At 43.3% G+C, this 44572-nt stretch carries 27 protein-coding genes; 11 read left to right on the top strand and 16 right to left on the bottom strand.

Features of this window, described 5'->3' with window-relative positions:
- From CDG77_RS17385 to CDG77_RS17400, 4 genes are all read left to right on the top strand, one after another.
- Positions 1 to 1492, top strand: a 1492-nt coding sequence (locus CDG77_RS17385) for an NHLP bacteriocin system secretion protein (RefSeq protein WP_317615922.1), incomplete at its 5' end; no start/stop codon positions are given.
- Between the two features lie 2 nt (positions 1493 to 1494).
- The gene (locus CDG77_RS17390) at positions 1495 to 3750 is read left to right on the top strand and encodes an NHLP family bacteriocin export ABC transporter peptidase/permease/ATPase subunit (RefSeq protein ID WP_094330599.1); all 2256 of its coding nucleotides are present in this window, start codon (positions 1495 to 1497) and stop codon (positions 3748 to 3750) included.
- Positions 3751 to 4018: 268 nt separating this feature from the next.
- Positions 4019 to 6946, top strand: a complete 2928-nt coding sequence (locus CDG77_RS17395) for an NHLP bacteriocin export ABC transporter permease/ATPase subunit (RefSeq protein WP_094330600.1) — start codon at positions 4019 to 4021, stop codon at positions 6944 to 6946.
- Between the two features lie 25 nt (positions 6947 to 6971).
- A complete protein-coding gene (locus tag CDG77_RS17400) occupies positions 6972 to 7568 on the top strand; it encodes a DUF3455 domain-containing protein (protein ID WP_094330601.1) in 597 nt (198 codons plus the stop codon).
- 70 nt (positions 7569 to 7638) lie between these two features.
- Here the strand turns inward: CDG77_RS17400 and CDG77_RS17405 are convergent, their stop codons facing one another.
- Both CDG77_RS17405 and CDG77_RS17410 read right to left on the bottom strand, forming a co-directional pair.
- Positions 7639 to 8331, bottom strand: coding sequence for a response regulator transcription factor (locus CDG77_RS17405; RefSeq protein WP_094330623.1), 693 nt, complete (start codon positions 8329 to 8331; stop codon positions 7639 to 7641).
- A 125-nt stretch (positions 8332 to 8456) separates the two neighbouring features.
- A complete protein-coding gene (locus tag CDG77_RS17410; RefSeq protein WP_094330602.1) occupies positions 8457 to 9557 on the bottom strand; it encodes an ATP-binding response regulator in 1101 nt (366 codons plus the stop codon).
- A 738-nt stretch (positions 9558 to 10295) separates the two neighbouring features.
- Between CDG77_RS17410 and CDG77_RS17415 the strand changes: the two genes are divergently transcribed.
- Together CDG77_RS17415 and CDG77_RS17420 are read left to right on the top strand one after the other, a co-directional pair.
- On the top strand, positions 10296 to 13586 hold the full coding sequence (locus CDG77_RS17415; RefSeq protein WP_094330603.1) for an ATP-binding protein: 3291 nt from the start codon (positions 10296 to 10298) through the stop codon (positions 13584 to 13586).
- A 116-nt stretch (positions 13587 to 13702) separates the two neighbouring features.
- A complete protein-coding gene (locus CDG77_RS17420; RefSeq protein WP_094330604.1) occupies positions 13703 to 14443 on the top strand; it encodes a dienelactone hydrolase family protein in 741 nt (246 codons plus the stop codon).
- A gap of 19 nt (positions 14444 to 14462) precedes the next feature.
- On the opposite strand, the gene CDG77_RS17425 is transcribed toward CDG77_RS17420, so the two are convergent.
- The 4 genes from CDG77_RS17425 to CDG77_RS35550 are packed head-to-tail and all read right to left on the bottom strand — an operon-like array spanning position 14463 to position 18392.
- The gene (locus CDG77_RS17425; RefSeq protein WP_094330605.1) at positions 14463 to 15419 is read right to left on the bottom strand and encodes an N-acetylglucosamine kinase; all 957 of its coding nucleotides are present in this window, start codon (positions 15417 to 15419) and stop codon (positions 14463 to 14465) included.
- A 14-nt stretch (positions 15420 to 15433) separates the two neighbouring features.
- On the bottom strand, positions 15434 to 16705 hold the full coding sequence (locus CDG77_RS17430) for an MFS transporter (protein WP_094330606.1): 1272 nt from the start codon (positions 16703 to 16705) through the stop codon (positions 15434 to 15436).
- 30 nt (positions 16706 to 16735) lie between these two features.
- Entirely contained in the window at positions 16736 to 17998 is a 1263-nt protein-coding gene (locus CDG77_RS17435) for a glutathionylspermidine synthase family protein (protein ID WP_094330624.1), read from the bottom strand.
- 7 nt (positions 17999 to 18005) lie between these two features.
- Positions 18006 to 18392 (bottom strand): hypothetical protein, encoded by a 387-nt coding sequence (locus CDG77_RS35550; protein ID WP_143857045.1) that lies wholly within the window; start codon positions 18390 to 18392, stop codon positions 18006 to 18008.
- 187 nt (positions 18393 to 18579) lie between these two features.
- Between CDG77_RS35550 and CDG77_RS17440 the strand changes: the two genes are divergently transcribed.
- From CDG77_RS17440 to CDG77_RS17450, 3 genes are all read left to right on the top strand, one after another.
- Positions 18580 to 21564: a valine--tRNA ligase gene (locus CDG77_RS17440; RefSeq protein ID WP_094330607.1), complete on the top strand. Its 2985-nt coding sequence runs from the start codon at positions 18580 to 18582 to the stop codon at positions 21562 to 21564.
- Positions 21565 to 21782: 218 nt separating this feature from the next.
- On the top strand, positions 21783 to 22217 hold the full coding sequence (locus tag CDG77_RS17445; RefSeq protein WP_094330608.1) for a hypothetical protein: 435 nt from the start codon (positions 21783 to 21785) through the stop codon (positions 22215 to 22217).
- A gap of 398 nt (positions 22218 to 22615) precedes the next feature.
- Positions 22616 to 23986 (top strand): DUF3370 domain-containing protein, encoded by a 1371-nt coding sequence (locus CDG77_RS17450; protein ID WP_094330609.1) that lies wholly within the window; start codon positions 22616 to 22618, stop codon positions 23984 to 23986.
- Between the two features lie 98 nt (positions 23987 to 24084).
- Here CDG77_RS17450 and CDG77_RS17455 read toward each other — a convergent pair whose 3' ends face one another.
- Both CDG77_RS17455 and CDG77_RS17460 read right to left on the bottom strand, forming a co-directional pair.
- A complete protein-coding gene (locus tag CDG77_RS17455) occupies positions 24085 to 28821 on the bottom strand; it encodes a beta strand repeat-containing protein (RefSeq protein ID WP_094330610.1) in 4737 nt (1578 codons plus the stop codon).
- Between the two features lie 65 nt (positions 28822 to 28886).
- The gene (locus tag CDG77_RS17460) at positions 28887 to 29996 is read right to left on the bottom strand and encodes a TIGR03032 family protein (protein ID WP_094330611.1); all 1110 of its coding nucleotides are present in this window, start codon (positions 29994 to 29996) and stop codon (positions 28887 to 28889) included.
- 792 nt (positions 29997 to 30788) lie between these two features.
- Between CDG77_RS17460 and cysC the strand changes: the two genes are divergently transcribed.
- Entirely contained in the window at positions 30789 to 31343 is a 555-nt protein-coding gene (gene cysC, locus CDG77_RS17465) for an adenylyl-sulfate kinase (RefSeq protein WP_094330612.1), read from the top strand.
- Between the two features lie 31 nt (positions 31344 to 31374).
- On the opposite strand, the gene CDG77_RS17470 is transcribed toward cysC, so the two are convergent.
- Positions 31375 to 33366 (bottom strand): ABC1 kinase family protein, encoded by a 1992-nt coding sequence (locus tag CDG77_RS17470; protein ID WP_094330613.1) that lies wholly within the window; start codon positions 33364 to 33366, stop codon positions 31375 to 31377.
- A gap of 280 nt (positions 33367 to 33646) precedes the next feature.
- Between CDG77_RS17470 and recN the strand changes: the two genes are divergently transcribed.
- On the top strand, positions 33647 to 35395 hold the full coding sequence (gene recN, locus CDG77_RS17475) for a DNA repair protein RecN (RefSeq protein WP_094330614.1): 1749 nt from the start codon (positions 33647 to 33649) through the stop codon (positions 35393 to 35395).
- Positions 35396 to 35403: 8 nt separating this feature from the next.
- On the opposite strand, the gene efeB is transcribed toward recN, so the two are convergent.
- From efeB to CDG77_RS17510, 7 genes are all read right to left on the bottom strand, one after another.
- Positions 35404 to 36675, bottom strand: a complete 1272-nt coding sequence (gene efeB / locus CDG77_RS17480; RefSeq protein ID WP_094330615.1) for an iron uptake transporter deferrochelatase/peroxidase subunit — start codon at positions 36673 to 36675, stop codon at positions 35404 to 35406.
- A 29-nt stretch (positions 36676 to 36704) separates the two neighbouring features.
- The gene (efeO, locus tag CDG77_RS17485; protein ID WP_094330616.1) at positions 36705 to 37895 is read right to left on the bottom strand and encodes an iron uptake system protein EfeO; all 1191 of its coding nucleotides are present in this window, start codon (positions 37893 to 37895) and stop codon (positions 36705 to 36707) included.
- A gap of 31 nt (positions 37896 to 37926) precedes the next feature.
- Complete coding sequence (gene efeU / locus CDG77_RS17490) at positions 37927 to 38760, bottom strand: iron uptake transporter permease EfeU (RefSeq protein WP_094330617.1); 834 nt, start codon at positions 38758 to 38760, stop codon at positions 37927 to 37929.
- A 584-nt stretch (positions 38761 to 39344) separates the two neighbouring features.
- Entirely contained in the window at positions 39345 to 40544 is a 1200-nt protein-coding gene (locus CDG77_RS17495; RefSeq protein WP_094330618.1) for a DUF4159 domain-containing protein, read from the bottom strand.
- A 141-nt stretch (positions 40545 to 40685) separates the two neighbouring features.
- The gene (locus CDG77_RS17500) at positions 40686 to 41714 is read right to left on the bottom strand and encodes a phage tail protein (protein WP_094330619.1); all 1029 of its coding nucleotides are present in this window, start codon (positions 41712 to 41714) and stop codon (positions 40686 to 40688) included.
- 86 nt (positions 41715 to 41800) lie between these two features.
- On the bottom strand, positions 41801 to 43996 hold the full coding sequence (locus CDG77_RS17505) for a putative baseplate assembly protein (protein WP_094330620.1): 2196 nt from the start codon (positions 43994 to 43996) through the stop codon (positions 41801 to 41803).
- Positions 43997 to 44095: 99 nt separating this feature from the next.
- A complete protein-coding gene (locus CDG77_RS17510) occupies positions 44096 to 44509 on the bottom strand; it encodes a GPW/gp25 family protein (RefSeq protein ID WP_094330621.1) in 414 nt (137 codons plus the stop codon).
- Between the last annotated feature and the right edge of the window lie 63 nt (positions 44510 to 44572).

Raw genomic sequence — 44572 nt, forward strand, 5'->3', positions numbered from 1 at the left:
CCCAGCCCCCAGTCCCCAGTCCCTAATATACAACTTGAATGGAGTCAGTATAATGACGACCAATAAAAGCAACCTATTTCGTAAAGAAGCACTCGATCGCTTATCCTCCCCGGAGCGGCTGGATCAACTCATGCAGGTGGTTCAACCAAAGAAGTGGATTCCGTTGGTTGCGATGGGATCTCTAATTGCTGTTGGACTTACTTGGAGTGTTTTTGGTCGCATTCCCATTACCGTAGCTGGACAAGGCGTAGTGGTTTTTCCTAGCAAAGTCGTTGGATTTCAGTCTCCTAGTTCCGGGCAGATTTTGATGCTCTTTGTTCGTACAGGCGATGAAGTCAAAAAAGGACAGGTACTAGCGACAATCGACCAAACCGAACTTCAAGATAAGTTGAAACTTGCACGAGTCAAGCTTGCTCAACTTCATGAACAAGACCAAAATGCCAATTCTCTGCAACTTCAGCGCACTGTTTTAGATAAAGGTGCGATCGCGCAACAACGTCAAGCGCTCCTGCAAACTCTCAAAACAACCCAATCCCTAACGCCAATTCTCAGAAATAAAGGTTTAGAGTCGATTCGGCAAGAGCGTCACAATTTAGAGGAACAGTTGCAGACAACGCGAGATTTAATCCCCACGTTCAAAGAACGATTTGCAATTCGCCAGCAGTTACGCCAAGAAGGAGCAGTTTCGAGTGATACCGTCCTTCAGGCGCAACAAGAATTTCTCAATAGCAAAACTAAAATTAATGAAATCCAATCGCAACTCAAACAACTTAATGTTAAAGAAGCTGATGCAGAACGAGAATTTTTGGCAAATGTCAATACAACTAAAGACCTGGAAGCTCAATTAGCAGTACTAGACAGTAAATTTGCTGGGCAAGCAGAACAAGATTTAGCTATTTCTACTAATCGAAAAAAAGAAATTCAAGACACGCAGCGAGCGATCGCAGAATTAACATTAGAAATTAAAGCAAATAGCCAAGTTATCAGCAATTTCAATGGACGGGTTTTAGAACTTTCTGCGGTTCCTGGACAAACCCTCGAAAAGGGCGCTCGGATTGGCGCAATCGAAGCTAGAGACTCCGGGAATAAGTTAGTCGGGGTGGCATTCTTCCCGGTCAGTGAAGGCAAAAAGATTCAAAAGGGTATGGAATTGCAACTCACCCCTTCTACGGTTAAACGAGAACGGTTTGGTGGCATTATCGGGAAGGTAACAAGCATCTCTGCGTTCCCGGTTAGTAAGGACAGCGCATCAAGCGTGGTTGGCGGTCTGGAAGTTTTGCAAGGATTAACCACAGAAGGGGCACAAATTCAAGTTTTCACGGAACTTCAGCCAGATCCTTTGACTAAAAGCCGTTTTCGGTGGTCGTCGTCTAAAGGGCCAGATAGCCAAATCACATCTGGAACCACCGCCTCAGTGCGCGTGAAGATAGATGAACAATCCCCGATTTCCTTTGTATTTCCGATTCTGCGATCGTGGAGTGGAATGTATTGATTATGCGGCATAATATTAGATCGCAAATATCACAAATTGGGCTTCGATTAAAAAAAATTCAACGCCTCATCAGCCGTCCCGATCGCCGCCGTCGGACTCCCACCCTATTACAAATGGAGGCTGTGGAATGCGGTGCAGCCGCACTGGGGATTATTTTAGGATACTACGATCGCATTGTCCCCCTGGCAGAACTCCGTCAAGCTTGCGGTGTTTCACGGGATGGCAGTAAAGCATCTAATATTCTCAATGCTGCCCGCAGCTATGGATTGCAGGCGAAAGGCTTTAAGGTCGATTTGGCTGGGTTACGCAAACTGCAATGTCCTTATATTGTCTTTTGGAACTTCAACCATTTCCTGATAGTTGAAGGATTTGCCAAAGATAAAGTTTATCTCAACGATCCTGCCACCGGGCCGCGCACAGTTTCGCTCCCAGAATTCGATCAGTCTTTTACTGGGGTAGTGTTAATTGGCGAACCGAGTGCAGAATTCCAGCCAGGAGGACGGAAACCCAGCCTGACATTATCCTTATGGGATCGATTGCAGAGTTCTCTGGGAGCATTGGTTTATTGTGTGATCGCCGGTTTGCTGTTAGTGATTCCTGGATTAGCCATCCCTGCATTTTCCCAAGCCTTTGTCGATAATGTCTTAATTGAAGGCAGAAGTGATTGGTTGCGGCCGTTAATTTTAGGGATGATTTTCACAGCCATATTGAATGGTTTTTTAACATTACTTCAGCTGCAATTTTTGCGACGGATGAAAATTAAGCTAGCTGTGGGCATGTCTAGCCGATTCTTATGGCATATTCTGCGGCTACCAGTGAGTTTTTACGATCAGCGATTTGCCGGAGAAATTAGCAGCCGTGTCCGTCTTAACGATAGCTTGGCAAATCTGCTTTCAGGAAGATTAGCGACGACAGTTATTTCAGCCTTCACCGTTGTCTTTTATGCTTTAGTGATGCTGCAATATGATGTAGTTCTGACTGCGATCGGCATTGCTTTTGTAATCGTGAATGTCAGCGTCTGGCAATGGGTTTCACGGCAGCGCGTCGATGCAAATCTGCGATTAATGCAAGAACAAGGCAAAGTGAACGGCGTAGCGATTTCTGGACTGCAAAGTATGGAAACCCTCAAAGCATCCGGGCTAGAGTCAGAATTCTTTTCGCGGTGGGCAGGTTATTACGCTAAAGCCATTAATGCTCGGCAAGAAATGGATACGACTAATCAAAATCTGGGTGTGTTGCCATCATTTCTCTCCTCGATTACATCCATGCTTTTGCTAACGGTGGGAGGGTTACGGGTAATGGATGGGGTACTCAGTATTGGGATGCTCATTGCCTTTCAAGCCTTGATGCAAAGATTTCTAGAACCTGTAAATAATCTGGTAAGTTTAGCGGGTGAACTCCAGGAAATGGAAGGCAATTTAGGTAGATTGGATGATGTGTTACGCAATAAAATCGACCCTGCCGTAGAATTAGAAATTAGTATATCGCCAACTCAACTACCCGCCGCAAACGTTCGACTCCAAGGTTATATTGAACTCCGTAACATCACCTTTGGTTATAATCGCTCTGCACCTCCCTTGATTGAAAATCTCAGTCTTTCACTTAAACCCGGTCAGCGAGTCGCTTTGGTGGGTGGCAGTGGTTCGGGTAAGTCAACCGTTGCCAAGCTGGTGTGTGGATTATACGAACAGTGGGCGGGTGAGATTTTGTTTGATGGTAAACCGAGAAAACACATTCCGCGATCGATTCTCACTAATTCAATTGCTCTTGTTGAGCAAGATATCTCGCTATTTGCCGGCAGTGTGCGCGACAATCTTACGCTTTGGGATTCGACTGTTCCTTTTAGTAACCTGGTTCGCGCTTGTAAAGATGCTGCCATTCAGGATGTAGTGCTTTCCATGCCTGGAGGTTATAACGCTGACCTTGCAGAAGGAGCGTCTAATTTAAGCGGTGGGCAGCGACAGCGATTAGAAATTGCCCGCACTTTAGTGAATAATCCGGCAATTTTGGTGATGGATGAAGCGACTAGTGCGCTCGATTCTGAGTCAGAAAAAACGATCGATCGGAAACTTCGGGAGCGTGGCTGCACTTGTGTAATTGTGGCGCATCGGTTAAGCACAATTCGAGATTGTGACGAAATTATTGTCTTCGATCGCGGCAAGGTAGTGCAACGCGGTAGCCATGAAGAATTACAGCAGGTTGAAGGTAAGTATTTGGAATTAATTCGCAGTGAAGGGGAAGCGGTTCAGGAGGAGTGATACTAATTATGTATGAAGATGCACCAAATTATATGAGGAACGAACCGCAAAGGACGCAAAGGACACAAAGGAAGAAATGCTTATGTATTGCGATATAACTCATACCAATTCTTTGTGAGACTGTGCCAAATTTTTCTTGAATTCTTCTTTCTTTGTGTCCTTTGCGGTTCGTTATTTCATACCATCAGAACTTACGCAAAAATCTTTAAATTAATTTATTTATTGAACCGCCAAGCCTTTGGATTAATTTTATGGAGCAGGAATATATATGTTAGATCAAATTCGTAGCGCTACTCTGCCGGGAGAGTATTATCAGTTCAAAGGCAATGAGCCAATTATTCTCAATGACCCGAAGACGATTTGGATCGTAAAATCGGGTTCCTTGGCGGTGTTTGCGATTCCGATGAAAGAGGGAATTGCTGAGGGAAGTCGCCGCTATTTATTTACTACCCGAAGTAGACAAGCAATGTTTGGCATCATTAGTGATTCTCAGCCGATACCGTATCAACTGCTGGCGGTGTCGATTGAAGAAACGGAACTTATGAAAGTTTCAAGGAAAGATTTTCGGGAATTTATTGGCGATCGCAATGGCGAAGCCGTAACTTTAATCGAGGGGTGGATTGAGCAACTAGGATTGGCGCTGTCTTCTATTACTCCACCTGCACTGCCGTTTCAAGAAGAAGGGGTGCGCTACTTTTCACTCAGCAGCGGTCAGATTTTCCAACCACAGCGAGAGCTTGTATCCTGGGTACAAATTCAGCGTGGTTATGCGGTTTGGATGGGGTTTGAGAAATTGTTAGTCATGCCTCAATCAGGATTGTTGCCCTTGAGCGCAGATATGTGGTTTCAAGCTGAAGATACAACTGAGCTAGAAATCCTAACTACATCTGAGATTGAGGATGCTAATACTCTGTTGAGGGGGATTTTCCAAATTCAAGTCTACTTTCTTCAAAGCCTTTTTCTGCTGGAACAGGACGAAAAAGCGGTAGAATTAAACCGATTTCAAGAACGACAACACCTTAACGATCGCGTGATGAAGGAGACGTTGGGCGAGTTGTCTTCGTTGCTGCAATCTCCGCAAATTGGCGCTTCTGCTCAAATTGAAGCTAATGATTTTGACCAAGCCTTGCTGATTGCTGCGGGTGCTGTTGGGCGGACTTTGGGGGTGACGATTCTACCACCAGCAAAGTCTGAAGACCTGAAACGAGTTCAAGATCCCCTACAAGCGATCGCTCGTGCTTCTCGTTTGCGAACCCGAACCATCACTTTACAGGGCCAATGGTGGAAGAAGGATTGCGGCGCGATGCTGGCTTACACGATGGAAGATAACCGTCCTGTGGCGCTGTTGCCTGTATCTGATACACGTTATGAGATTTTTGATCCAATTGCGCGATCGCGTACTGTAGTTAATGCCAAAAGTGCGATTAAGCTAGCACTTACTGGCTATACCTTCTATCGCCCATTACCTGATAAAGTCCTCACCACAGTAGATTTACTGAAGTTTGCCCTCCAAGGACATTACAAGGAATTGTTGATTGTCCTAGCTGCGGGTATGGCGACAAGTTTATTAGGAATGATCGTCCCCCAAGCTACTGCCATCTTGATTGACAGTGCCATTCCTGATGCTAATCGCGGTTTATTAGTGCAAATTGCCTTAGCGCTGCTCGCAACTTCATTTGGTAGCACCTTGTTTCAACTTGCCCAAGGCTTTGCAATCATGCGGGTGGAAACTTTTGCTGATGCTTCCACCCAAGCAGCAGTCTGGGATCGATTATTGAATTTGAAAGCATCATTCTTCCGTCAGTACTCAACTGGAGACTTGAATTCACGGGTTAGCGCCATTAGTCAAATCCGCCAAAAGCTCAGTAGTACGGTTCTCAGAAGTATTTTTACCAGCTTGTTCGCGTTTCTGAATTTAGGACTGCTTTTTTACTACAACGGTTCGCTAGCGTTGATTGCCACTCTTGTTGCTTTTGTCAACATTACTATTACTCTAGTTTCGGGAATTTCCACCCTGCGAAAGGTTCGTCCTTTACTGGAGTTACAAGGACAACTCTCAGGGGTGATGGTGCAGTTAATCAACGGCGTTAGTAAATTACGAGTTGCAGGAGCAGAAGCCCGCGCTTTTGCTTTTTGGGGAAAACAGTACAGTCAACAAATTAAATGGATGCTGAGTACCCAAGGTATTGAAGATGCTTTGGCTGTAGTTAATAAAATCTTACCTGTATTGACTACAGCAATCCTCTTCTGGTTTGCCAGCAGTTTACTTCAGCAAGCTAATTCCCAAGAAGGTGGTTTATCCACAGGTGTATTTTTAGCATTTAATGCCGCATTTGGCACATTTATCAGTGGAGCTACTAGTCTCAGCAGCACAATTATAGATGTTTTGCAAGTGGTTCCTTTGTGGGAACGAGCGCAGCCAATTTTGGAATCTAAACCCGAAGTTGACTCTGAAAAAACCGATCCAGGTCGGCTTTCTGGGCGATTGGTTGTAGATCGTGTGATTTTCCGGTATCGAGATGACGGGCCATTAACATTGGATGATGTTAGCATCCATGCTCAACCTGGCGAGTTTATCGCTTTTGTCGGAGCTTCAGGAAGTGGAAAGTCAACGCTGTTCAGGTTATTACTGGGGTTTGATGTCCCGGAATCTGGCACAATTTACTACGACGGACAAGATTTAGCAGGGCTGGATATTCATGCAGTGCGTCGGCAACTAGGAGTTGTGATGCAAAATAGCCGATTGACATCTGCCTCCATCTTTGAGAATATCGCCAGTGGCGCGATGATTACGATGGATGAAGCGTGGGAAGCTGCGCGGATGGCTGGTTTTGCCGAGGATATTGAATCGATGCCAATGGGAATGCACACGGTAATTAGTGAAGGAGGAACTAATATCTCTGGAGGACAACGGCAGCGATTATTGATTGCGCGATCGCTAGTATTAAAACCTAAAATCTTGTTATTTGATGAAGCTACTAGTGCCTTAGATAATCGCACCCAAGCGATCGTCAGTCAAAGTTTAGAGCGTTTGAAGGTAACACGCATTGCGATCGCTCACCGTCTGAGTACCATTCGCAATGCCGATCGCATCTATGTATTCGAAAATGGTCGCGTAGTTCAAGAAGGCAGTTTCAATCAACTCACCAATCAACTAGGATTGTTTGCCCAACTGATGGCGCGACAAAAGCTTTAAAAGGAAAAATAAAGGAGAAACTATTATGCCACCTACTTTTTATAAAATTGTTCAGATAAATTGCAGCCTCGTTTTTTCACTGCTGATGTTGAATGGGTGGGGTGTTTCTAGCAAAACTGCGATCGCTGGAACTATGGAACCTGCCCAACGCACAGAGGATGTGGTTGCCATTCCTGATAGTATAAAAGTCCCAAATGGTGAGCAACTTCTTTTAAAAGCATCTGCCAAGGGTTCCCAAATTTATATCTGCAAGCTGAAATCAGAATCTCCTGAGCAGTATGAGTGGACGCTTAAAGCTCCTGATGCCGTGTTGCTGAATGAGCAAGGGCAAGATTTGGGCAAACATTATGCAGGCCCAACCTGGGAAGCCAAAGATGGTAGCAAAGTTGTGGGCAAGTTGAAATCTAAGGCAGATGCACCACAAGAAGATGCCATTCCCTGGCTATTATTAGAGGCACAATCTCATCAAGGAAATGGTATTTTCCGCCAAGTCAATTGGATTCAACGAATTAATACAGTTGGTGGAAAAGCTCCTGTTAAAGGGTGTGACAAATCATCTCAAAACCAAGAAATTCCCGTGAATTATACGGCTGATTATCTATTTTATAATATTAAGCAATAAATATTAATAAACAAGGGGCATAAGCCCCTTGTTGAGATGTTTTGATAATAATTGTTCATCGCTCTCCGGGTTATTGTGGTAGCTTCCCGGCTAGTTTCTTTTCTTGATTGAGAACAGAATTTGCATAGATTGCAAGTTGCGATCGGTTTTTGAGATTGAGGCGGCTTAAAATACTTGTCACATGAGTTTTTACCGTTCCTTCGGTAATATAAAGTTGTTGGGCAATTTCGCGGTTCGTTGCGCCAACACCAATCAAAGATAAAACCTCTTGTTCTCGTGCGGTAATTTCTGATGGCTTTGATGAGGCAGAATTTTGGCTACCTGAACCTGCTTCCGTAACTAATAATTTATCAAATAACCCCGGGCCAAATTGAGTATAGCCAGAATGACCAAAACGAATTGCATCTGCTAGCTCACTTGAAGGCATATCTTTGAGCAAATATCCTTTTGCACCTGCACGCATTGCCCCTGTTAAATAAGAATCATCATCAAATGTACTCAAGACGAGAACTTTAATATTAGGAAAGTTTTGCGTAATCAATTTTGTTGCAGTTCGTCCATCCATTTCCGGCATCCGAATATCCATTAGCACCACATCGGGCTGAAGTTCTGCAACAAGCTCTAAAGCAACTTTACCATTCTCAGCATCACCGACTACTTCCAAATCAGGTTCCTGTTCTAGCATTGCTTTCAGTCCCTGACGAATAAGGCTCTGATCGTCAACGATTAACAGGCGAATAGGAGAGGATTTATCATTTTTCATGGTAACTATCTCTTGCTGGTTTTGATGAACGATCGCATAGATATCTCCAAAAATTAATGATGCATTACCTGAAACCCTTGCAGAAACGTTACAAGATGTAACGTCTTTCATTCATCCTTCAATGCTTAGTCTCTAGGAAAGTTAGCAACAATTCGACAACCAGCGCCCGGTTTACTGACAATTTCTAACTGTGCGTTTACTTTAGCCATTCGTTCTCGCATTCCTTGGAGTCCGTAACCTGCTACGGCGCGATCGCATTCAAAGCCTTTGCCGTTATCTTGGAGTATCAACGATAGCCCCGCCGCCGTTGTTTGAATTTTGATTTGCACAGCTGTAGCATTAGCGTGTTTATAAATATTGGTTAGCCCTTCCTGGATAATGCGATACACAACATGATTTACTGAGTCGGATAGCGGTTGTGATAAATCAATTTTGCAGTATGGTAAGACATCGGTGAGGTGATAGAATTCTTCTGCAAGTTTAGCGATCGCACCTTCGAGCAATTGTCCGTGGAGTGGATCTGAGCGAATTGCCGAAACTGATTCCCGCACATCTTGCAGAGCTTCAGAACCCAATTTTTTCGCTTCTAATAAAAACGATCGCGCCCGATTAGGATCGGTTTCCCAAAGAGTTATTGCTGTTTCCATTTGCACATTTAGCGCTACCAGAGAATGTCCTAGCGAGTCGTGGATATCACGGGCAATCCGATTTCGTTCTTCTAGCGCCACCATTTCCTCAATGCGTTGATTCAGCGCTTTCTGCTGTTCGAGCGATCGCCTCAATTCTGCTTCTGTCTCCTGTAAGCGACAATTTTGCTCCTGGAGTTGCAGTTGTAAGCGGCAAAGTTTGAGTTGATGCTCCATCCGCGCAACTACCTCTTCAATCTGAAAAGGTTTGTTAATAAAATCAACGCCTCCAACCGCAAAGGCTTTCACTTTATCAAATGCCTCATTCAAAGCACTAATAAATATGACGGGAATTTTTTGTGTTTGAAGATTAGACTTGAGGTGCCGACATACTTCATAGCCGTTCATTCCGGGCATAGTAATATCAAGCAAAATCAAATCTGGAGGTTGAGCTTGTATGCCAATCAATGCCATAGAACCATTGGTAACACTCCTAACCTCGTATCCTTGCTCGGTAAGCATTGCTGATAGAAGGCGAAGATTATCTAGGGTGTCATCAACGATCAGAATATCTCCCTTGGCTGATTGGCTTAATTCCATACTTCTCAAAGGGCTAAGAGAGTTGTTGATTATCAAGCTGGTGATAATGTATTGTACAGAAATTGTGGATTATAAGTGATGCTAAATTTCATCTGTGTAACAAATCTATTGATGATATTTGTTATTTCAAAAGCGCTGCTAGATTTACATTTATTTATATATAGGAATCATATTTGATTTTTGAACAAAACTAGGTATTGTAGGGTGTGTTAGAACGCAGTTCGTAACGCACCAAACCCTTGATGATGGTGCGTTACGCTGTCGCTAACACACCCTACGTATCTTTTCAGAAATCAAATACTAGTCCTATAGTTGGCTTGATATCCGTCTACCTACTTAAGTTATTTTTGTTGGCAGTAATCAAAAATAAATTGAGTACGTAAAACTTTTTTATTTTAATTGCTTTAAATAATTCTTTCACAATTATAAATCAAGTTACAACCTTCTTTTTATCTGTTTTTTAGCTTGATTGTCCAAAATTAGCTCAGTAGAACCCAGCTACGCCTAGTGTCTGCTAAAGCAAAAAGACTTAGGAGATTCTGAAGTTGTTAAGAGAGTGATAAATTCCAACTCTCACATAATTAAGTTGTGTATTTTTTGTCAATATTACCCAAGAGGGTAATATCATCTGAGACAGTTAATCTTCTATAATTATCCAAATAAAATTCACAAAAATTAAGAAGCTTCTGTGTAAATATTCGTACCCCAACATTGCTATTTAATTTCAGGAGTTTGGATATGCATCCTCTCACCCTTCAAGTTTCAAAGCTGACTAAAAATGTGCAGTTGCGCCACATTCTTGTAGTGCCGTTTGTACTGCAAATTTCCTTAGCCGTGGGGCTTACTGGGTGGCTATCAATACACAATGGGCAACGGGCAGTTAATGAAGTTGCAATCCAACTCCGAAATGAAATCACGGCTCGAATTCAGCAGTATCTGCAAATATATGTTGAAACGCCTCATAAAATAAATGAACTCAATGCTAATGCCGTTCAACTAGGTGAAGTTAATATCCAAAATTTATCAACATTAGAGCAACACCTTTGGTATCAATTGAAGACCTTTGACACGGTGACAGCAGTTTACCTTGCGTCAGAATATGGCGAACATGTTGCAGTTCAAAGGGCGGATGATGGACAGTTTCAGGTGAAACTTTCAGGCAAGTTTACTGGGAATGAAATTCGGATTTATGCCGCAGATCGACCGGGACATTACACTAAACTTTTAAGATCGAAGCCTAATTACGATCCGCGAACTCGTCCCTGGTATGAATCGGCAGTTAAGTCTAAGAAGGCTAATTGGGGTGGAATTTATAGACTGTTTGCCACGCCAAAATATGTACTAAATGCCAGCTTACCCATTTACGATCGCGGCGACAATCTGCTAGGTGTTACTGCTGTTGATTTTTCACTGACTGGGATTAGTCAATATCTGCGGAGTCTCAAAATCGGGCGAACGGGCGAAACTTTTATTGTAGAACGCCGTACAGGATTGCTGGTTGGCAGTTCTGCCGCTCAACAACCCTACGTAATTGCAAATCCGACAGTCCCAATGATAGATCAGAATCCGGTGCGAGTTCAGGCGATCGCAAGTAACGATATTTTGACGCGACGGACTGCTAAATATTTGCAACAACACTTTGGAGACTTAACCCAGATTACTGAAAAACAACAACTAGATTTTGACATTGAGGGTAAACGGCAATTTTTACAGATTGTGCCGATGAAGAATCAGCAGGGCTTGGACTGGCTAATCGTTGTGGTTGTTCCAGAAACGGATTTCATGGATCAAATCAATGCCAATACTCGTTCAACAATTGTGCTTTGTCTAGTTGCCTTTGCACTCGCAACTGGATTAGGCATTCTTACCGCTCACTGGATTACACAGCCAATTCTGCAACTAGGAAGTACAGCCAAAGCGATCGCCTCTGGAAACTTAGACCAAAAGGTTTCTGTGAACAGTACAACCGAGCTAAACTCTTTGGCTGAGTCTTTTAACCTTATGGCACATCAGTTACGTGAATCCTTTTTAGCCTTAGCACAAACCAACGAGGAATTAGAAAGCCGAGTCACGCAACGCACCACAGAACTTGGAGAGAAAAATACCCAACTTCAAAGGGAAATTCGCGTTAGCGAAGCTGCCCAAAAGGGTCGCCAAAAAGTAGAAGCAGCACTAAAAACATCCGAAGCAGAACTCCGGTTAATGTTCGCTGCCATGACTGATATGGTAGTGGTTTTTGATGCAGAGGGTCGTTACCAAAAATATGTGCAAACGAAGTATGTGCTAACACAATCCTTCGCTTATAAACCTGATATAGATCGCATTGGCAAAAAAGTTGATGAAGTTTTACCAAAAGACATCGCCAATTTAATACTCGATGCCATTCAGCAAGCGTTGCATCTAAAAGAAGAACCCAGAAACCCTGATGGCAGCCGCAAAAATGTTTTTGTTGAATACCACTTATCCAACAAGAACCGAGAAACTTGGTTTTTAGCTAGTGTTTCGCCATTGTCTGACAATACAGTACTTTGGGTTGCTCGTGATATCACCAAACAGAAAAAAACCGAAGCTGCGCTCAAAAAAGCCAAAGAAACCGCAGATGCTGCCAACCTCGCCAAAAGTCAGTTTCTCTCCAACATGAGCCACGAACTGCGGACTCCTCTTAACATCATCCTTGGCTTTACTCAACTGCTGCTGCGAAATCGATCGCTCAACTCACAGCAACAAGAATATCTTGACACAATCAACCGCAGTGGCGAAGACTTACTGACCTTAATCAATGATGTCTTGGAAATGTCCAAAATTGAAGCAGGTCGAGTTATCCTCAACGAAACAAATTTTGACCTCTACGGGCTTCTGGATCGACTCCAGCAGATGTTTGCGTTGAAAGCCAGATCGAGAGGGTTAGAATTGATTTTGGAGCGATCGCCAGCGATTCCCCAATACATCTCTGCTGACGAAAGTAAATTACGCCAAGTTTTGGTTAATCTATTAGGAAACGCAATTAAGTTTACCAAGATTGGTCAAGTAACTTTGCGGGTAGAAACTCTGAACCAAAACATCACACCAGATGAACCCATCACCCTAAACTTCAGCGTCGAAGATACAGGTTGCGGCATTGCTGACTTCGACTTTAATCGTCTATTTGAGCCATTTGTGCAAACAGAGGCGGGACAAAAAGCTCAGGAAGGGACTGGACTGGGATTACCCATCAGCCAGCGATTTGTGCGGCTCATGGGCGGAGATATAAGAGTGAATAGCACACTAGGAAAAGGTTCAATTTTTACCTTTGATATCCGAACTCGGGCAGTAATTATGGATACCTTGCCAACGCCTGCACAGAATCGGCAAGTTATCGGTTTAGAAAAGGGGCAACCCAGCTATCGCATTCTGATTGTTGAGGATAAACTAGAAAATCGGCAGCTTTTGGTTGAGTTGTTAACCCCCATTGGCTTTGAAGTGCGCGAGGCGGTAAATGGTCAAGCTGCGATCGAGCTTTGGCAAAGCTGGTCGCCTAACCTCATTTGGATGGATCTGCGGATGCCAATCATGAATGGATTTGAGGCAACTAAATATATTAAAGCAGCGATCGCACAAGCCCCGGTGATTATCGCCTTGACCGGAAGTGCGTTTGAAGAAGACCGCATAACAGCAATGTCTGTAGGCTTTGATGACTTTGTGCGAAAGCCATTTCGGACTACTGTAATTTTTGAAAAGATGGCTGAATATTTGGGTGTTCGTTATGTTTATGCTGATGAACTAGAAAATCAGGAAAAAGCATCTTGGCCTTCTAAGACTTCATCCTTCACACCTGATTTATTAACAGTTGCAGATTTAAGCGTCATGCCCAGCGACTGGATCGAGCAACTGCATCAGGCAGCGCTTAGAATAAATGCTAAGGAAGTTCTGATGCTGATTAAGCAAATTCCTGAGCAGCACGATCGCCTTATCAAGGCACTAACCAATCTCGTAGACTGCTTCTGCTTTGAAGAAATTATTGCATTAAGGACTCCCAAAAAAAGTAAATGACCCAAAAAGGTAGATATGCAATGACCGATGACCAAATTGGGAATTGAGGATATCCTGATGCTGGAAAAACTTCGAGTATTTTTTAATGACAGCAAGCGGAACACGGAGACAAGAAAGTGCAAATCACTAAGCGCAACGTTGAGTTAAGAGTAGATGGCAGCTTAATGCGTGTTTACGTTGCGGCTCCCAAAGCAGCAGGAAAATACCCTGGTATTGTCTTCTACAGTGATATTTATCAGTTAGGTGATGCCATAACTCGTCTAGCTAACTACTTAGCAGGATACGGCTATGTAGTAGCAGCCCCAGAAATTTTTCACCGAATTGAGCCAGTTGGTTCAGTAATTGAGCCAGACGATCTTGGAAGGATGCGGGGAAATGACGATGCGCGTCGAACCTCTGTAGCTGAATATGATGCCGATTGCCTTGCTGTGATTGAATTTCTGAAAACAGAGAGTGCGGTTTCTCCAAATCAAATAGGCACTCTCGGCTTTTGTATTGGTGGACATTTAGCATTCCGCGCCGCATTTCAAAGCGAAATTCGGGCTTGTGTCTGCTGTTACCCGACTGGGATTCCTAGTGGCAAACTGGGTAAAGAGGTAGCCGATACAATCCAGAGGGTAAATGAAATTCAAGGCGAGATGCTAATGGTATTTGGTACTCTCGATCCTCATATACCAGAGAGCGATCGCAAAACCATAATAAAAGTAATGGAGAATGCTAACATACCTCATCAAGTTTTCTTGTATGAAGCAGAACATACTTTCATGCGCGACGACGGCTATCGTTATGATTCTAGTGCTACCACCGCAGCTTGGTCTGAAATAATAACTTTCTTAGGGCGTATATTTGCAGACTGAAAACGTTATTATTACTTTGTCAATTTTGAGTTGTCTGCAACGCCAACAAACCAGCACCGTAAGCAGGTTCATGCCTCGGAAAAATAACCTTTACTTTAGGAAACTTCTTAATAAGAGAGGCTGCAAACCTCTCATGGATCTTGCATCTACCGCGCCACACACTTCCTGTTGTGACTACTTCTAAAACTGAGTCAGAATTAAAAATTGCATCAATTACTGTAGATGTAGCTTTCACCAACTCTTTTACAGCATCGTCAATTATGATATTCGCTACTATATCACCTGATGCTGCTGCCAAATCTACAATTGGTGCTAAAGCCGCAATCTTTTTAACTCCCCATCCTCGCCGATATATTACTTCTACTAAATCTTCTATGCTTTCCAAATCAAGATGGTGTTTTAAACCCCCTACCAAACTCGTTGATATTTCCCGTCCATCATCAGATTTTAATGCTGCGTTCATGCCTGCGATCGCAATTTTATAGGCGCTACCTTCATCTCCTAAAATATAACCCCAGCCGCCGACTCGCTTAGTATGTCCTTGATTATTTCGCCCGAACACTATCGAACCAGTGCCGGCTGCAACCACAATTCCTACAGGCTGACCAATTCCACCAACTAAAGCAATTAAAGCATCGTTACAAATTACAATATTCGCTGATTGCAATGCCCAGACAATAGGCAATTTGCTATTCTGTAATTCTTTAACTAAATCTTTTACTAATTCAATATCTGCTGCACGACCTACACCCGCTAAACCCAAACATATTGCGTCAATCTTCACAGTATTTTTAATTATTGCTGCCTCAAAAGCATTTTGAATTGCAGATTGAATAGATTGGAAAGTTGCTTCTCTTCCTATACTCTGATAATTAGATGGCCCAGCTTCACCACGACCTAGCACTTGATATAAATCATCCATCAAGACACAAACAGTTTTGCTACCGCCGCCATCTATTCCCAAAACGTAACTCATGATTGGTAATAATATTAATTATTTTGACGCTTCGGTTCTTCTTTTAAAGGTATAAAAAAGATAGCAATCATTCCAGGAATAGTAAACAAGCAGACCAAGACAAAAAATAATGGATAGCCAAGTGCTTTTTGCAGATAACCGCTAACTAATCCGGGTAACATCATTCCTAAAGCCATAATGCCAGTGGAAATAGCAAAATGAGAAGTTTTATATTCGCCTTGGCAAATATACATTAAATAAACACTAAAAGCTGTAAATCCAAAACCATAGCCAAATTGCTCCAAGGAAACCAAGGGATATATTAATGTTAACGAAGGTTTAGTGTAAGCCATATATACATAAAATATATCAGGCAAGTTTAATGCTAAAGCCATAGGAAAAAGACATTTTTTTAATCCATATTTAGAGATTAGCAAACCTCCTAAAATTCCTCCACAAATCAGGGAGATTACCCCAAATGTCCCGTAGACTAACCCGACATCTGATGTTGATAGCCCTAAGCCTCCTACTTCTGGTTTGTCTAATAAAAATAAAGAGGCTATTTTGACAAGCATTGCTTCGCCAAATCTGTAGAGCAAGATAAAGGCTAAAATACTGATAATTTTATCCTGAGCAAAATATGAGCTAATGATTGACCAAAAGGGTATATTTTCTCTAGCTTGTATTTGTTGTCGGTTATCTGATTCAGGTAAAGGTAAAATTAGGCGATGAGAAATAAACAGGATTGCTAAAATTAAAGCTGAGAAGCCAATAGCAATAGTCCAGCTTAAAGGAATATTGTTGAGAGATACTTCAAGCTGACCTGCTAAGACTACTAATATCCCAGAGCCAAAGATTACGGCAAGTCTATAAGAAAGTGAACGAATGCCGACAAAAAACGCTTGTTGTTCTGGAGATAAAGCGAGGAGGTAGAAGCCATCTGTGGCAATGTCATAAGTTGCAGAAATAAATGCTCCTATTGTTAATGCTGCAAGGGAGATGAAAAAGAAATTTGGCAGTTGTAGAGAGAAGGCTATTAAGCCTAAGCAGCAGAACATGGCAAATTGGGTATAAAGTATCCATTTGCGTTTGGTAGAGTAAATATCGACAATTGGGCCCCAAAACATTTTGATGACCCAAGGTAGATAGAGAAAACTTGTCCAAAGGGCAATTTGGGCGTTATCGATTCCGAGTTTTTTGTAAAAGATTACGGAAACTGTGTTGATGATGACGTAAGGTATGCCGGAGGTGAAATATAGGGTGGGTATGTATGTCCAGGGCGAAGGGGTGGTGGTTTGAGGTTTCATGTTTGCCTCTAATTATCGATGCTATTAAAATTAGCATCCAATAGGACACCAATAGGATAAGTTATCTGTAATTTCCCCTTCAGAAAGACGCATTCCTACACCTCCAGATATAAATTTGTCATTACCATTGTTATATAGCCATGCTCCCCAAACCTGAGTCATTGACTTACCATCAATTTCTAGTTTAGGAAACTCTAATAACTCTTGATACACATAATTTTGTTGTGTATACCAAGGATCGTTATTACTACTACGCGCAGAGATATTTCCTGAATTAACTGCAAATCCTCCTTCACCTTCTCTTCCTAAAATAGGTTTAGCAAAGTATGAATTACCTATTCCTGTTGCACTCAGTGATGTTTTAGGAAAATATTCCCAGACTGTCCCAGCATCTTTCTCAGAAAAAAAGTCATATCCCAAATCTGTAATTAGGGCAAATACACTCTTTGGTTGCAGTGCAAAGGCAGAACCAAAGTTCACAATCACAATTTTATTCTCAAAAATTAGTTGTTCTAGAGCCGGCCATAATCTCTCACCTTTTTCATCAGTATCATGGATTAACCATTCCACTGGATACCACATAAAGAGGATATCTATTGGTTTTTTTGTTCTCTGGTCAAATAGATATTCACCATCTTTGATGCCAAGATATTCTAAGGGTAAAATGGCACTTTTGGACTCCAAATACTTGCTCAACCATCGCATAGTCCCTAAATCTTCGGCATTATTCAAAGCTGTAAATGCCACACGACAGTCTGTAATTGGTTTACCCAAATTTAATGCGGCTTTATTTATATGCTGATTGAGTGTTATTTTTAAGATTTTTTGAGCATCTAAATCTGGTTGTTGCAATCCAAAATGTCTGGCAACTTTGTTATTGCCGTCCGTACACTCAAACCAAAAACTAGGAGTTTGAGGATTAGTTTCTACTACTTTTTTTATCCCTGTTTCTGGATTCCAGCACCAGTCAAGACGCATACAAAATGGTGCGAGGAAGTCATATTTAACTAACTTGATGGTATCTTCAGGAAATCCATAGTAAAGTAGTGTATCCTCATCAAAAGTGCGGATAATTTCCCACGCTTGGGTTAAAACACTACCGACTAATTCCGATGCTTGCCGGATTTCTTGTATCGTCTGCGGTAAAACTTGATGGCAATAATAAAGAGCGTAAGGTGTTTCTTGGTCAGTTAGCGGTATACCTGTTCCTTCTTCAATAGGAGCAAAGTTGTACCAACCCATTTTCATGGACTGAAATAGACGCTTTCGTTGAGGACTGTTGAAAATATTCATAACTCTTTTATCCACCCGCATGACCACCGCGACCAAAACTACCAAAACCACTACGACCCTTGGAAGAACCGCTGGAAGTACCGACCTCTGATGAATCACCAAAACTGGTTCTTCTAATGCTACTGCCACTAGAGTAACCACTTGTGCCGCTTCTAATGCTACTGCCACTAGAGTAACCACTTGTGCCGCGACTATTGTTACTGCCACCGGAGTAACCGCTTGTGCCGCTACTATTAGATGAGGGTGGACAGTTATTGGGTTGTTGTTTAGGGTTCGGCGACGTTTTGGAGATGCAATCTGACTGTTTTGCTTCTGGGGTTGTCGCACAAGAAGCAAGTAACGATACAGTCATAACGAACACGATGAGTTGAAATAAACCTGGTTTCAATTTCATGAGTCTTTCTAAGCGAATATTACAGATGTCAGCTACGAAATTTACCAAGATAGCTACAAGGGTCAAGAATAGATTTCGCATTTCCAGATTTTTTAAGGGGTACACCCACAATTTCGAGAATTGCTAAACAAACCAGCCTCCAACCCTGTGGCAAAATTTATTAGAGTCCTTCCTTAGTTTTCCCAGCATGACCGCAACTATTCCCAATCTCCCCAGTCTTTACGACCCTTTTTCCACTGAAGCCAAGTGGCAAAAATTCTGGGAAGACAACCAAGTTTACAAAGCTGACCCCAATAAAGGCGGCGAACCCTACTGCATCGTCATTCCACCACCGAATGTCACCGGTAACTTACATATAGGTCACGCTTTTGAAAGTGCGTTGATTGATACCCTCGTGCGCTACCACCGGATGCAGGGGCGCAATACCCTGTGGCTACCCGGAACTGACCACGCCAGCATTGCTGTGCATACTATGCTGGAAAATCAACTCAAAAAAGAGGGCAAGACTCGCTACGAGTTGGGGCGCGAAAAATTCTTAGAACGCGCTTGGCAATGGAAGGCGGAGTCTGAGGGAACGATTTTGAATCAGCTACGACGCTTAGGTGTCTCGGTGGACTGGTCGCGGGAAAGGTTTACCCTGGATGAAGGTTTATCTAAAGCTGTTGTCGAGGCGTTTACTCGCCTCTACGAGGAAGGCTTAATTTATCGTGGTGAATATTTAGTTAACTGGTGTCCCGCTTCTGGGTCGGCTGTGTCTGATGTGGAAGTGGAAAATCAAGAAGTTAATGGCAATCTCTGGCATTTCCGCTATCCTCTCACCGATGGTTCCGGTTTTGTAGAGGTGGCGACAACTCGACCAGAAACTATGCTGGGTGATACAGCTGTAGCTGTTAATCCCAATGACGATCGCTACAAACATCTCATTGGTAAAACTTTAACTCTGCCGATTCTACAACGAGAAATTCCCATTATTGGCGATGAATTTGTTGACCCGACTTTCGGCACAGGTTGCGTGAAAGTGACTCCCGCCCATGACCCGAACGATTTTGACATGGGTAAGCGTCACAATCTGCCGTTAATCAATATTATGAACAAAGACGGCACTCTCAACGCCAATGCTGGGGAGTTTCAAGGACAAGACCGCTTTGTTGCTAGAAAGAATGTGGTTTCTCGCCTAGAAACAGATGGCTTTTTGGTGAAGATAGAAGATTATAAGCATACCGTTCCCTACAGCGATCGCGGTAAAGTACCTATTGAACCCCTCCTCTCAACTCAGTGGTTTGTCAAAATTCGCCCTTTAGCTGATAACACTCTCGAATTCCTCGACCAGCAAACTTCCCCAGAGTTTGTCCCCCAACGCTGGACTAAGGTCTATCGTGATTGGCTAGTAAAACTCACTGATTGGTGTATCTCTCGTCAATTATGGTGGGGACACCAAATTCCGGCTTGGTACGCTATCAGTGAAACGGGTGGACAAATTACCGATAATACGCCGTTTGTGGTGGCGAAATCGGAAACTGAAGCTTGGGAAAAAGCCAAATCACAATTTGGAGAAAATGTCCAGCTTGAACAAGACCCAGATGTGCTAGATACTTGGTTTTCTTCTGGACTCTGGCCGTTTTCAACTTTGGGCTGGCCGGAACAAACTCAAGATTTAGCAACTTATTACCCAACTACGACTTTGGTGACAGGCTTTGACATCATCTTTTTCTGGGTAGCCAGAATGACTATGATGGCTGGGCATCTTACTGGGCAAATGCCTTTCCAAACAGTTTACATCCACGGCTTGGTGCTGGATGAAAAAGGTCAGAAGATGTCAAAGACCAAAGGCAATGGTATCGATCCGTTGTTATTAATTGACAAATATGGTACTGATGCCCTGCGCTATACCCTAATTAGGGAAGTGGCTGGCGCTGGACAAAATATTCGCCTAGAATACGATCGCAAAAAGGATGAATCAGCATCTGTAGAAGCATCCCGCAACTTTACCAACAAGTTGTGGAATGCTGCCCGATTTGTAATGATGAATTTGGATGGACAAACACCGCAACAATTGGGGAACCCAATCGCTACCGAATTGAGCGATCGCTGGATTCTCTCGCGGTATCATCAAGTTGTCAAACAAACCACCAATTACATCGATAATTACGGTTTAGGGGAAGCAGCCAAAGGACTCTATGAGTTTATTTGGGGTGATTTCTGCGATCAATATATTGAATTGGTAAAATCCAGATTGCAAGCAGATGCCGATCCCACATCGCGGCGGGTAGCACAGCAAACCCTTGGCTACGTTCTGGAGGGGATTATGAAACTGCTTCATCCTTTCATGCCTCATATTACCGAAGAAATTTGGCAAACTCTCACCCAACAATCAGCAGATTCCCCGCAAACTTTGTCATTGCAAATCTATCCACAGGTGGATGCAAATTTAATTGATTCGGACTTAGAAGAACAATTTGATTTGCTAATTGCTACTATCCGCACAATTCGGAATTTACGGGCTGAAGCGGATATTAAGCCAGGGGTGAAAGTAACAGCGAATTTGCAAACTGAAAGCCAGAAGGAGCGGGAAATTCTCACGGCTGGACAGTCTTATATTAAAGATTTGGCGAAAGTTGAGACTTTAACCATTACTGACAAAGAAACAAGCCAAACTGTTGCTGTTAAAAAACCTCAGAGGGGTTTGAAGACAATTGGCTTAATTATCGCGGCCATTATCTTTGGTAGATTAGGTTTGGCTGCGGGAAATGCCATTAATGATATTCCTATCATCGGAACTTTCTTTGAAATGGTTGGTTTTGGTTACACAGCTTGGTTTGTCAGCCAAAATTTACTAACTGCTCAATCGAGACTTAAGTTGTGGAGCCAGTTTTTCCCGCAGAGAGAATTAGAACAACCACAAGAATCAGAAAATGCGATCGCAGGTGTAATTGGTACAATACAAGTGCTAATTCCTCTGAGCGGTGTGGTAGATATTGAAGCTGTGCGTGCCAAGCTAGAGAAAAGCTTGAGTAAAGCTGAAGCAGAAGTTCAGTCCCTCAGTACCAGATTAAACAATCCTAGTTTCGTAGACAGAGCTAGAGCCGATGTGGTACAAGGGGCGCGGGATACTTTAACAGAAGCACAGAAACAAGTGGAAATTTTGCGCGATCGCCTAAAGGCATTGTCGTAGGTATCGCCTGCATAGCTTAGGATAACTGTAATGGGTAATGGGAGTGTCAATAATTTCCAATAATTACCCATTAGCTATTACCAGTAAACCAAAATCAAAATATCAATTCTGGTACTTAATTATTTTATTAAATTTTTTTTGAATTTTGAGAGAAGTCGGAGCGCCGACTTCCGGCGATCTCAACTTCGGTGATTTTGAATTGGAGCGAAGCGACTTTCATGCTATATCTAGCCCAGGTGCGTAAAAACGATTTTTTAGACCAGCACCAGTTACGCTTGTTGGCGCGTCAAGAAGCTGATAACTTGTGGGCGATAATTCCAGAAGAGGCTTTCATTCTGCTAGGAAAGGGAAAGATCGTCACTGAGAATTTACTTGTTTTAGTAGAACTTTCCCCTACAGGCGACATTGAAAAAATAGAAGACGCTACCAACTGGGTACTCCATCTGGTACAAAACTATCTCACCATTGGCATTACCCCAGAATTTTTGCAGCACGAAGCCGAACGAGCAGAAGATTGGCGACAATCCTTGACGTTGCAAAACCAAGACTTAGCGCGGCGTTCCTTAGAATTAGAAGCCCGTCGCGAACAAATTCAAGCCTTAGAAGAAAGCCTCAAACGCGAGAAAAACGGTTATCCCCAAGAAGAAAGTTAAAAGCAATGCTTTTGAGAGTCGCATAGCGCCTGGTGACACCTTGGCCGACTTTCCCCAAAATCAGGGTTTCAGATCGAATCCGTTTGTATCGGAATTATTCCTTTTTCCTCTCCCTCTGCGCCCTCAGAGGATCTGCGGTTTTTTAATCATTTAAAAGATACTAAACTTCTACCTTATGCTCCCAGACTCGGACAAATTATCCTCCGAGTGACATTGAATAAAAATTTAGAAATCCTTTCCCCAAAGACAGTTTAAGAATTTCATTCACGGGTATTGGCTTTAAGTCAATGTCAACATAAAAATTTTTATAGCGTCGGTGAATAAAGCGCAACCTCATACAGAATTGGTATAAGTATGCTGTATTCTTAACTTCACCGATAAATTTATTTTTGATATAAATGCTTAATTTTATTTCCTATTTGCTTTTGGCTCAAGCAACGCCTTCTCCAGCAACTGAACCCCAGGAAATCTTCATTCCCCAACAAACAAGACCTTTACCCGGACATCTTGATACAATACCAGTATTTAACAGTAATAACCCAGAAGTAGTTCAGAGTGAAGGTATTCTGCTGTCTACATTTCCTCCCCAGGGTAAAAGAGTGCCTAGCGCCCACCTGAACTTTTTATGGAAGGGACGCTTTGATTTATTTTCTCATCATATTGCTAGAGCCATTGAGACTCCAAATGATTTGCGGACTCTTTATTTGGGGGTGATTGTTTACAATCCCAGCGATCGCCCTGCAACTATAAATATCTTACAAGCAGCCAGTTATCTTAGTCAACCTGACGCACCTTTTCTCAAACTTCCCCCCATGCAGTTAAATAATTCGGGAAACATTTATGCTGGGCCAGGCGATCGCGTTATGAATGATGTGCTACGAGGAAAACGGCAGTTAGGATGGCCAGCCCAGTTGCTAATTCCACCAAAACAAAGCCGGATGTTAATGAATCATCCAATTCCAGTGCGTCCTTTAACACCGCCATTGAATGGACGTTCTACTTTGTTGCGTTTGTACAGTGATAGTCCAGTTTATATGGCGAACCTAGCGATGTTTGCCAAACCCAATCCAGATGCTACTGAACGAGCGCCCACTCTAAAAGAATGGGAAAGCTTGTTAGAAAATGGTGATTTTGCAGGGCCGCGTGAACCTGCCCCTAGTCCTCCAAATAACCTGACAGCGACAGCAGAAATTTACGGTCGGGTAGCAGCGGTAGCTGTTGGCTCTCGTTGGCAAGCACGAGTTACCAACTCCAATAGTTCATACCTGACAATTCCCGCTTCAGGACAAACTTTTTCCTACGGTTTAAGTACCCTTTTGGCAGGTAAAATGGGTACTGGACAAAACCAAACTGCCAAACTCGCGGTGCGTTATCCTGGTACTGCTTACGAAGCTCACGGCAACTACGGCATTGAATACAACATCTCTTTACCTTTAATCAATAATACGGGCAAACTACAAACTGTAAATGTGCTTTTCCAAACACCTATCAAAGAAGACGAGTTAAGTAAAGCTGGGCTTCGCTTTTTTTCACCACCCCAACCATCCGTCTTTTTTCGAGGCACAGTTCGTATTCGCTACAATGACGATAATGGCTTACCCAGAACCCAATATTGGCATTTAGTTCAACAACGGGGACAGATGGGACAACCGCTTGCTCAATTAAAAATGTCTCCAGGCCAGCTGCGATCGGTAGAAGTGGATTTTCTCTACCCACCAGATGCTACACCCCCTCAAATGTTGACAATTCAAACTGTAGACCAAAAATAAGGCAGAGGAAAGAAGGCAAGACTTACCTAAAAACGTGTATAGACGCGAAGTTTCGCGTCTATACATAGGTTTATGCTAGGTTAATCGTTTTAGCAAAGTTAGGCAATCACAGTAATATTTGCACTACCAAGCAGTGCGTTATTCGAGAATTGGGCTATTTGAACTTGTGCTGTACCACCTAATCCATCTTTATCAAAGAATAAGCTACCCGTACTTTGATTGTAGATGAAGCGATCGCTTGCGATTGTAGCGATCGTACCAAGTCGGAACAGGCTCTGATCGAGTGTTGTATCCTGAGCTTGGCTCAGTCCAAATTCCGCCTTAGAAATGAAGATAGTATCATCAGCACCAGTAAAATCGGTAATTGTATCATAGCCTCCAGTGCGGGTATCAGTCAGATATAAGCTATCTCGACCAGTTCCACCAGTCAGCGTATCTTTACCAACTCCACCATAGAGGCTATCATCACCTATACCGCCGACTAAGCTGTCATTACCCGAATTACCAAAGAGGCGATCGTTACCATCTCCTCCGATCAAGGTGTTAGCACCAGTATTTCCCGTCAGGATGTTATTAAGGCTGTTACCAGTACCAGTGATTGCTCCGGTTCCAGTCAGGGTCAAGTTCTCCAGGTTATCTCCCAACACCCAACTCACTGAAGAGTTAACTAAATCTGTGCCTGCATTTAAGCCTTCAGTAATGATATCGCTGAGGTTGTCTACGGTGTAAATGTCATTCCCATCTCCACCATTGAGACTATCAATCCCTGCACCTCCATCCAAGGTGTCATCGCCTGTACCGCCTAACAAGGTGTCATTACCTGAGCTACCAAAGAGACTATCCTTACCATCTCCTCCAGTCAAAGTGTTCGCACTACCATTTCCAATCAGGATGTTATCAAGGCTGTTACCAGTACCAATTGTCGCACTTCCAGTCAGAGTCAAGTTCTCCAGGTTATCTCCCAACACCCAACTCACCGAAGACTTAACTAAATCTATGCCTGCATTTAAGCCTTCAGCGATCGTATCCTTCAGGTTATCTATGGTGTAAGTATCATTGCCGGCTCCACCATTGAGACTATCAATCCCTGCACCTCCATCCAAGGTGTCATCGCCTGCACCACCGATTAGGCTATCATTGCCTGCACCACCAATTAAGCTATCATTGCCATCTCCTCCGCTCAAGATGTTAGCAGCAGTATTTCCAATCAGTACGTTATCAAGGTTGTTACCAGTACCATTAATTACCCCGCTTCCAGTCAGGGTCAACTTCTCCACGTTATCTGCCAACACCCAACTCACCGAAGACTTAACTAAATCTATGCCTGCATTCAAGCCTTCAGTAATAGTATCGTTCAGGTTGTCTACGGTGTAAACATCATTGCCGGCTCCACCATTGAGACTATCAGTCCCTAAACCTCCATCCAAAGTATCATCGCCTGCACCGCCCAACAAGGTGTCATTACCTGAGCTACCAAAGAGGCTATCGTTACCATCTCCTCCGCTCAAGATGTTAGCACCAGTATTTCCAATCAGGATGTTCTTAAGACTATTACCAGTACCATTGATTGCGTCGGTTCCAGTCAGGGTCAAGTTCTCCACGTTATCTGCCAACACAAAACTCACCGAAGACTTAACTAAATCTGTGCCTGCATTTAAGCCTTCAGTAATTGTATCGCCGGCATTATCTACGATGTAAATATCATTGCCGATTCCACCAATGAGACTATCGGCTCCTAAACCTCCATCCAAGGTGTCATTACCTGCACCGCCCAACAAGGTGTCATTCCCTGCACCACTAATCAGATTATCGTTACCATTTTCTCCGCTCAAGATGTTAGCGGCAGTATTTCCAGTCAAGATATTATTAAGGCTATTACCAGTACCATTAATTGTGTCGGTTCCAGTTAAGGTCAAATTCTCTAGGTTATTTCCCAACACCCAACTCACTGAAGACTTGACTAAATCTGTGCCTGCATTTAAGCCTTCAGTAATAGTGTCGCCGATGCTGTCCACAATATAAGTGTCATTGCCTTTACCACCAATGAGACTGTCATCTCCTGTACCACCATCTAAGGAATCATTGCCGTCACCACCATCGAGTGTGTCACTATCACCTAATCCTTGGAGCGTGTCATTGCCCAGCAATCCTGAGATGCTATCGCCGTTCACCGTACCAGTCAGGTTATCTGCACCTGAAGTGCCATTAATCGGAGGGGTGATTTCATTAATAGTCAAGTTGACGGTAGCAGTGCTACTGCCTCCATGCCCATCACTTATGGTGTAAGTAAAGCCGTCAGAGCCATAATAGTTTTGGCCAGGCGTATAAGTGTAAGTACCATTGTTGTTGTTAACTAAGCTTCCTTGGCTAGGTTGGGTAAAGCTAGCAATGCTCAATACGTCACTAATATCAACATCTGTATCATTGCTTAACAGATTAGTAGCGCTAATGATAAGGGGTGTGTTTTTGTTTGTGGTGATTTTGTCGTTAACAGCAACGGGAGCATCATTCACCGCCGTAATATTAATATTGCGGGTAACGCCGATACTATTAACAGTCCCATCATTGACGATAAAGCTGACGGTACGAGGTGTAGTACTGGGGTTGTCGCTGCTGTTGGTATAAGTAATAGATTGCAGTGCAGTTTGATAATTAGCGACGGTGGCACTGCCAGTTAAGGTTAAAACACCTGTGCTGCTGTTGTAGCTGCCAGTAATTCCATTTTGGTTGGTGAAGGCGAGGGTGTCTTGAGCAGAGACAAAACCACTGGTAATGCTGACGGTGGCACTAGCCAGGTTGGGGGAATCTACGTCGCTAACAGTGATACCTGAGTCAATAGGTGTAGTAGCATTCTCAGTGTATACTAGGGCAGAATTGGTGGCAGTAGCAACGGGTGCATTATTAACTGCCGTAATATTAATATTGCGGTTAACTGTGGCACTATTAGCAGTCCCATCATTAACGATAAAGCTGACAGTACGAGTTGTGGTACTGGGGTTATCACTGCTGTTGGTATAAGTAATGGAACGCAGTGCGTTTTGATAATTAGCAAGGCTGGAACTACCTGTTAAGGTTAAGACACCTGTATTGCTGTTATAGTTCCCCGTAATCCCATTTTGGTTGGTGAAGGCGAGAACGTCTTGAGCAGAAACGAAACCACTGCTAATGCTGACGCTGGCACTAACTAGGTTAGCGGAGTCTACATCGCTGACGGTGATGCCTGAGTCAATAACTGTAGTGGCTTTCTCGGTGTATGTCAGGGCAGCGTTAGTGCCAGTTGCAACGGGTACATCATTCACCGCCGTAATATTAATGTTGCGGGTGAGGGCAGTACTATTAGTAATCCCATCATTAACTATAAAGCTGACGGTACGAGGTGTAGTACTGGGGTTGTCGCTGCTGTTGGTATAAGTAATGGAACGCAGTGCTGTTTGATAATTAGCAACGCTGGAACTGCCAGTTAAGGTTAAGATGCCTGTGCTGCCGTTGTAGCTGCCCGTAATCCCATTTTGGTTGGTGAAGGCAAGAATGTCTTGAGTAGAAGCGAAACCACTGCTAATGCTGACAGAGGCACTAGCCAGATTGGGGGAGTCTATATCGTTGACAGTGATAGCTGAGTCGATGGTTGTAGTGGCGTTTTCGGTGTATGACAGGGCAGAGGCAGAACCAGAGGTGATTGTCGGGGCAGCCCCAGTGTTGTTGTTTAGTTGAGCGTATATCCCATTGCCAGAACCATCTTGACCATTGCTACTAGTCCAGGAGATGACAAAGTCACCGCCTGCATTCATTGCTACTGTGGGGTTACTTTGATTATTAGTGGTGTTGGTATTGACCTTAAATTCACCCCCTTGAGCCACCCCAGCACTGTTGTAGCGTTGGGCATATATTCCTTCACCATCTCCATCCTGAAGAGAGCTTTGCCAGGAAATGATAAAGTTCCCCCCTGTATCCATAGTTATGGTGGGGTTACTTTGATTATTAGTGGTGTTGGTATTGACCTTAAATTGACTCCCTTGAGCCACCCCAGCACTGTTGTAGCGCTGGGCATATATTCCTTCACCATCTCCATCCTGAAGAGAGCTTTGCCAGGAAATAACAAAGTTACCATCTGTATCTATCGCTACTGTGGGATTACGTTGATTATTAGCGGTGTAAATATTGACCTGAAATTCTTGCCCTTGAGCTACCCCGGAACTATTGTAGCGTTGGGCATATATCCCATAACCATCCCCATCCTGATAGCTACTCCAGGATATGATAAAGTCCCCATTTCCATCCATCGCTACGGTGGGGTTATTTTGATAGCCGGGGGTATGAGTATTGACCTGAAATTCTTGCCCTTGAGGCACCCCAGAACTATTGTAGCGTTGGGCATATATCCCATAGCCAGAATCGTCTTGACCATAGCTTTGCCAGGAAATGACAAAGTCACCCCCTGCATCCATCGCTATTGTGGGGTTATTTTGATCGCCGTTGATGTAGGTATTGACCTGAAATTCTTGCCCTTGAGCTACCCCGGAACTATTGTAGCGTTGGGCATATATCCCATAGCCAGAACCGTCTTGACCATCGCTTTGCCAGGAAATGACAAAGTCACCCCCTGTACCCATCGCTATTATGGGGTTCTTTTGATTCTTGCTGATGGTAGTATTGACTTTGAATTGCTCTCCTTGTTCCACCCCATCATTGTTGTAGCGTTGGGCGTATATCCCATAACCAAAACCGTCTTGACCATCGCTTTGCCAGGAAATGACAAAGTCCCCATTTGTATCTATCGCTACTGTGGAGTTGGATTGATTGGCAGCTGTATAAGTATTAACTTGGAATTCAGTCATGAAAAAACCTCTGAAAAAAACTAAAAGTTTGATTTCAAGAATTACGCTCTGATTAAGCAGACTCTTTAATCATTAGGAATCACTGCACTCGGTCGCAGCCAGTAGTTCAACTCTGGTGCAGTAAATGCTTGGCGGATTTCTTTTCGTTCCTGGTTTAAAACCATCGGACGCTGTACACCAGCAAGAAACTGCACATCATAAAGCTCTTGACAGCCTGCGGTGAATTTCAGCATCCCTACCTGCTGCCCATTTCGTAAATCCACTACTGCCACACCACATAGCAACTGCTCAAAGCGTTGGGCAATGGGCAACCCCCCAAAAATATGCCGTTCCCGAATCTGGCATAGTCCCACTAGGGCGTAATATCCCACGCAGCACAACCCCCGCAGAAATCCAGGGAGTACACAGACTACCTGTTTGTCGCCTGATTCTGGATGAATGCGCCATATTTCCCCAGCACCAGAGTTGAGTAGCCACAAAAACCCGTCATGCCAGATTGGGGAATGGGGCATTGATAATCCATCTACAATAATTTCATTGCTCTCTACTTCCACAACGACCCCACCGTTGGCTTTACCTGGTCGCCATCCACCGACGGTATCTGTCGCACCAAGGGCAGTCACATACTTGGGGTTGCCATCCACCATCGCCAATCCATTCAGGTGGCAGCGGTCTTCTGGTACTACTTGGGAAATAAATTTGGGATGCCAGCGCGGTACAAAGCTAAAGTCTGGACTCAAGGCAGAGAGACAGGAAAAGCGGGTATTGACAATCCATAGTCCTTCTCTGCCAAATTCTAGGTCGTGAATGTTCAAGTCGCCTGTGAAGTATGCCATCCGTGGTAGGTAGAGGGCATCGTAGCGTCCGGGCTGGTCTTCTAAAAACTCATAAGCTAATGCGGGCGCATTGGCTAACAAACAGACTTCGTGATGGCTTGCCAGTGCCAGACGGGAACCATGAACTGCTAACCCCATTGGTTTAGAAAATTGGCGTAACAGCATGGTAATCTGTTGTCCATTCCAGCCCACAACTGCTAGTTTCCCGGCTTGGTAGGTGGTGATGGCAACTGAGCCTCCTGCTTGACTTAGCCAGGAGATAAATCCGCGATCGGCATCACACTGAATGAAGTTATTCTCTTCTGGGGCAGTACTGGTAGTGGTAGAGGTGGCTAACATAAATAAGTTGAATTAAATTTCAAATTTTGTTGGGGAAATTTGGATTTAGTTGAATACAAAAAAAGAGTCAGTGGCTCTAGCCCTTAAAATTGAGCAATTTATCGCTCACTATGAATCGTGAAAAACTAATGACACAGAATAGGTAAGGTGAATTTTGAAGGGGAATCAACCACAGAGGCACAGAGAACACAGAGTCAGAGGAAAAAAAGATGTTTAAGAAGTATCTCACTCAGCAAACTTGGCTTCATAGACTACTAAGCGTGTCATAATTGTTAATAAACAAGCCTGTACTAGGAACACACCTAAATCGCCCCCAGACAACAAGTCACGCCGCTATAAAGCTGCACTGGATTTAATCTTTGTAAACATTTTGAACTTAGTTTTTTTATAATTTCTTAGTGGTAAATTTTATTTAGCATTACATTGTCATAATAAAGACTATTTCTTTAAATAAAATCTGTATTTTTACTGAACATAAAACTTGTTCAAAACTTTAATAATTCGCAGCCCGCCTCAGCAGTTTTCTTGTTATGTCGAGAAGCATTAAACTTGAAAAAGTTCGTAGGTGTGACATTGCCAACTGCTATATTAGGTATTGAGCCGAGATCCGTAGAAGTGCGATAAATAAGCTTGAAATTAGTGAGGACAAAAGTAATAAATACTACAAGAAGTACTAAGCAATGTCTGAAATCCCTACTAAAAAAGGATTATAAAGAAAATTGTTATTTAAGCTGAAATTACCCAAAAAAGCTTTTTTTGGGTGTGCTATTTGAAGTGTACTGCGGAGGTAGGATGAGACAAGAAGAGTATGGTGTGACAGTATGGTTCACTGGTCTCAGTGGTGCAGGGAAAACTACTATCTGTCAATTTGTGGAGAAGGAACTGCGGATACAGGGATATAGAGTTGAAGTTCTGGATGGCGATGCGGTGCGTCAGAATCTATGTAAAGGGTTGGGTTTCAGTAAAGAAGATCGAGAAGAGAATATTCGGCGCATTGGCTTTGTGGCTCATCTTCTTGCCAGAAATAATGTAATTGTATTGGTTTCGACCATTTCTCCTTACCGCGAAATTCGAGAAGAAGTGCGCCAAAATATTCCATATTTCATTGAAGTTTACGTCAATGCATCATTAGAAGTTTGTGAACAGCGAGATGTAAAAGGCTTATATAAAAAAGCTAGATCCGGGGAGATTAAGCACTTCACTGGTATTGACGATCCGTATGAAATACCACTTCATCCTGAAGTTGAATGCAAGACTAACCAAGAAAGTGTTATCCAAAGTGCAACTAAGGTTTTAGAAAAGCTGGAAGAGTTGGGTTATATAGTTCCTAATGTGAATAAATTATGAGTTAAAGAAAGTTTTTAACTCATAACTCTTACTAGGATGCTAATAATTGCCGAATCATCCTAGCTACAGCTTTTTGTGTAAAGCGGCTGGCAATTTGTTGACCTAAACGTTGTACATCTGAATTTACCAATAACTGGGCAACTTTGGGCGCAAATTGTATTGGATCAAAGCCTTGTGTTTCTTGGAGAATACCTAATATACGTTTAATATGCTCTAAAGTTTGTTGTTGCTCAACTGTTGCTGCTGGAGTTTCATTAACTGCTGTCAAACCAACACGTTCGCGCAACAATGAGGTAAAGTTATGCAAAACATTTTTACCTAAAGCATCGAGTCCGCTAACAGATTCATCTACTAGCTTGTCACGAATAAAAGCACCGCGTTCAGATGATAAAAATTCTATCCCTTGATTCAGTACTAAGTTGAAGTCGTAGTCTTGACTATTACGCGCATTACGTAACAAGTTCTCTAAGCGATTCCAGCGAAATCTCCCATCTTTAAATAGCAAATCTTGCAATGATGCTCTTAATTGCGGTGCTGGATCTGTTAACAGGCGTTTGGAAACGTAAGGATAAGCTTCGCTGAGGACTTTAAAGTTGGGATCTATAAATATTGCAATCCCTTCGAGGGTAACGAGGGAACGAATAATTAAGGCGTAGTAAGGCGGTACGCGGAAAGGATACTCATACATCAAAGCCGATAGTTCATCGGTGATGCTTTTAATGTTAAGGTCGGCAACGCTGGCTCCTTGGGCATCTGCAAAGACTCTAGCAAAAGCTGGGATAATCGGTGTTAAATCGGTTTCTGGTGATAAGAAGTCTAATTTAACGTAGTCTTTTGCTAACCCTTCAAAGTCCCGATTGACGACGTGAACGATCGCTTCAATTAAACCATAACGCTGTGGTGGCTTAATCTCGCTCATCATTCCGAAGTCGAGATAAGCTAATTTGCCATCTGGTGTTGCTAATAAATTACCAGGGTGGGGATCGGCGTGGAAAAATCCATGTTCTAGGAGTTGGCGCAGGGAACACTGGACACCCACTTCAATTAGATAACGAGCATCTATGCCTTGGGCGCTAATTTCTTCTGTCTGGGTTAATTTAATACCGTTAATCCATTCCATCGTCAAGACGCGACGATTGGTATATTCCCAGTAGATTTTCGGTACGTAGATGTCTTTTATATGACCGTATAACTCGAAAAATCTTTCAGCATTTTCACCTTCATGAATATAGTCCATCTCTTCAAAGATGCGATCGCCTAATTCATCAAGAATCCCAACTAAGTCACTTCTTACCCGTTTGACCTTTTTCTGCACCCAAGCGGCAAGTTTACGCAAGATATACAAGTCAATAGCGATCCGCTCTCTTAAGTCAGGACGTTGGACTTTTACCGCGACTTCTTCACCTGTTTTTAGCTTACCTTTATAGACTTGTCCCAAGGAAGCCGCAGCAATTGGCTGGGCGGAGAGTTCGGCGTAAACCTCTTCTGGAGGTGCGCCTAGTTCTTCCTGGATAAACTGGTAAGCAAGTTCGTTAGGAAAAGGTGGTAATTGGTCTTGTAGTTTAGTTAATTCTTCTAAGAATACGGTAGGAACTAAATCTGGTCTGGTGGACAAAGCTTGTCCAATTTTGATGTAAGCAGGCCCCAGTTTGGTCAGCAATTCTCGTAGCTGAGTGGCTCGGCGGCGGTCATTTTTGACGACAATTCCCCGTTTACTGTCCGACCACAACCCAAAAACAAAGGAGAAAGTCGGCCCCAACACGGCGAAAATCCGCCGTAAAACTTGCAGGGGTCTATTTTGGTAGTGCGCCGCTATGCTCACAGGATCGTAAAGCGTCTCAGGTTGAGCAGATGTCCTCACCTTTTGGGCAGCTAAGAGTCTTGGCGAACGTACAACTAAGCTTGATGTACCATTTTCTTCTGGCACTATATCTATAACGTCCAGTTCGCCTCGGCTATCTGTGCCGTTGCGACTGTCCTCCTGAATCGGTCGGGAACTAGGGGGAAGTGTCTTAACAATCATGAAGAAGGCCACCAGTCAGAACGATCACATTAAGGATTGTAACAATTTCTTTACGAATTGGGAATTGGGCATTGGGAATTGAAAAGAGCGGAGGGGAAAACTAATCTCCCTGCTCCCTGCTCCCTTGCTTCTTCCCCATTCCCAATGCCCAAAGTTTTGTTACAGTTAAACGGTCATACTAGTTCAATAGTATTAGGTATTGCTAGTTGCTGAAATATCATACCTATTGTCCTGTAAATTAGAAGTATCCGGCATCTGCCCTTGTGGAGAATTTGGCTTGATGTTGCTTTGTCTGCGAATTGAAAACTTTGCCCTAATCGACCAACTGGAATTGGAATTTGGCGCTGGACTAAATGTGCTTACAGGTGAAACCGGCGCTGGAAAATCGATTATTTTGGATGCCATTGATGCCGCTTTAGGCGGTAAAGTCTCTAGTCGAGTGATTCGCACGGGGACGAGTCGCGCAATGGTAGAAGCGACTTTCACCTCAAATGCCCCCTTAGCCGCTTGGTTGACCGAACAAGAAATAGATTTGCTTGATGAAAATTCCGTAGTCATTAGCCGAGAAATCACAGCTACTGCTAGTAATATCCGCAGCCGATCGCGGGTAAATGGTGTGTTGGTAAATCGGCAGATTATGGGAGGAATGCGCGATCGCTTGGTGGAAATCACAGCCCAAGGTCAAACTGTACAAGTAGGACAATCTGCCCAAGTCCGCGACTGGCTGGATTTATATGGTGGCGACTCTCTAATGCAGCAACGCCATAAAGTCGCCACGAGTTTCACTACTTACCAACAGGCGCATTTAGCACTAGAAAAACGCCGGACATCGGAACGGGAAAGATTACAACAACTTGATTTACTCGCTTATCAAGTGCAGGAATTGGGAGCAGCTAATCTGTGCGAACCGAATGAGTTGGAACAGTTGGGACAAGAACGGGAACGCCTGAATCATGTCGTCGATTTGCAACAGATGAGTTACAAGGTCTATGAGGCTTTGTATCAAAACGATCGTGAAACTCCTGCCGCCGCAGATTTGTTGGGAGACAGTGAAGCGATATTAAATGACATGGTGGAGTATGATACCCAACTACAACACTTGTTGGAGTTGGTGCGAGACGCGCAAGCTGCGGTAATGGAAGTGGGAAGACAGATTAATGCTTATGGGGATGGTTTGGAAGCCGATCCGCAGCGATTGGAAGAGGTGGAAGAACGGATTCAGGAATTAAAGCAAATTTGTCGCAAATATGGGCCGACACTTACAGAAGCGATCGCTTATTACCAACGCATCCAAGGGGAGCTAGGCGAACTTAACGATAGCGAACAATCAATTGAAAAGCTAGAACAGCAAGAAAAGGCGTGTTTTGAAAAACTTACCCAAGCAACTAATCAGTTAACTCAACTGCGGAGTAAGGCGGCTGCTAATTTAGAATCACGTTTGATAGCTGAACTCAAGCCTTTAGCGATGGAAAAGGTAAAGTTTCTGGTTGAGATAATGCCTGCTTTCCCCACTGCTATGGGAGCAGATAAAATTACTTTTACATTTAGTTCCAATCCTGGAGAACCACTGCAACCTTTAACGGAAGTTGCTTCTGGTGGGGAAATGAGCCGCTTTTTATTGGCGCTGAAAGCTTGTTTTTCTCAAGTTGATGTGGCTGGGACAATGGTATTTGATGAAATTGATGTCGGCGTTTCGGGAAGAGTCGCCCAAGCGATCGCAGAAAAATTACACCAGTTAAGTCAACGCAACCAAGTATTGTGTGTTACCCACCAGCCTTTAGTTGCAGCAATGGCCGATCGCCATTTCCGGGTAGATAAGCAAACGATTAATCAAGGTAAAGGTAAAAAAGCTAACAATGGCAACGCTGAACAGCGTACTGTTGTGAGAGTTACTACCTTGGATAATTTAACTACTCGCCGGGAAGAATTAGCACAGTTAGCTGGTGGTAAATCAGCAAGTGATGCGATCGCTTTTGCCGAATCTCTGTTATTGCAAGCTGCTAACCACCGTCAAAAAATTAAAAATTAAACATAAATTTACACCGTTGATGCTTCTAGTAATGATTGACCGAGATAACCTCCTTCAGCTTTGACACCAGGTAAAGCAAAGAAATATCCACCACCAATAGGGCGAATATACTCCTCCAAAGGTTCCCCACTTAAGCGATTTTGCACCGTCACAAAGCCCTTTTCTAAATCAGCCTGAAAACAGACAAACAACAAACCCATATCTAAATGTCCAGATTTGTCAAAGCCGCGTGAATAGTTGAAACCACGCCGCAGAATCAAACCCAATTCTGATTTTCGGGGATTAGCAAGGCGGATATGGGCATCTAGGGGGATTTGTTGACCTTTGGGATCTTGAGCATAATTAGGAATATCTTTCTCGTGGTTCATCCCCAAGGGTGCGCCAGAATCCTTACTGCGGCCAATAATTGTCTGTTGCTCCTGTAGTGGTGTCCGATCCCAGCGTTCGACTAAGTTGCGGATTACCCGCACTACTTGATAGCTTCCCCCTGCTGTCCAAGCTGGTTCGCCACTTTTTGGCTCTACCCAGACAATCCGGTTCATCAATTTTTCATCGCTAGCATCTAGATTTGCTGTACCATCTTTGAAACCAAGTAGGTTACGCACTGTGGTTTTGCCAAGCTTTTTATGAGTATTGGGTGGTAGAAAACCCTCTATTTGCCAACGCAGAGTTATCAAGTCAGGCAGATTCTTGATAATATCCCGCAAAGCGTGGATATTCGCTTCTTCTGTGTTGGCACAAAATTGCAGCAGTATATCCCCATGACACAAATCCGGGTCAAGTTGGTCATTGGAAAAACCTGGCATGGTGCTTAACCGCTTGGGTTTTAATTTGCCAAGTCCAAAACGGTTATCGACGAAAAGCGAATCCCCCACTGCTAGGGTGATGGTGAGGTTATCAGGAACCACTACAGACCCAAGAATTCCCGAATCATTGGGTGGAAATTTGGGGTCGCGGAGCTTGGGTGTTCCCCCTGCCATGAGAAACTGAATGCGATCGCTCAAGGTTTGAAACAATCGTACTAAATCCGCTTTGGTTTTAGCTGTTGTGTCAAATGCCACCATCAAGGCAGAAGCCGGCACAGGGGTAATAATACCTGCTTGGTGAATACCAAAAAATGGCACAGTCTCTTCCGATGGGTCTTCAGCACTTTCCGAAAAAGTGCGATAACCCAAACTGGTCAAAGCTGCTACTCCACCGGCTGCCGCCATCCCAATGAGCAAGTCACGACGGCTGATTCGGGGAGTAATGCGTAAACTTGGTTGCTCTGAACTAGACATAGTTTACTCCTCTGGGAATTATTGATAAATTAGTTCACGCCTAGAGTGCCGCGCAGTTGAGACAAATCTTCCGAAAGAGCAGCGATCGCTGTTTTCATATCTTTCTTGTCTGTTTCGCTTACTTTGTCGTAGGTAGCAAAACCACCATCAGGGGTTTTATACTTAGCAAGTCCTTGATTAACTTTGGTAAAGTTAGCATCCACACGCGCTAGTAAATCTGGGTTGGCTTTTTGAATGACGGGGCGCAATAACTCCACAATTTTTTGGGAACCCTCGACGTTAGCGCTGAAGTCCCACAGGTCAGTATGGCTGTAACGGTCTTCTTCTCCAGAAATTTTGGTAGCAGCCACTTCTTCAATCAACCCAGCAGCACCGCCAACCATATTTTTCGGTTCAATGGTCAAGGTAGCAATGCGCTTTTGTAATTCCAGTCCATCTTTCTGTAGCTTTTCGGCAAAAGGTTTCATCCCTTTTGTCGTTTTGTCCTGGAATAAAGCTTTCTCTATGCGATGGTATCCAGTGAATTGCGGGTCAGCCTCTTTTTTTGCAAAGTCATCGGCACGGGAATCCATCGTTTTATCGAGGTCGGAGAATAATTCAGCTATCGGTTCTGCACGTTCCCAGTGAACATGGGTAGAGGCATAAAGTTTCTGGGCTTTAGGAAGGTCGCCAGCAATCACGGCATCGGTGAAGGTCTTGTTGTCTGCCACCAGTTGGTCAACTTCTTTGGTGACGTAGACTTTATACTCTGCGATCGCACCTACTAATTTACCTCGATCTATAGTCCCTTTGGCTTGAGAATCTCCAACTCCTGCTTTGACAGTGATTTTCCCTTTGGGATTGCTGCGTAAACCGCAAGCCATATCATATTCACCTGGTTCTAGATTGGTTTTGAGTTTTTGAACGAAGCCAGGAGCAATATTTTCCCGTTCCTCAATGACTTTCACCCCAGACAAAATCTCCCACTCCAAAGGTTGGCTGCTTTTATTGGTAAGCACAAAGCTGTTTTGCCCAGATGCTACCGTCAGCTGATTGGGTTCGCAACCTTTATCTGTCACAGTCAAGGCAGTTTCGGCAGAATTGTTAGTAGAAGTATCGCTAGCTACTTTCGCTTCTGGAGAATTACTCCCGGAAGTATCATTTGATTTATTCGATTCACAGGCCGCTACTGTCAAGGCAATCAGACAGATAATTGTTGAGTGCTTTAAAAAATTTTTCATTGTTTTATTTCTCCTAAAAATTATTGAAGTACTAAGAATGTCTTGCTGTAGGCTTCTGTCCAGCGTTATCCCCCAAGAAGAACAGCAACATGGTAGGAATTAGATAACCACAATAGGCGATCGCCTCGCTCACCGTCGGGGCATCGTTATACCCAAAAAATCCCGCCAAAAGTGAACCTATAAACCCATTATTAGGAATTACTCCACTAGCATCAAATACCACTGTTTGCAGTAAATTCCACACCCCAGCTTCATGGAAAGCTCTCACCCCACTTGCTAAGAGTCCAGCAGCAACCAAGATAATAAAGGCTCCTGTCCATTTAAAAAATCGCCGCAGATTGATGCGAATACCACCTTGGTAAATACCTATACCTACGGCTACTGCTGCTGCATATCCAAATAATGCTCCCATTGGAGCTTGAATTCCCAAATTTTGCTGGAATGTTGCCAGTAGAAACACTACTGTTTCCAAACCTTCTCGCAGCACAGCAAAAAATGCCATTCCCACCAATGCTGTACCCCATTTATCCCCTGACTGAATGGCTGTTTCAATTTGAGACTGTAACTCGCCTTTCATAGAACGAGCAGCACGGCGCATCCAAAAAACCATCCAGGTGAGAACCGCAACTGCGACGATGGAAATTACTGCTGCAAATAATTCTTGTTCTTGTTGTGGAAAATCCTGGCTAGTTACTTGCAAAATAATTGCAGCTACTAGACAAAAAAAAGTCGCTAGTGCAATGCCAACCCACACTGACTTCATCAAATGGGTACGTCCAGTTTGCTTGAGATAACTGGCAATGATCCCCACGACAAGTGCAGCTTCAACGCCCTCTCGGAACATGATCAAGAAGGGAAAAAGCATGGATAACCTTATTAGTTATAATTACTATCAAATCATCATGAGAATAATAACTTACTTGAGAAGATTTGTATACAACTGCAAGTTAAAAAATCTCTAAAATCCTAGAAGCATAAATTTCTCGTTGAATTTCCAGTCTGTCAAACATTACAGACTGGAAATTCTGTCAATCTATAAAAGAATTCCTACAACCACGAACAACTATAGGAATCCTATTTGATTTATGAAAATTATTGAACCGCCTTCTCTGCGGGACGTTGTGCCTAGCGTGCTTCGACCTAGTAGTACGCGGTTGGTTTAATAAAGATGTCGTAGGTGTAATAAGCTAAACCACATCTAGTTTGCATATCTAAAATTTTTATAACTCTTGTGGGGTGGGCATCTTGCCCGCCCTAATTATGCAATTTAAATGTGGAACAGCTTATACAGCAGTATTTCTTTGCATGAAGTACAAAGCTACGGGTTTCGAGGTAGAAGACAGGACATAGAAACTCTTTATATTTGATGCGTGAGTCCTGCATTTTGTACCTAACTTACCTGCAATCTGCTGTATATTAGCAGCAATGCCCATCCTATTAACTTGGCTTTCACCACTGCCCTGAATTATCTTCTTGTTGCAAACCTATCAACTGTCGCCGCTTCCAAGCATAGTGAAGAATATTAATTCCAAGTTCCTGGGCTGTACGAATGGTCAATCTGGGTAAATTCAAATCTCTATCCAGTCCCCAAGCTGTTGCTAAATCACCAATTACTAAAATAATTCCGCCACCAATTAACAATTTAATCTGCTGTTGATTAACCATTGGCAAGGCAGCAAACAAAAAAGGTTTTGTCCTTAAAGGATGACTCCGTTGCAATTCTTCTAAAGGTCTTAAAGGACTTTCTAGCTGTTGTGCTAATGCTTGAGTACTCTCAATTAAAGCATTAGCATTTGTTGGTGCATCGACAAGAAGCACACCACCTAAATTTAAATAATTTTTGAGGGACTCAAATTCAAGACTATTTAAAGAAATTGCCTGTCCACCTGTTAGATAAAGTAAGTCATAATCTTGAATATTTTCTCCTAAAGAAACCTGACCTGGTTCATCAGACCCTCGTAAACTGGGATACAGGGGTTCTACTGCTTGTAACAAATACGAAAGGCTGAAAAAATTACGCGCACAATCGGGATCGCTATGAGTCGCCTGTGCCATACACACAAGTGCTTGAGGACGCATTTGTGCCTGACGACGATAACGCAAATCAATATTGTTATATCCAGGAAAGAAAGCATCCGCAGGTTGGGTAATTTCAGTATTTCCTGGTTGCAGAAGTATGCGGCATATTTCTATTTCTGAACTGGCTGGTATGGAGTTTCTTTGGTCAATTCGATAGGTTTCTTGAACAATATCTCTTTGCTGTCCGCGCCGCAATTCATCAGGATCTACATAGCTAACTACTAAGTAGATCATGAGTGGTTCAGAACTTACTACTTCTATATCAATAGGAAAGTCATAAGAAGTCGGTACAACAATTAGATTACCGGCTAAATCAATTGCAATACCAGGTTGAATTTGTACCCAACGTCCATCTCGATATCTAGCTTCTACAAGGCTAGGGGCTGTCACATCTCGAACGCCTAAACCGCAAACAATTCCTGGTTGGTTTAAACTTTGATATTGAGCATTTTGCCGATTTCTGTGGTAATCATGGGCTGTGCGCCAGCGTTCTGCATTGATTAGTAATCCGTCTGCGGCTTGTAGGCGTTCAAGGGATTTGATTGGTGGGGGTGGGAAAGGATGGGACATAGCAATTTTGGTTTTTAGATTTTAGATTTTGGATTAAAAGTAGATGTAGGGTGTGTTATGCCAAAGGCTAACGCACCTTTAATTATCGATGGTGCGTTACGCTAAAGCGACAACACACCCTACAATTTAATTTAAAATTATTTAATTAGAAGGATTTTCAATAGATAATTCGTATGTACAAAAAGCAGGTTTTTCTTGTTCTATGATTCTTTGGATAAGTTGCTCGTTAATGATGCCACTAGAAATATTTGAACGCAAACGTACTATAAAATGATATGGTTGACCACCTGCTAAAACTGCATTTCCTAATTGGGCATCTCCGATAATGAAACTTGGACCGAAAGGTTCTGTGATACTGATATGTTTATCAGCTTCATTAGGTAAATCTTCGTCGAGTGGTAAACCAGTATAGAGATGTAAATAAAGACGTAATCCTTTACGAGTTCCCCGCCAGCGATATAGTTCTACAGCCCGACGAATTAAACGCCGTTGTTGCTGGAGATCCCAAACGGAATCTACTTGCCAAGCAACCCAATGAGCCATAAAGGGTAGTAATGCTTGCGGTGCTGTCAAGGGATCGAGGTTTGCCCACATAACGTTGTAACTATCAACGATTGGTTGAAAAGCTTGCTCAAATATTTTCATGAAGCGACCTATAAAATCGACTTCTCGATATAAAATTGGCAAGAATTCCATGTAGGCGGTGTAGGGACGGATATATAAATCGAAATACTCGCTTCTCTCGATTTGTTCGTTGTCCGTGCCTGAGTCTATATGTAAAGTAATTAGGCTGCGAAAATTGAGTGTTAGTTTGTCTTTTTTTCCTGGGGAAATTGCTTCTTGGTCTTCAAAAAATGTGTCGGGAATTGAGAAGTAAAGAACAGCATCCATTTGTCCGCGAGGTGGTATTTCACTACCTTCTGTGCCAATTTGACACCACTGGGACGGAAAGTTTCCGTCAACGCTTAAGCTTACCCGCAAAGGACGTTGTTCTAAGTTTTGCACTTGCACAATCATCTCGCTGGGATGTCCAGGATGCAAAAGTAAAGTACGTCCACCTATATCAATATCCGCGTTTGTAAATCCTAAACCCGCCACAGGTAAAGCTTCGGGTATTTGCATTGGCGTTAATTGAATGCTTACAGCCGGACTAGAGCGACTTTGAACCATAGGGTTGGGGATTGGGGATTAGGGATTAGGGACTGGGGGGAGAATGACAAATGACAAATTACGAATTACGAATTACGAATTACGAATTACGAATTACGAATTATTTGAATGTCGTGATTTGAACGTAGATTGGTATCAGCCCAAGAACATATTAAACCTTCCGATCCTGGGTCAATTAGTTGTTCTGGTGATGGTTGTCGTCGCCAATTTTCTCCTTGCTTGCGGATGGGAAATAGCAGGACGGGGCCTAAATGACGCACGCCTGGGGTTTGTTGTAGTAATGCAACAATATCGGATGTATAAACGGGTCGTCCAAATGGCCAACCTTTGCCGTCCATTCCTCCAGTTAATGGATTTAAATATTTATACAGTAATACCCTTAAATTCCGACGAATTTCTTCGCTGGCAAAAGGGTTGTTGTATGCTGGCTCTAAAGCAACTTCTGTCTGTACCGAAACACCTACGTAATTCGGCTCTTGTAATTCTATTTGTACCCCTAATAACCGTCTTTCATCTAAGTAACTCAAAATTTGCTCTTGAAGGGCGTTACTCAGATTAAACTCTTCTGGTGTTATGCCATTACCTTGCGCGATCGCATCTGTATTTGCATAAGGAACTACAAGTAAACTAACTATACCAGCTTGTCTACGAGAATTTGCTGACAAACACCGGACGCGGGCGATCGCACCAGCACCCGCTTGTTGAGTCAAAACTTCAAAATCTTCGGCAGTGACGGCGCGATCGCGTGTACGGAGGATGCGGGGAGCCTTCATTACAGCCTGCTCTAGCGATTCGGCATCTGCTCCATTAATTGCTGGTATACGATTGACCACACTAGCAATGTATGGATATGCAGACTTCAAAAACTGGATTGCCCCAGTTTGCACATTACCTTCCCTACCGCCACCTGTACGATAAGTAACCATCCTAATTTCTGAGCCACGGGGAGGAATCGCCCCATATTGGTGTTCGGACTGGTTATTTTCTAGAACTTGTACAGATGTGTTATCTAGCGATGGTTCTTGAATTCGCGATCGCACCTGTGTTTGTTGTTTAAGTTGGCTAGGTTCCCGAATCAGCGGCCCAAACTGGATTGTACCAGTGATGGAATCGATGGTGTAATGGAAATTATGCGGCCCAGAATCAGCAAAATCTCTCACCTCAGTCCACTGCTGAGGCAAACCACCACTGGGAGTAACTAAAATATATTCATTTTCTCGGCGTTCTAAAATTGGCGCTGTTTGTAATTGGAAACTCTGACCGGGTGTGCCGTCACTAATTCCCAATCGCTCATCTAGAATCAGCGTACTGTGACTAGCCCTAACAGTACCGCCAATTGACCGCGCTGCTAAACCAATAATTCTTGGCGGACGATTGTAACCAGATTCATTTTCTTTACTAATAAAGCTACAGCGCAACCAGCGACCTCGGTAAGAGGTAAAATTAGCCACAGGCCAAACTTGAGGTAAATGTAAACGTACCTCTGCACCTTGAGACGGGTTTCCACCCTGTTGGGCCATTTCATAAAAACTGAAACCGCGAGTTTTATCATCCGACTCTTGCAATAAAACTGCTTGCCAATTTTCTCCATCCCAGGCTTCCCACTTGCGGGGCGGTTGATTGGGATTAATTCCAGCAGGAGTAGCCGCAGCCCCTTGGAAAATAATTTCTAAAACATTAGCATCTAAAGGGTCGTCAGAATTAATTGCTAAATAAAAACAGTTACCAGGCTGGGGTTCCTCTTCAAAAATCGGTTGTTCGTTACCTGTCCAGAAACCGTTAGATTGACGAGTCCAGGAAGTTGTGACTCTTTCGCGCAGAGATTGGGGAATATCTTCGGTAGTTTGGGCAGTTAAGAAGTGTTGGATGCGGGGGTTGCCGATAATTAGAGCAGCATCTGTACTAAAAGTAATCGCTTCTGTAGTTTCAGTGCGGATAGTTGAGGCTTCTAATCCGGCTGGAATCGTGTAGGCTTCGGGTAATGCAGCGCTTAAATAAAAAGTTAATTCCGTGCGGGCTGGGGCGGGAGGCTGGAGACGAATACCCAGTAATTCTAGGAAAGCGACATAATTTTTTCGGGGTACTTGGTTAAATCTGAGCAACATTTGGTCAGTTAACCAAGCAAATAACTCAATGAGCGTAATTCCTGGGTCGCTGAGGTTGTGGTCTGTCCATTCGGGACAGTAGCGAGGAATACGCATAATACATTCTTCCACCAAATCATCGAAGGCGCGATCGTCTAAGTTGGAAGAAGGTAATTTCGGTAAAAAATCAAAGTTCATACCAATTTAAAAAAGAATGTGACAGATACAAGCCTGGAAACCCAGATGAAATTGAGCTTTCTTAATTTTCAATTTTTAATTTTTAATTTTTAATTCGTATCACGATTCCTCCCCAGCTGAAACCAAGTAATAAGGATAAACAAAACTATAAATATCGGGGCCGTCTTTAAGTCGATAATTGATGATGATGTCCACTCTGCCACGCACAGGGTCAGGATCGGTGACAACTTCATCGATAGTAATGCGTGGTTCCCAAACTTCTAAAGCTTCCAAAACATAAAGACGGATTCGCAGTAAGGTTTCGCTATTTAAAGGTGCAAACGCCAGTTCTGACAAGCGCGAACCAAAGGTAGGTCGATAAACCCGCTCACCTACTCCCGTGCGGAGGATAATCCAAATAGATTCTTTAACTTTTTGATCTTCACGGCTAAGTTGTATCCCACCTTGCACGCTTAAATGCAGTGGATAAGCCCAACCTGTTCCCAAATAGGCTCGTTCGCGACCATAAACCATATCTGGCACTTAGACAGCTGTTACATGGATATCTTCAAAGATATCGGCACAAAGGGTTTAAGC

It is taken from the genome of Nostoc sp. 'Peltigera membranacea cyanobiont' 213 (assembly GCF_002245975.1).
Classification (GTDB): domain Bacteria; phylum Cyanobacteriota; class Cyanobacteriia; order Cyanobacteriales; family Nostocaceae; genus Nostoc.

Excerpts from the sequence above, each read along its gene's own strand:
- CDG77_RS17390 (WP_094330599.1), top strand. The coding sequence starts at position 1,495 with ATGCGGCATAATATTAGATCGCAAATATCACAAATTGGGCTTCGATTA.
- CDG77_RS17395 (WP_094330600.1), top strand. The coding sequence starts at position 4,019 with ATGTTAGATCAAATTCGTAGCGCTACTCTGCCGGGAGAGTATTATCAG.
- CDG77_RS17400 (WP_094330601.1), top strand. The coding sequence starts at position 6,972 with ATGCCACCTACTTTTTATAAAATTGTTCAGATAAATTGCAGCCTCGTT.
- CDG77_RS17405 (WP_094330623.1), bottom strand. The coding sequence starts at position 8,331 with ATGAAAAATGATAAATCCTCTCCTATTCGCCTGTTAATCGTTGACGAT.
- CDG77_RS17410 (WP_094330602.1), bottom strand. The coding sequence starts at position 9,557 with ATGGAATTAAGCCAATCAGCCAAGGGAGATATTCTGATCGTTGATGAC.
- CDG77_RS17415 (WP_094330603.1), top strand. The coding sequence starts at position 10,296 with ATGCATCCTCTCACCCTTCAAGTTTCAAAGCTGACTAAAAATGTGCAG.
- CDG77_RS17425 (WP_094330605.1), bottom strand. The coding sequence starts at position 15,419 with ATGAGTTACGTTTTGGGAATAGATGGCGGCGGTAGCAAAACTGTTTGT.
- CDG77_RS17430 (WP_094330606.1), bottom strand. The coding sequence starts at position 16,705 with ATGAAACCTCAAACCACCACCCCTTCGCCCTGGACATACATACCCACC.
- CDG77_RS17435 (WP_094330624.1), bottom strand. The coding sequence starts at position 17,998 with ATGAATATTTTCAACAGTCCTCAACGAAAGCGTCTATTTCAGTCCATG.
- CDG77_RS35550 (WP_143857045.1), bottom strand. The coding sequence starts at position 18,392 with ATGAAATTGAAACCAGGTTTATTTCAACTCATCGTGTTCGTTATGACT.
- CDG77_RS17440 (WP_094330607.1), top strand. The coding sequence starts at position 18,580 with ATGACCGCAACTATTCCCAATCTCCCCAGTCTTTACGACCCTTTTTCC.
- CDG77_RS17445 (WP_094330608.1), top strand. The coding sequence starts at position 21,783 with ATGCTATATCTAGCCCAGGTGCGTAAAAACGATTTTTTAGACCAGCAC.
- CDG77_RS17450 (WP_094330609.1), top strand. The coding sequence starts at position 22,616 with ATGCTTAATTTTATTTCCTATTTGCTTTTGGCTCAAGCAACGCCTTCT.
- CDG77_RS17455 (WP_094330610.1), bottom strand. The coding sequence starts at position 28,821 with ATGACTGAATTCCAAGTTAATACTTATACAGCTGCCAATCAATCCAAC.
- CDG77_RS17460 (WP_094330611.1), bottom strand. The coding sequence starts at position 29,996 with ATGTTAGCCACCTCTACCACTACCAGTACTGCCCCAGAAGAGAATAAC.
- cysC (WP_094330612.1), top strand. The coding sequence starts at position 30,789 with ATGAGACAAGAAGAGTATGGTGTGACAGTATGGTTCACTGGTCTCAGT.
- CDG77_RS17470 (WP_094330613.1), bottom strand. The coding sequence starts at position 33,366 with ATGATTGTTAAGACACTTCCCCCTAGTTCCCGACCGATTCAGGAGGAC.
- recN (WP_094330614.1), top strand. The coding sequence starts at position 33,647 with ATGTTGCTTTGTCTGCGAATTGAAAACTTTGCCCTAATCGACCAACTG.
- efeB (WP_094330615.1), bottom strand. The coding sequence starts at position 36,675 with ATGTCTAGTTCAGAGCAACCAAGTTTACGCATTACTCCCCGAATCAGC.
- efeO (WP_094330616.1), bottom strand. The coding sequence starts at position 37,895 with ATGAAAAATTTTTTAAAGCACTCAACAATTATCTGTCTGATTGCCTTG.
- efeU (WP_094330617.1), bottom strand. The coding sequence starts at position 38,760 with ATGCTTTTTCCCTTCTTGATCATGTTCCGAGAGGGCGTTGAAGCTGCA.
- CDG77_RS17495 (WP_094330618.1), bottom strand. The coding sequence starts at position 40,544 with ATGTCCCATCCTTTCCCACCCCCACCAATCAAATCCCTTGAACGCCTA.
- CDG77_RS17500 (WP_094330619.1), bottom strand. The coding sequence starts at position 41,714 with ATGGTTCAAAGTCGCTCTAGTCCGGCTGTAAGCATTCAATTAACGCCA.
- CDG77_RS17505 (WP_094330620.1), bottom strand. The coding sequence starts at position 43,996 with ATGAACTTTGATTTTTTACCGAAATTACCTTCTTCCAACTTAGACGAT.
- CDG77_RS17510 (WP_094330621.1), bottom strand. The coding sequence starts at position 44,509 with ATGGTTTATGGTCGCGAACGAGCCTATTTGGGAACAGGTTGGGCTTAT.